At 44.5% G+C, this 55,685-nt stretch carries 51 protein-coding genes, 1 other RNA gene and 3 pseudogenes (1 of these 55 running past the window's edge); 17 read left to right on the forward strand and 38 right to left on the reverse strand.

The window, feature by feature from the left end:
• Positions 1-2,907, reverse strand: the 5' portion of a protein-coding gene (gltB, locus tag AACS90_RS07290) for a glutamate synthase large subunit (protein ID WP_099122312.1). It extends 1,551 nt beyond the left edge of the window; only the first 2,907 of its 4,458 coding nucleotides appear in the window; the start codon lies at positions 2,905-2,907; its stop codon lies off the left edge, out of view.
• 665 nt (positions 2,908-3,572) lie between these two features.
• On the opposite strand from gltB, the pseudogene arcB reads away from it, so the two are divergent.
• The 3 genes and pseudogenes from arcB to mtgA all read left to right on the forward strand — a co-directional run bounded on the left by arcB (position 3,573) and on the right by mtgA (position 7,517).
• A pseudogene (arcB, locus tag AACS90_RS07295) lies at positions 3,573-5,976 on the forward strand (aerobic respiration two-component sensor histidine kinase ArcB).
• 172 nt (positions 5,977-6,148) lie between these two features.
• On the forward strand, positions 6,149-6,802 hold the full coding sequence (gene elbB, locus AACS90_RS07300; protein WP_099122314.1) for an isoprenoid biosynthesis glyoxalase ElbB: 654 nt from the start codon (positions 6,149-6,151) through the stop codon (positions 6,800-6,802).
• A 4-nt stretch (positions 6,803-6,806) separates the two neighbouring features.
• Positions 6,807-7,517, forward strand: a complete 711-nt coding sequence (mtgA, locus tag AACS90_RS07305) for a monofunctional biosynthetic peptidoglycan transglycosylase (RefSeq protein WP_099122315.1) — start codon at positions 6,807-6,809, stop codon at positions 7,515-7,517.
• Between the two features lie 208 nt (positions 7,518-7,725).
• Here mtgA and dolP read toward each other — a convergent pair whose 3' ends face one another.
• From dolP to AACS90_RS07325, 4 genes are read right to left on the reverse strand one after another with little or no spacing between them, the layout of a single operon-like run.
• Positions 7,726-8,301: a division/outer membrane stress-associated lipid-binding lipoprotein gene (dolP, locus tag AACS90_RS07310; protein ID WP_099122316.1), complete on the reverse strand. Its 576-nt coding sequence runs from the start codon at positions 8,299-8,301 to the stop codon at positions 7,726-7,728.
• Positions 8,302-8,312: 11 nt separating this feature from the next.
• Positions 8,313-8,903 (reverse strand): DnaA initiator-associating protein DiaA, encoded by a 591-nt coding sequence (gene diaA, locus AACS90_RS07315; protein WP_099122317.1) that lies wholly within the window; start codon positions 8,901-8,903, stop codon positions 8,313-8,315.
• Between the two features lie 38 nt (positions 8,904-8,941).
• Complete coding sequence (locus AACS90_RS07320) at positions 8,942-9,331, reverse strand: YraN family protein (protein WP_099122318.1); 390 nt, start codon at positions 9,329-9,331, stop codon at positions 8,942-8,944.
• A 60-nt stretch (positions 9,332-9,391) separates the two neighbouring features.
• Positions 9,392-11,179 carry a penicillin-binding protein activator gene (locus AACS90_RS07325; protein ID WP_371635483.1) on the reverse strand — a complete coding sequence of 596 codons (1,788 nt, stop codon included), beginning with the start codon at positions 11,177-11,179 and terminating at the stop codon, positions 9,392-9,394.
• Positions 11,180-11,326: 147 nt separating this feature from the next.
• Between AACS90_RS07325 and rsmI the strand changes: the two genes are divergently transcribed.
• Together rsmI and rnpB are read left to right on the forward strand one after the other, a co-directional pair.
• Entirely contained in the window at positions 11,327-12,199 is an 873-nt protein-coding gene (gene rsmI / locus AACS90_RS07330; protein ID WP_099122320.1) for a 16S rRNA (cytidine(1402)-2'-O)-methyltransferase, read from the forward strand.
• A gap of 71 nt (positions 12,200-12,270) precedes the next feature.
• An RNA gene (gene rnpB, locus AACS90_RS07335) (RNase P RNA component class A) lies at positions 12,271-12,656 on the forward strand.
• A 246-nt stretch (positions 12,657-12,902) separates the two neighbouring features.
• Here rnpB and lpxP read toward each other — a convergent pair.
• Positions 12,903-13,826, reverse strand: a complete 924-nt coding sequence (gene lpxP / locus AACS90_RS07340; RefSeq protein ID WP_099122321.1) for a kdo(2)-lipid IV(A) palmitoleoyltransferase — start codon at positions 13,824-13,826, stop codon at positions 12,903-12,905.
• Between the two features lie 227 nt (positions 13,827-14,053).
• Entirely contained in the window at positions 14,054-14,776 is a 723-nt protein-coding gene (locus AACS90_RS07345; RefSeq protein WP_099122322.1) for a pirin family protein, read from the reverse strand.
• A gap of 127 nt (positions 14,777-14,903) precedes the next feature.
• Between AACS90_RS07345 and AACS90_RS07350 the strand changes: the two genes are divergently transcribed.
• Positions 14,904-15,794, forward strand: coding sequence for a LysR family transcriptional regulator (locus tag AACS90_RS07350; RefSeq protein ID WP_099122323.1), 891 nt, complete (start codon positions 14,904-14,906; stop codon positions 15,792-15,794).
• Between the two features lie 68 nt (positions 15,795-15,862).
• On the opposite strand, the gene AACS90_RS07355 is transcribed toward AACS90_RS07350, so the two are convergent.
• The 5 genes from AACS90_RS07355 to AACS90_RS07375 all read right to left on the reverse strand — a co-directional run bounded on the left by AACS90_RS07355 (position 15,863) and on the right by AACS90_RS07375 (position 18,305).
• The gene (locus AACS90_RS07355; protein WP_099109674.1) at positions 15,863-16,258 is read right to left on the reverse strand and encodes a DoxX family protein; all 396 of its coding nucleotides are present in this window, start codon (positions 16,256-16,258) and stop codon (positions 15,863-15,865) included.
• A 196-nt stretch (positions 16,259-16,454) separates the two neighbouring features.
• Complete coding sequence (locus tag AACS90_RS07360) at positions 16,455-16,748, reverse strand: YqjK-like family protein (RefSeq protein ID WP_099122324.1); 294 nt, start codon at positions 16,746-16,748, stop codon at positions 16,455-16,457.
• Positions 16,741-17,139, reverse strand: coding sequence for a phage holin family protein (locus tag AACS90_RS07365; RefSeq protein ID WP_099122325.1), 399 nt, complete (start codon positions 17,137-17,139; stop codon positions 16,741-16,743). The genes AACS90_RS07360 and AACS90_RS07365 overlap by 8 nt, the downstream gene beginning before the upstream one ends.
• Before the next feature lies 1 nt (position 17,140).
• Positions 17,141-17,446, reverse strand: coding sequence for a DUF883 family protein (locus tag AACS90_RS07370; RefSeq protein ID WP_099122326.1), 306 nt, complete (start codon positions 17,444-17,446; stop codon positions 17,141-17,143).
• A gap of 190 nt (positions 17,447-17,636) precedes the next feature.
• Positions 17,637-18,305 carry a DedA family protein gene (locus tag AACS90_RS07375; RefSeq protein ID WP_099122327.1) on the reverse strand — a complete coding sequence of 223 codons (669 nt, stop codon included), beginning with the start codon at positions 18,303-18,305 and terminating at the stop codon, positions 17,637-17,639.
• Positions 18,306-18,988: 683 nt separating this feature from the next.
• Here AACS90_RS07375 and sstT point away from each other — a divergent pair.
• Positions 18,989-20,233 carry a serine/threonine transporter SstT gene (gene sstT, locus AACS90_RS07380; RefSeq protein WP_099122328.1) on the forward strand — a complete coding sequence of 415 codons (1,245 nt, stop codon included), beginning with the start codon at positions 18,989-18,991 and terminating at the stop codon, positions 20,231-20,233.
• A 90-nt stretch (positions 20,234-20,323) separates the two neighbouring features.
• Here sstT and AACS90_RS07385 read toward each other — a convergent pair whose 3' ends face one another.
• Positions 20,324-22,345 (reverse strand): oxidoreductase, encoded by a 2,022-nt coding sequence (locus tag AACS90_RS07385; protein ID WP_099122329.1) that lies wholly within the window; start codon positions 22,343-22,345, stop codon positions 20,324-20,326.
• A 382-nt stretch (positions 22,346-22,727) separates the two neighbouring features.
• On the opposite strand from AACS90_RS07385, the gene AACS90_RS07390 reads away from it, so the two are divergent.
• Entirely contained in the window at positions 22,728-23,324 is a 597-nt protein-coding gene (locus AACS90_RS07390; protein WP_099122330.1) for a GNAT family N-acetyltransferase, read from the forward strand.
• 36 nt (positions 23,325-23,360) lie between these two features.
• On the opposite strand, the gene AACS90_RS07395 is transcribed toward AACS90_RS07390, so the two are convergent.
• The 3 genes from AACS90_RS07395 to AACS90_RS07405 all read right to left on the reverse strand — a co-directional run bounded on the left by AACS90_RS07395 (position 23,361) and on the right by AACS90_RS07405 (position 26,387).
• Entirely contained in the window at positions 23,361-24,305 is a 945-nt protein-coding gene (locus AACS90_RS07395; protein WP_099122331.1) for a VirK/YbjX family protein, read from the reverse strand.
• 447 nt (positions 24,306-24,752) lie between these two features.
• The gene (locus AACS90_RS07400) at positions 24,753-25,184 is read right to left on the reverse strand and encodes an acetyltransferase (protein ID WP_099122332.1); all 432 of its coding nucleotides are present in this window, start codon (positions 25,182-25,184) and stop codon (positions 24,753-24,755) included.
• Positions 25,185-25,202: 18 nt separating this feature from the next.
• Entirely contained in the window at positions 25,203-26,387 is a 1,185-nt protein-coding gene (locus AACS90_RS07405; protein ID WP_099122333.1) for an MFS transporter, read from the reverse strand.
• Positions 26,388-26,860: 473 nt separating this feature from the next.
• Here AACS90_RS07405 and AACS90_RS07410 point away from each other — a divergent pair, with 473 nt between their 5' ends.
• On the forward strand, positions 26,861-27,679 hold the full coding sequence (locus AACS90_RS07410) for an HNH endonuclease (protein WP_099122334.1): 819 nt from the start codon (positions 26,861-26,863) through the stop codon (positions 27,677-27,679).
• Positions 27,680-27,774: 95 nt separating this feature from the next.
• Here the strand turns inward: AACS90_RS07410 and AACS90_RS07415 are convergent, their stop codons facing one another.
• The 18 genes from AACS90_RS07415 to AACS90_RS07500 form a co-directional block, all read right to left on the reverse strand.
• Complete coding sequence (locus AACS90_RS07415; protein WP_099122335.1) at positions 27,775-29,004, reverse strand: beta-ketoacyl-ACP synthase; 1,230 nt, start codon at positions 29,002-29,004, stop codon at positions 27,775-27,777.
• Complete coding sequence (locus AACS90_RS07420) at positions 29,001-29,732, reverse strand: 3-ketoacyl-ACP reductase FabG2 (protein WP_099122336.1); 732 nt, start codon at positions 29,730-29,732, stop codon at positions 29,001-29,003. The genes AACS90_RS07415 and AACS90_RS07420 overlap by 4 nt, the downstream gene beginning before the upstream one ends.
• Positions 29,729-30,223: an ApeP family dehydratase gene (locus tag AACS90_RS07425; RefSeq protein WP_099122337.1), complete on the reverse strand. Its 495-nt coding sequence runs from the start codon at positions 30,221-30,223 to the stop codon at positions 29,729-29,731. Before AACS90_RS07425 ends, AACS90_RS07420 begins: the two co-directional genes overlap by 4 nt.
• Positions 30,223-31,389 (reverse strand): beta-ketoacyl-[acyl-carrier-protein] synthase family protein, encoded by a 1,167-nt coding sequence (locus tag AACS90_RS07430; protein WP_099122338.1) that lies wholly within the window; start codon positions 31,387-31,389, stop codon positions 30,223-30,225. The genes AACS90_RS07425 and AACS90_RS07430 overlap by 1 nt, the downstream gene beginning before the upstream one ends.
• Before the next feature lie 3 nt (positions 31,390-31,392).
• Positions 31,393-31,956 (reverse strand): DUF3261 domain-containing protein, encoded by a 564-nt coding sequence (locus AACS90_RS07435; RefSeq protein WP_371635489.1) that lies wholly within the window; start codon positions 31,954-31,956, stop codon positions 31,393-31,395.
• Positions 31,953-34,277: an MMPL family transporter gene (locus AACS90_RS07440; protein WP_099122339.1), complete on the reverse strand. Its 2,325-nt coding sequence runs from the start codon at positions 34,275-34,277 to the stop codon at positions 31,953-31,955. The genes AACS90_RS07435 and AACS90_RS07440 overlap by 4 nt, the downstream gene beginning before the upstream one ends.
• Positions 34,249-34,872: a LolA family protein gene (locus tag AACS90_RS07445; RefSeq protein ID WP_099122340.1), complete on the reverse strand. Its 624-nt coding sequence runs from the start codon at positions 34,870-34,872 to the stop codon at positions 34,249-34,251. Before AACS90_RS07445 ends, AACS90_RS07440 begins: the two co-directional genes overlap by 29 nt.
• Positions 34,869-35,291 (reverse strand): acyl-CoA thioesterase, encoded by a 423-nt coding sequence (locus AACS90_RS07450; RefSeq protein WP_099109692.1) that lies wholly within the window; start codon positions 35,289-35,291, stop codon positions 34,869-34,871. Before AACS90_RS07450 ends, AACS90_RS07445 begins: the two co-directional genes overlap by 4 nt.
• Positions 35,292-35,294: 3 nt before the next feature.
• Positions 35,295-37,022 carry a glycosyltransferase family 2 protein gene (locus AACS90_RS07455; protein ID WP_099122341.1) on the reverse strand — a complete coding sequence of 576 codons (1,728 nt, stop codon included), beginning with the start codon at positions 37,020-37,022 and terminating at the stop codon, positions 35,295-35,297.
• Positions 37,013-37,372: an ApeI family dehydratase gene (locus tag AACS90_RS07460; protein ID WP_099122342.1), complete on the reverse strand. Its 360-nt coding sequence runs from the start codon at positions 37,370-37,372 to the stop codon at positions 37,013-37,015. Before AACS90_RS07460 ends, AACS90_RS07455 begins: the two co-directional genes overlap by 10 nt.
• On the reverse strand, positions 37,359-38,726 hold the full coding sequence (locus tag AACS90_RS07465; protein ID WP_099122343.1) for an AMP-binding protein: 1,368 nt from the start codon (positions 38,724-38,726) through the stop codon (positions 37,359-37,361). The genes AACS90_RS07460 and AACS90_RS07465 overlap by 14 nt, the downstream gene beginning before the upstream one ends.
• Positions 38,723-39,331 carry a hypothetical protein gene (locus AACS90_RS07470; protein WP_241538260.1) on the reverse strand — a complete coding sequence of 203 codons (609 nt, stop codon included), beginning with the start codon at positions 39,329-39,331 and terminating at the stop codon, positions 38,723-38,725. Before AACS90_RS07470 ends, AACS90_RS07465 begins: the two co-directional genes overlap by 4 nt.
• 71 nt (positions 39,332-39,402) lie before the next feature.
• Positions 39,403-39,651 carry an acyl carrier protein gene (locus tag AACS90_RS07475; RefSeq protein WP_099122344.1) on the reverse strand — a complete coding sequence of 83 codons (249 nt, stop codon included), beginning with the start codon at positions 39,649-39,651 and terminating at the stop codon, positions 39,403-39,405.
• Between the two features lie 14 nt (positions 39,652-39,665).
• On the reverse strand, positions 39,666-39,935 hold the full coding sequence (locus AACS90_RS07480; RefSeq protein ID WP_099122363.1) for a phosphopantetheine-binding protein: 270 nt from the start codon (positions 39,933-39,935) through the stop codon (positions 39,666-39,668).
• Positions 39,936-39,965: 30 nt separating this feature from the next.
• Positions 39,966-40,760, reverse strand: a complete 795-nt coding sequence (locus AACS90_RS07485; RefSeq protein WP_099122345.1) for a lysophospholipid acyltransferase family protein — start codon at positions 40,758-40,760, stop codon at positions 39,966-39,968.
• A gap of 1 nt (position 40,761) precedes the next feature.
• Positions 40,762-41,490 (reverse strand): beta-ketoacyl synthase chain length factor, encoded by a 729-nt coding sequence (locus tag AACS90_RS07490; RefSeq protein WP_099122346.1) that lies wholly within the window; start codon positions 41,488-41,490, stop codon positions 40,762-40,764.
• A gap of 13 nt (positions 41,491-41,503) precedes the next feature.
• Complete coding sequence (locus AACS90_RS07495) at positions 41,504-42,577, reverse strand: methyltransferase (RefSeq protein WP_099122347.1); 1,074 nt, start codon at positions 42,575-42,577, stop codon at positions 41,504-41,506.
• Positions 42,578-42,677: 100 nt separating this feature from the next.
• Positions 42,678-43,070 carry a hypothetical protein gene (locus AACS90_RS07500; RefSeq protein WP_241538261.1) on the reverse strand — a complete coding sequence of 131 codons (393 nt, stop codon included), beginning with the start codon at positions 43,068-43,070 and terminating at the stop codon, positions 42,678-42,680.
• 579 nt (positions 43,071-43,649) lie between these two features.
• Between AACS90_RS07500 and atzF the strand changes: the two genes are divergently transcribed.
• The 5 genes and pseudogenes from atzF to AACS90_RS07525 all read left to right on the forward strand — a co-directional run bounded on the left by atzF (position 43,650) and on the right by AACS90_RS07525 (position 51,233).
• Positions 43,650-45,452 (forward strand): allophanate hydrolase, encoded by a 1,803-nt coding sequence (atzF, locus tag AACS90_RS07505; RefSeq protein ID WP_099122349.1) that lies wholly within the window; start codon positions 43,650-43,652, stop codon positions 45,450-45,452.
• Positions 45,445-49,092, forward strand: coding sequence for an urea carboxylase (gene uca / locus AACS90_RS07510; protein WP_099122350.1), 3,648 nt, complete (start codon positions 45,445-45,447; stop codon positions 49,090-49,092). The genes atzF and uca overlap by 8 nt, the downstream gene beginning before the upstream one ends.
• Before the next feature lie 107 nt (positions 49,093-49,199).
• Positions 49,200-49,451, forward strand: a pseudogene (locus AACS90_RS07515) (ogr/Delta-like zinc finger family protein); the annotation flags it as partial.
• Between the two features lie 391 nt (positions 49,452-49,842).
• Positions 49,843-50,313, forward strand: coding sequence for a VapA/VapB family virulence-associated protein (locus AACS90_RS07520; RefSeq protein WP_193757217.1), 471 nt, complete (start codon positions 49,843-49,845; stop codon positions 50,311-50,313).
• Between the two features lie 380 nt (positions 50,314-50,693).
• Complete coding sequence (locus AACS90_RS07525; protein ID WP_099122364.1) at positions 50,694-51,233, forward strand: hypothetical protein; 540 nt, start codon at positions 50,694-50,696, stop codon at positions 51,231-51,233.
• A 36-nt stretch (positions 51,234-51,269) separates the two neighbouring features.
• Here the strand turns inward: AACS90_RS07525 and AACS90_RS07530 are convergent, their stop codons facing one another.
• The 3 genes from AACS90_RS07530 to AACS90_RS07540 all read right to left on the reverse strand — a co-directional run bounded on the left by AACS90_RS07530 (position 51,270) and on the right by AACS90_RS07540 (position 52,023).
• Complete coding sequence (locus AACS90_RS07530; RefSeq protein WP_256376540.1) at positions 51,270-51,398, reverse strand: hypothetical protein; 129 nt, start codon at positions 51,396-51,398, stop codon at positions 51,270-51,272.
• Positions 51,399-51,478: 80 nt separating this feature from the next.
• The gene (locus AACS90_RS07535) at positions 51,479-51,754 is read right to left on the reverse strand and encodes a type II toxin-antitoxin system RelE/ParE family toxin (RefSeq protein ID WP_099122353.1); all 276 of its coding nucleotides are present in this window, start codon (positions 51,752-51,754) and stop codon (positions 51,479-51,481) included.
• Entirely contained in the window at positions 51,754-52,023 is a 270-nt protein-coding gene (locus tag AACS90_RS07540) for a CopG family ribbon-helix-helix protein (RefSeq protein WP_099122354.1), read from the reverse strand. The genes AACS90_RS07535 and AACS90_RS07540 overlap by 1 nt, the downstream gene beginning before the upstream one ends.
• A 1,039-nt stretch (positions 52,024-53,062) precedes the next feature.
• On the opposite strand from AACS90_RS07540, the gene AACS90_RS07545 reads away from it, so the two are divergent.
• Both AACS90_RS07545 and AACS90_RS07550 read left to right on the forward strand, forming a co-directional pair.
• Complete coding sequence (locus AACS90_RS07545) at positions 53,063-54,463, forward strand: integrase family protein (RefSeq protein WP_099122355.1); 1,401 nt, start codon at positions 53,063-53,065, stop codon at positions 54,461-54,463.
• Between the two features lie 274 nt (positions 54,464-54,737).
• Complete coding sequence (locus tag AACS90_RS07550) at positions 54,738-54,947, forward strand: helix-turn-helix domain-containing protein (protein WP_241538262.1); 210 nt, start codon at positions 54,738-54,740, stop codon at positions 54,945-54,947.
• A gap of 96 nt (positions 54,948-55,043) precedes the next feature.
• Here the strand turns inward: AACS90_RS07550 and AACS90_RS07555 are convergent, their stop codons facing one another.
• Positions 55,044-55,235 carry a hypothetical protein gene (locus AACS90_RS07555; RefSeq protein WP_099122357.1) on the reverse strand — a complete coding sequence of 64 codons (192 nt, stop codon included), beginning with the start codon at positions 55,233-55,235 and terminating at the stop codon, positions 55,044-55,046.
• 233 nt (positions 55,236-55,468) lie between these two features.
• On the opposite strand from AACS90_RS07555, the pseudogene AACS90_RS07560 reads away from it, so the two are divergent.
• Positions 55,469-55,685: pseudogene (locus AACS90_RS07560) on the forward strand (hypothetical protein); the annotation flags it as partial.

A 55,685-nucleotide genomic window follows, 5' to 3' on the forward strand; every position in this document is an offset into this window, starting at 1 on the left:
CGGCGGTGGTGAAATAAGTGTCACACCGGGGATTGAGTAGCGTAGTCTGGCTATATAAGGCGTGACTTTATCTCCCGGTAATTGCCCGCCTTCTCCGGGTTTTGCTCCCTGAGCAATTTTAATCTGAATCACATCGGCACTACTTAGGTAAGCCGGTGTAACACCAAAGCGTCCGGAGGCAACTTGCTTAATGCGGGAGACTTTTTTCGTGCCATAACGGGCAGGATCTTCTCCGCCTTCCCCTGAATTGGAGTAACCACCCAGTGTATTCATTGCTTCAGCCAGCGCCTCATGAGCCTCGGGACTCAGAGCGCCAATTGACATTGCGGCGGTATCAAAACGTTTAAACAGTTCTTCTGCAGGCTCGACGTCTTCAATGGGAACGGGTTCACCTTTTGGTGAGATAGCCAGTAAATCGCGCAGTGTCGTTACCGGGCGTCCATTAACGAGTTGTGAATATTTTTGGTAGTCGCTGTAATTACCGCTGTGAACAGCCGCCTGCAACGTACTAACAACATCAGGGTTATACGCGTGATATTCTCCGTCGTGGACATATTTCAGCAACCCTCCCTGCTCGATAGTATGGCGGTGCAACCAGGCCCGTTTGGAGAGATTATGCAGATCCTGCTCAAAATCACTGAAATCAGCCCCTTCAATACGACTGACAACACCATTGAAGCAAATATCTGTGACTTCGGAATGCAAACCGACGGCTTCAAACAATTTAGAGCAACGATAGGAGGATATTGTGGAAATCCCCATTTTGGACATGATTTTATATAGCCCTTTATTGATGCCATTACGATAATTCAGCATTACGCGGGCGTATGGGGTCGTGAGCGTGCCGTCATCGATCATTTTGCCTAAGGATTCGTAGGCCAGATAAGGGTAAACAGCGGTAGCCCCAAATCCAAGCAGTACGGCAAAGTGGTGAGGATCGCGGGCACTGGCCGTTTCGACTATCAGGTTGGCATCGCAACGCAGGCTTTTTTCCACCAGACAATGCTGGATGGCCCCAACAGCCATGGGGGCAGGGATCGGTAATTTTTCAGGAGAAATATGGCGGTCAGACAACACCAGCAAGACGGCACCATCACGGACAAGTTTTTCGGCTTGTTCGCACAGGGCTGAGACGGCATTTTTGAGATTGCTCTCCTGTGGATTAAAGGTTAAATCCAGTGTTTCTGCCCGGTAATAAGATTCCTGTTGCTTTGTCAGTTGCACGAAATCAGGGTAAAGCAGTACCGGTGACTCGAAACTCAGGCGGTGAGCCTGACCTTCAGCTTCACAAAAGACATTCATTTCCCTGCCGATACGAGTGGAGAGCGACATGACATGGGCTTCACGTAGCGGATCAATCGGAGGGTTGGTTACCTGAGCAAACTGCTGGCGGAAATAGTCATAGATAATACGCGGGCGGCTGGAAAGGACGGCAAATGGCGTGTCATCGCCCATTGATCCGGTTGCCTCCTGACCATTCTCACCGAGTACGCGGATAATCTGATCCAGCTCTTCATTACTGTAAGCAAACTGTTTGTGATAGGTTGCCAGCATACGATCATCCAAATCTCGTTTGCCAACCTGTGCTTCCGGTAATTTTTCGAATGGTGTCAGGTGTCTGACATTTTTTTCCAGCCACTCTTTATAAGGATGACGGTTTTTTAAATCGTTATCTGTTTCCGTAGAGTGCAGAATCCGGCCTTTTCGGGTGTCGATCACCATTAATTCGCCCGGCCCGACCCGCCCTTTCTCTACGACTTCATCGGGCTGATAATCCCATATTCCCACTTCTGAAGCACAGGTAATCAGTTTATCCTTGGTAATCACATAACGGGCCGGACGTAAACCGTTGCGGTCAAGGTTACAAGCTGCATAACGCCCGTCAGAAATAACAATACCGGCAGGGCCATCCCACGGCTCCATATGCATGGAATTAAAATCAAAAAAGGCGCGCAGATCATCATCCATATCTGGGTTGTTCTGCCATGCTGGCGGGACAAGTAAACGCATTGCGCGGATTAAATCCATCCCTCCGTTGAGAAACAGCTCCAGCATGTTATCCAGTGAGCTGGAATCGGAGCCGGTTTCATTGACAAAAGGAGCCGCCGTTTGTAAATCCGGGATCAAAGGAGTGCGAAACTTATAAGCTCTTGCTCTTGCCCATTCACGGTTTCCGGTGATCGTATTGATTTCTCCATTGTGAGCCAGATAACGGAACGGCTGAGCCAGTGACCAGCGGGGAACGGTGTTGGTTGAAAACCGCTGGTGGAACAGGCAGATCGCAGATTCCATCCGCAAATCGGCTAAGTCCGGATAGAAGCGTGGTAAATCAGCCGCCATACATAGCCCTTTATAAATAGTGACTACATTGGAAAGGCTGCAAACATAAAAATCTTTATCAGTAATACGTTTTTCCACGCGCCGCCGGACAATGAACAGCCTGCGCTCTAAATCCTGTGATCGCCATCCGGCTGGAGCGTTGACAAAGATCTGTTCAATACGGGGAAGGCTCGACAGGGCGATACTACCCAAAATATCCTGATTGGTGGGGACTTCCCGCCATCCAGCGATAGACAGGGTTTCATGTTCTAACTCCTGCTCAATAATATTGCGGCATGCCTGAGCGATTTGGCTATCCTGACTTAAAAACAGCATACCGACGGCGTAGTTTTTTGCCAGTCGCCACGATTGTTCATTCGCGAGCATCTGGAAAAAACGGTCGGGTTTTTGCATTAATAAACCACAGCCGTCGCCGGTTTTCCCGTCTGCCAGAATTGCTCCCCGATGTTGCATTCTGGCTAATGCGTGTATCGCTGTACGCACCACTTTATGGCTTGGTTCCCCTTCAATATGTGCGATTAGCCCAAAGCCACAGTTATCTTTTTCCTGTAATTTGTCATACAACATGGTAAATCCCTCAAGTTCTGTCCGACTCTCACATCAATTACGTGATGATATAAATCATTATTTTTACAGGCGTCTGAATTGCGCCCTCAGTCAAATATTGCTTGTCTTATCGGCAGTACCATTTACCGCTAATAACAGACAGCAAAATGATGTTGTGTTTCTGTATAAGGGCACTGCATAAATATGAGCTAGATAAAAAACTAGCAGGTGATTTTCAGTGAATTCCCAACTTAGCGAGAAAAATAAAGTAGGTCAAATTGTGTCTAAAGGTGTTTTCAGCCATGAGAATGAGGTTAGTTAATTGAATATATGTAATATATTCGTTAATTACCCGTTTTGTGACCTGTGTCATGACTTGGATATGATGTGATTTATATCACCATTCTACACCTAATGTGCATTTTAAATGTGCTTTAAAATCGCCTTTCATTGGTTTATTAATCTTTTTTTATTGCTTTTGTAAGAATGTAGTTATGTATTTTAAGTTTGTTAAGTATAAATTATTGTTTGTTTTTTAGTCGCTTGTGGGTAATTAAATTCAGGGGTGATTTATTATTCTGTTTTTATGCTTTTTTATTCTTTTTGAGAATGGGAAATAATATCCCTAACGAAGTCAGGCTTTTTTTAGGCTATGATGCAATCTGGTGATTTTACTTGGAGCTGTTATGAAGTTTATCAGGGGGCTTGCCCAATATTACGTTGATTTAATGATGAAACTCGGGCTTGTGCGTTTTTCATTACTACTGGCGTCTGTTCTGGTAATTCTGGCAATGACGATGCAAATGGCCGTAACTTTCGTCTTGCATGGGGAAGTGCAGCGTATTGATTTAATCCGTTCTATTTTCTTTGGTTTATTAATTACACCGTGGGCTGTCTATTTTCTCTCTATTGTTGTGGAACAGCTGGAAGAGTCACGCCAGCGTTTATCCAGTCTGGTGGGAAAGCTGGAGGAAATGCGCCAGCGTGATGCCAAACTGAATCAACAGCTAAAAGACAATATTACTCAACTGAATCAGGAAATCAGTGAAAGAGAAAAAGCGGAACAGGCGCATCTGGTCCTGCTGGATAAATTGAAATTAGAAATGGAGCACCGCGAAAAAACACAGATTGAACTTGAACAACAATCCGTTTTGTTACGTTCGTTTCTTGATGCTTCGCCTGATCTGGTTTATTACCGCAACGAAGACAATGAATTTTCCGGTTGTAACCGCGCAATGGAGCTGCTGACCGGTAAAAGTGAAAAGCAACTGATTGGCCTGACACCGACAGAAGTCTACGATAAAGAAATTGCCAACAAGGTAATGGAGACGGATGAAAAAGTCTTTCGGCACAATGTCTCACTGACCTATGAGCAGTGGCTGGTTTATCCTGATGGGCGCAAGGCCTGTTTTGAGCTGAGAAAAGTGCCTTTTTATGATCGTATCGGCAAGAGGCATGGCCTGATGGGCTTCGGGCGCGATATAACCGAGCGTAAGCGCTATCAGGATGCGTTGGAGAATGCCAGCAGGGATAAAACTACTTTTATCTCTACGATTAGCCATGAGCTTCGTACGCCTTTAAATGGCATTGTCGGTTTAAGCCGTATCCTGATGGATACTAACCTGACACCAGAACAGGGCAACTATCTGAAAACGATCCATGTCAGCGCAATCACACTGGGTAATATTTTTAATGATATCATTGAGTTGGATAAAATTGAACGACGAAAAGTTCAGCTCGACAGCCAGCCCATTGATTTTACCAGTTTTATAGTGGACTTGGAGAACATATCCGGATTACTGGCGCAGCCAAAAGGGATCCGTTTTGTATTGGAACCTGAGTTGCCACTACCGGCCAGAATACTGGCTGATGGAACCCGTTTACGTCAGATCCTATGGAATTTAATTGGTAATGCGGTGAAGTTTTCCCAGAAAGGGGAGATAAGGGTTCGTATCTGGCGTGAAAAAGGGGATCGTCTGCTGTTTGAAGTGACTGATTCCGGTATTGGCATCCCAGCTGATGAATTAGAAAAAATCTTCGCCATGTATTATCAGGTCAGAGACAGTGCTGGTGGCCGCCCGGCAACAGGGACAGGGATCGGCCTGGCAGTGTCGAAACGGCTTGCACAGGCTATGGGTGGCGATATCACAGTTAATAGTACAGTCGGAAAAGGCTCCTGTTTTACTTTATCTATCATCGCGTCTGCGATTGATGAAAACCCGGAAGGGGCGGAAGAAGAAGACGCATTGCCATTACCTGCCCTGAATATTCTATTGGTTGAGGATATTGAGCTGAATGTGATTGTTGCCCGTTCTGTTCTGGAGAAACTGGGTAATAGTGTCGATGTTGCCATGACTGGCGGTGATGCTCTGGATATGTTTGATCCTGATGAATATGATCTGGTGCTGCTTGATATTCAGTTACCGGATATGACGGGTCTGGATGTTGCCCGCGAATTACATCAACGTTACCCGAATCACACGCTCCCTCCTCTGATCGCTCTGACTGCCAATGTATTGAAAGACAAAAAAGAATATCTTGATGCTGGCATGGATGAAGTACTCAGTAAGCCGCTTTCTGTTAAGGAACTGACGGCGGTAATGGAAAAATTCTGGGGTAAGTCAACGGAAGCTGAAACTGTATTACCGGAATTCATTGAGCCGAAGAAAGAGGAAGAGTTACTCGATACTGAGATGCTTAACCAGTATATCGATCTGGTTGGGCCGCAAATGGTCATCGATAACCTGACTATTTTTGAGGATATGATGCCGGGCTACCTTGCCCTATTGGACTCAAATATGACGGCGAGAGACCAAAAAGGGATTGCAGAAGAGGCCCATAAAATTAAAGGCGCTGCTGGTTCTGTCGGATTGCGTCATTTGCAACAGTTGGCACAGCAGATCCAGTCACCGGATTTACCCGCGTGGTGGGATAACGTACAAGAGTGGGTCGATGAGTTAAATCTGGAATGGAAAAATGATACGGAAACATTAAGAAACTGGTTAACGGGCGCTACAAAAAAATAACCCCAACCGAAGTTGGGGTGCGCGAATACTGCGCCAACACCAGGGAAACTTGTTTACCCGCTAATCTAAGATTTTTTTTAGGCGCGAGTAATTTGAGAATTCTTTCACACAGAACACAAGTACCAACATAGCAAAGATAAGATTTTTTGTTACAAGATTCATTAAAATCTGTGATGAAGATTGGTGTTTAACCCTCTAAGGGGTTAAGCATTAATCTACTACAAATGGAGATAAATATGAAATCTGTTGCAGTGATATTAAGTGGATGTGGGGTCTATGACGGGAGTGAAATCCATGAATCAGTCCTAACTATGCTCTCTTTGAGCCGTTTAGGCGCTGAAGTGTCTTTTTTTTCTCCAGATGAGTCACAACATCATGTAATTAATCACCTTAATGGAGAGGAAAAACAAGAAATACGTCACATAATGGAAGAATCATCCCGTATAACAAGAGGTAATATTCAGCCATTATCTGAAATTAATGCCGATACATTGGATGCACTTATCGTTCCCGGAGGTTTTGGCGCAGCTAAAAATTTAAGTAATTTCGCATTTAAAGGATTTGATTGTGAAATAAATAAAGAATTTTTTAGTGTTGTTCAGGATATGCACAAAAAAGGCAAGCCGATGGGGTTTATGTGTATTGCTCCTGTGATGGTGCCTAAAATATTAGGCGAATCGATAAAAGTCACTATAGGTAATGATCCTGAAACGGTATCACAGATAGAGAAAATGGGCGGGATTCATATTGAATGCCCGGTTGACGACATTGTTATTGATTTTGAAAACAAAATTGTAACAACCCCAGCATATATGCTGGCTCAATCCTTGTCTGAGGCTGAAATAGGGATCGATAAATTAGTCAGAAAAATATTGGAAATGATTGAGTAATAGGATGAGAAATCCTTTTTCAATATTATGGCGCTGGTTGAAGAAAATTGTGCTTACGATCACTCTTTTATGGTTTGTTGCTGTAATCACATTTTCATTTCTGCCAGTGCCGTTTTCTATGGTGATGCTGGAAAGACAGGTAGATGCGTTAATCTCAATTAATTTATCTTATGTTTCTCGCTCTAGTTGGGTGGACCAAGATCAAATCTCACCTTATATAGCATTAGCCGTGATTGCTGCCGAGGATCAACGGTTTCCGGAACACTGGGGATTTGATTTTTCTGCGATAAAAATGGCGGTGGAACATAATAAAAAAGATCAGAAACGGATACGTGGGGCTTCCACCATTACTCAGCAAACCGCCAAGAATTTATTCCTGTGGGAAGGGCGCAGTTGGGTAAGGAAAGGTCTGGAGGCGGGAATGGCAATGGCTCTGGAACTGGTGTGGTCAAAGAAACGTATTCTCACTGTCTATCTGAATATTGCTGAATTTGGCAGGGGAATTTTTGGTGTGGAAGCCGCTTCCCGGCACTATTTCGGTAAACCAGCCAGCCGGCTGACCGCTTCTGAAGCGGCTCTTCTGGCGGCAGTATTACCTAATCCGATACGCTACCGGGTTGATGCACCTTCTGCCTATGTGCTGCAACGCCAGCAATGGATATTACGTCAAATGCAGTTATTGGGAGGGAAGCATTTTCTGACTCGAATAAACTGAAGATATAATGTGGTACTGCCGGAAAGATGGCGGATATATACCCGTCGTCTTTCAAGTTGCCTCTTTGTTGGCTGCGCTCACTCACCCCAGTCACATAGTTATCTATGCTCCTGGGGATGAATTCTCTTGCCGCTGCGATGCAACTCGAAATCCATAGGGTATAGAAGTACAAACAAAGCAGCTCTGTTTTATGCTGCTCTCCCGGCGGTTAGTCGAGATAAGTAAATGCGGTGGTTACACGTTTAATGCCATCAGTTTCACTGGCAATTTTCGCTGCATCTGCGCCTTCTTGTTTGGTCACAATCCCGAATAAAAAGACTTCGCCATTTTCAGTCACCACTTTGATATTTGATGACTTCACAGCATCGCTGGCCAGAATTTTTGAACGTACTTTCGTTGTCAGCCAGGCATCCACTGAGGCAGTACCAAGAGAAACCGGCCTTCCTTGTCTGATTTCGTTATAGACCACACTGACACCTTCAGTTTTCGACGCTATCTGTTTTGCCCGCTCTGCCAGCTGCATATCCGGGCTTTGTCCGGTTAACAGAACCTTTCCCTGATAAACCGTTGTGACGATACGGGTCTGAGACTTAATTTGTGGATCTTTGCTTATGGCATTACTGACACGGGCTTCCAGAGTCGTATCGTCCACCTGTTGCCCAACCGTCCGTGGATCCGTACCTGCTTTGGTAGCAATTGCCGCAGAGCCTACAAGGGCTGCACCAATACATCCCTGTAGTAATATTGTGCTGCAAAATACCAGTAATAAAGAGAGTAACCGCATTATTTGGCTCCTTAGTCATCCTGATGAGGAAATAAAGTATTGTCGATTAAGTCACACAGACAGTTAATTGTCAGCATATGGACTTCCTGAATCCTGACACTGTGGTGGGAAGGAATACGGATTTCCACATCCTGTGGTCCCAGTAACCCTGCTAACTCACCGCCATCGAAACCTGTCAGTGCAACAATGGTCATATCGCGGGTAACGGCTGCTTCTACGGCTTTAATGATAGCCCGGCTGTTACCATGCGTAGAAATAGCCAGCAGAACATCTCCGGCCTGCCCCAGAGCCCGGACCTGCTTAGCGTAGATTTCTTCCGGCTGCCTGCTGCCGGCGATGGCAGTGATGACAACATTATCAGCATTCAGTGACAATGCTGGCAGACTTGGCCGCTCTGTTTCAAATCTATTTATCATACTGGCGGCAAAACGCTGTGCTGTTGCGGCGGATCCGCCATTGCCACAGCACAGGATCTTGTTGCCATTCAGCAGTGATTGAACCATCATCATTGCGGCGCGCGAAATGGCGTCCGGTAATGCCTCTGCTGCTGCGATTTGCGTTTGAATACTTTCTGTAAAGCAGACTTTAATTCTATCCAGCACGTTATGACCTATATTATTGATAATATATTTATTGAAATTCAGAACCTATCAGATAGGTTTTCATTTAAATTGAAGGCATCTTTCAGCCATTCAAATTTCTGACCGGTAATTGCGCAAACATCAAAACGGCAGGCCGCAGTATCAAGAGATTCGTTACGCTGGTAAAGCCAGACCGAAGCCGTATGCAATAACTTTCTGCGTTTGCTCTGGGTAATTGTAGCAATGGCATCACCATATTGTGCATTCTGGCGGAAACGAACTTCAACGAAAACCCAGACCTGCTTGTCACGCATGATCAGATCGATTTCTCCACCACGAATTTTCACATTCTCTGCAATAAACACAAGACCCTGTTTTTGCAGAAACTGTTTAACCTGTTGTTCGTAATGGCATCCCTGCGCGTAACGATTAATTTGGGGCTTTTTCATCCTGAAATTACCACTCAAAAGAAGATGTTATTTATCGGGCTGACTTACTGCCTTCAGGCTCTACCCAGCATGATTGTCAGTCGCTGAGTTCTCTGTAGCATTGTTCAGCGTACTGTCAGTATTTCCGGTTACGTTATTTTCTGTCATGCGGCTCTCCAGCATAATGCGCCCATTGCTGAATTGCATCCACGGTAGTTGGCGATATATTGTACAATCATTTGTGGCAGAGAGTTCACCTGATTCGCCATTCATATTGAAACCGTTGGCTTGTTGTAGTTGTGCAAAATGATTAGCCAGTGACCAGGCGTCAATTCCCATTGCGTAGAGGCGCATCAGAGAGTAATCATTCCCGAACTTACTGGCCGCCTGCCTCATCAGTGGAACATTCGCTCCCGTTAATAATGGGACATCACTGAACTGCATACCATCCATTTCCAGACGAAAATCCGGGCCTGCATCGGCTTTATTACTGCGTGAGCTGGCATAAAGAGCCGGTTTTTTGCGGGAGCTGATTGCCATATCAATCATTGGCTTGATGAGTGTCAGCTCATCGGTTGTTGCCACAATATAGACCGCATCAACCGGGCCACGAGATGTACTGGTGACAACGGGTAGGTGCTTATCTGTTTGTGTTGTATCAGAAAATTGCGTTTCATTGGCATCAGGAACAGAATTGCTGACCGGAATTGCGGTTCCGGACATACGGATGCCGACCCCACGGTTCATGGATTGTCTCATTTCCGCCACTGTGCCGAAGGATTGTTGTAATACTTCGGAACCCCCTAATTGCTGCCATTCAGTTGCAAAGGCATTTGCTACTCTGCTGCCCAATACAGAGCGTGGTACTAACACCAGTGGATTATGTTTCTGTTGCTGCCAGATATGCTGCGCTGCGCTTTTAGCTTCGTCCTCAGGTGACAGAGAGAAATAACAGAAATTAGGATGAAGTTGTGTGGTATCCGGTTTATTCAATGCCAGAATATTTAACGGAGTATTTATCTGTACCAGCTGTTCTACCTGAGGTTTCAGCAGAGGGCCAACGACGAGTGTTACTCCGTCCTGCTCCGCCTGTGCCAGCAGGTTAGCCAAAGGCTGGCTGTCGGTATCATATATTTTCACTACTTGATGATTGACAGGAACTGAATTAATGGTGAATTGCCCTGTCATACCCGTTTCCGTTGTATCCGCAGTGTTCGCCTGATCGGTTTCCACCGCGTTGGTAATGATGCTATCAACAGAATTCGTGTCAACAGAATCGGTATCAACAGAAGTATTGTCGACAGCACTACTAGGCGCTACAGCTGATGTATTTACAGGTAGCTCAGGTTTTGGCAGTCCTTTTTGTGCATCCAGAAACCCCTGACGAATCGCATCACCAAATGCTTTAGCCTGTCCGCTCAAAGGCAGGAAAAGCCCGATACTGGCCTGTTGGACTTGAGTGACATGCAACATTTGTTTCATAGAGGAAGGCAAGCTCTGAACAGCAGGGTTTTCCGGATAACGAATTTGCCAGTCCCGAATGGCCGAACGAAGTTTATCCGTATCCTGCTTATTGGCCTGATAAGCGTTGAGCAGGTCGAGCCAACCCTGAAGAGTGTATTCATTGGCATTAATGACCAGTTCGCTGAGCTGCTGGGCAGTGAGATGAGTCAGGGCTTGCCAAGTATCATCAATATTTTGCTGATGTGCGGCTTCATTTTCTATATTGGGTTCCAGTGCAATATAAGCACGGATGACTTCCAGAGAAGGCTGGTTGCCTGCATTATCAATAATGGCCTGATAGCGGTTAATCTCTGCGCTGATCTTGTCTTGTGGCTCAGAAGGTGGTTGCCCTTGTGGTGTAGGCATGGTACACCCTGCAATAATCATAGTTGTCAGCAATGCTGTGCAGACTAAACCAGTTTTGAAACGCACAAAAATTGAGGGAAGCATACTGTATCCAGTGATGTTTTTTTCAAAGATGCTCAATTTTAAATCGGTCATTCGGATGAAACAATGAATCAAACCAATCGAGCAGTGGTTACGACATCTACGCTGTATGTTGTGCCAACTCCTATCGGAAATCTGGGGGATATCACTCAGCGCGCACTTGAAGTTCTTAAACATGTCGATTTGATTGCTGCCGAAGATACGCGACATACTGGCCTGTTACTTCAACATTTTGCCATTAATGCGCGCATGTTCGCACTTCATGATCATAATGAACAGCAGAAAGCAGATCAATTAATTGCGAAATTACAACAGGGTTTAAGTATTGCGCTTGTCTCTGATGCCGGAACGCCATTAATTAATGATCCGGGTTATCACCTTGTCCGTCGCTGTCGTGAAGCCGGAATTAGTGTTGTTCCGTTGCCGGGGCCTTGTGCGGCAATTGCGGCATTATCTGCGGCCGGTCTGCCTTCCGATCGGTTTTGCTATGAAGGTTTTCTGCCAGCCAAAAGCAAAGGGCGTCAGGATGCGCTGCGTGATTTGGCTCAGGAATCAAGGACAATGATTTTCTATGAATCCACTCATCGTTTGCTGGACAGCTTAGAAGATATTGTTGAAGTCTGGGGAGCTGAGCGATATGTGGTGTTGGCGCGAGAGCTGACGAAAACATGGGAATCTATTCAGGGTATGCCTGTGGGAGAGTTACTGGCGTGGATCAGGGAGGATGAAACTCGCCGTCGGGGGGAAATGGTGTTGATTGTTGAGGGGTATCACAAACCCGCAGATGACAGTCTCCCGCCAGAAGCATTACGGACACTGGCATTATTACAAAAAGAGCTGCCGTTGAAGAAAGCAGCGGCTTTGGCCGCTGAGATTCATGGCGTGAAGAAAAATGCTCTGTATCGTCATGCTATTGAGCAAAATGAAACTGAAATGTGAAATCCATTGTGTATAAAGGGATGTGTGAAAACTCCTATACATCAGGAAATAAACCCCTTATAATCCGCGCCGGAGTTGGCTAGACAGTCGCTGCTTTACTGCTCTCTTCGGGGAAAAGTAAAGGGGAGGAAAGTCCGGGCTCCACAGGGCAGGGTGCCAGATAACGTCTGGGAGGTGAAAGCCTACGACCAGTGCAACAGAGAGCAAACCGCCGATGGCTCAGCTTTTCTTCGTGAGAAGCTGAGATCAGGTAAGGGTGAAAGGGTGCGGTAAGAGCGCACCGCGCGGCTGGTAACAGTCCGTGGCACGGTAAACTCCACCCGGAGCAAGACCAAATAGAGGTTCACATGGTACGGCCCGTATCGAACCCGGGTAGGTTGCTTGAGCCAGCGCGTAAGTTCTGGCCTAGATGAATGATTGTCCACGACAGAACCCGGCTTATCGGCCAACTCCACAGATTCAGCCCCATAAAGCGTCAGCTTTATGGGGCTTCTTCTTTTATTCAGGATATTAGGGTGTGTAGACGTTTTCTCGCAGGGAATTGAGTGAATTGGCGCGAAATTATGCCAGTACATTGGCACTGGCATTTGTCATTATCTGGGTACTTATGTGGGGCGAGTCAATGATGAAGACAAAATATCAACACGCCCTATTCGTATGTGTGTCAGGAAATAACCAAATAGACTGGTAACCTACTTTGCACTTAGTCATATAGTGATTCTTCACCTGCTGGGCGGGTTTTAAAGCGGCGATGTAACCAAAGGTATTGTTCGGGAGCATGCATTATTTGCCTTTCAATGACTTTGTTCATATAAGCCGCTGCGGATGATTCATCAGTATGAGGATAATTGTTAAGTGCGGGTTCGATAATTAGTTTATATCCATCGTTATTTTTATTACGGATCAATATGATTGGCACCATCGCAGGTTTAGCCAGACGGCATAAAACAAAAGTGCCATTGGTTGTCGCTGCTTTTTCTACCGCGAAAAATGGCGCAAAGGTACTGCCTTTAGGGCCGTAATCCAAGTCTGGAGCAAACCAAACTGATTCGCCTTGTTTCAAAAACCGAACCATCTTTTTCAGATCTCGGCGATCAATCATTGCCTTATTTGAACGCATACGGCCTTTAGTCTGAACATATTCCATGACTAAGTTGTTATGCGGCCGGTACATTGCCATCATCGGCTGGCACAACCCACTGATACGACCACCCAGCTCCAGTGACATAAAATGTATACCGATTAACATCACTCCATTTTTTTCACTCTGTGCGGAATGTAAATTCTCCAGACCTGAAACATTAAACAAGCGTTTTACTGCACGGTCAGACCAGAACCAAGCGATACCGGTTTCAGCCAGAGCCATCCCCAGCGATGCAAAATTAGCCGCAATCATATTTTCTTTTTCTTCTTCACTAATGTGAGGAAAGCAGAGTTCGATGTTACGGCAGGTAATACGTTCGCGGCGTTTAAGGAAGTGACGGGATAGTTTACCTGCGCTAGCTCCCAGTCGCATCAGAACAGGGTAAGGAAGCTGAACTAGCAACCATAGAATAGTGAGACCAAACCATGTAAACCAATAGCGTGGGTGCAAAAATAAAGGACGGAACCGAACTTCTTTTTTCATTATAACTTTCTTAAGTGGTATTGGGGCGTGTTGACGCTTACTCAAAGGGAATTGAGCGGCATAATAATTTGGTATCTTATTTTCGCCAAAAAACTCGTTACCCGAACTATCATGCCACGACCCATGTTATCAGATCCCGTGTGGCAGAAGCTAAGCTATTTGTATTCATGCTACAAAACCGGCTTGTCTACCATAAAAAAGCGCATCACCTAGTCCAGGAAAGCGGATCAGGGTAATTGATTTCCCAAATCGATCAGCAGCCCCTGAAATGCAGAAGTTGCCCGCAGGTTCAGTTGCGTTTCATCCTGAATAAATACCCCATCCCCACACCTGATATTGGCATGAGCTGCTGTGCCAGACTTGCTATCAGCATAGATTTCAGCATTACCGCTGACAGATTGCAGGTAGGCGCGTTTCCCCTGTAACGGTACGTTATGAGCCTCACCAGCTTGTAGCATAAGGTAGCTTATCCACGCTGATTGGCGCAGGTGCATGCTGTTTTTTCCGGAGGCAGGTGAAGCCAGTAATGTTAGTGGCTGAGCTGACAGCCTCCTGCACTGTACCGGTTGCGGAGCCTGATGTGGCTTGGCATCAAGCCAGATTTGCAGGCGATGCAGCGATTTTTTCTTACTGAGATTATGCTCGCTGTAGCGTAGATCCTGACGAGTGGAAAATAGCAGACAGTCTCCCTGATGAGCCTGAATGTAGTTTCCTGCACTATCACGATATTCCGCTTCACCCTGTAGAATAATATTCAGGATATCGACATGAGGATAAGCCTTTGGCTTGAGTTCTGTTTGTGGGGCAAGTATTTCCTGATTAAGTACTCGTAGTGCCCCGTAGTTCAAAAAATTTGGGTCAAAATAGTGACCGAATGAAAAAGTATACTGCGCTTTTAACCAACCATAGTCGGCTTTTCCACACTGATTTGCTGTTCTGGTTATTATCATGAGCATGTTCTCCTTGCCACACACTGTTAGTCTCAATCTTAATTATCTGGACGTTGAAATGTTAGCCAGTTAATCTGCTCCCTATATTCAAATTTACTGACTGAGAAATTGTGGGTAACGGACATATATGGGTAAAGAACGAGCGTTAACACTGGAATCCCTGCGGGTTATGGATGCAATAGAACGTCGGGGAAGTTTTGCGGCCGCAGCGGATGAGTTGGGAAGAGTACCTTCTGCATTAAGTTATACCATGCAGAAACTGGAAGAAGAGCTGGATGTTGTGCTGTTTGACCGCTCCGGACATCGCACAAAATTTACCAATGTTGGCCGCATGTTGCTTGATAGGGGCAGGGTACTGCTTGAAGCCGCAGACAAGCTCACCACAGATGCACAGGCGCTTGCCCGTGGCTGGGAAACCCATTTATTTATCGTCTGTGAAGCCTTGTTTCCTGTTGAGTCACTCTTTCCCCTTGTGGATAAGCTGGCGAATAAATCGAATACTCAGCTTTCATTAGTCACAGAAGTGCTGGCAGGTGCCTGGGAACGTCTGGAAACTGGCTATGCAGATATTGTGATTGCGCCAGATCTTCATTTCAGGGCATCAGCAGAAATCAACTCACGCCCTCTTTACTCCATCAAGAATGTTTACGTTGCCAGTATGGATCATCCTATCCACAATGAACCGGAACCTTTATCCGATGCTACGCGGGTTAAATACCGAGGAATAGCGGTAGCTGATACGGCAAGAGAACGCCCGGTGCTGACAGTTCAGCTACTGGATAAGCAACCCCGGTTAACGGTCAGTTCGCTGGAAAATAAACGGCGGGCACTGTTGGCCGGTCTGGGGGTCGCAACCATGCCCTATCCGATGGTGGAGAAAGATATTGCAGAAGGTCGTCTGCGGGTTGTTGGTTCGGAATATATCCATGAAACTAACATTATTATGGCATGGCGGCGTGATCGGATGGGAGAAGCCAAGGCATGGTGCCTGCGGGAAATTCCTAAATTATTCAAGTAGTATTATCAAAAAGCCCCTGAGTGATAGGGGCTTTGCTGTGTGAGGGTATTTTGTATTATGGCAGGTAATTACCAGTTCTTTTTCAGCAAGCGGTCAATACTGAATTTGCCCGGTCCCATCATTGCCAGCAACAGATAACCTGCACCGATAGAGAAGTTTTTCAGGAACATCGTCTGGTTCATATCGTCTGAAAAATCATAGTGGAACAGCAGTGCGGTCAGGATACAGAAAATAAAAGTGAATACGGCTGTTGTACGGGTCAACAATCCGAACAGCACAGCGAGGCCGCCGCCGAGTTCAAGCAAGATAGTGAGTGGCAGTAAAATGCCGGGCACGTGCATTGCTTCCATGAATTCCTGTGTGCCTGCATAAGCACTCCCTAACTTCCCATAGCCTGCAATAATGAACAGGACTGAAATTAAAATACGTGCGACTAATAAACCACTATCTTCAAATTTTTTCATGAACGTCTCCAGGCGTGTGTTCTAAAAAGCACAATTAAGCTCATCATTTATTGATGGTATTTGTTGATGGAGAGTATTTTAAGGAGAGGTGTCATTGGTTGATAGTAAGGAATATTAACAATTTAATGCAATTTTTTTGAAGGAATACCTCAATATACGTAAAGAGATTTGAAAAAGAATAATCCGGTAGAAAATATTAACGTCTGTTAAAGATATTACGGGCAGTATCAATGAATTTCCAGACGCCAAGCATACGGAGCGACCAACGATAAAGCTTTTTAGGGTGGCGGATGCCATAGAGCAGTAATATGCCACTGCCGACAGCAAAATAAGGTTTGAAAGAGAGCAGTGTCTGCCAGCTATGATCGTAAGTGCGGGTAAGGGCGATCCATTGCTGACCGTGCTCTGAAAGAGACTGACGCTGTAGCTGGATTTGTTGTAGTAATGCCTGCTTGCGCTCTTCCCGTTGCAGGTGTCGCGGCTTATTCATGGTCATTTTCCAACATATTGCGATCGATTCTGAGTTGCTCTCGGGTAGCATTGAAAAAAGCCAGATGGCGGGATTTTCTGATAGTCCAAATCGTGCCAAGCACGGCGAGAAGCAGCAAGGTTCCTGCGGCAATAGCGATAATGGTCATCTGGTAGACCGGATCAACGGCCAGAAAGACCAGTATTAACAAACATGTTATGCCAAGGGCTGCGAATAACAGCGTGAACCCTACCAGCAACAGTAATTTCACCAGCGTGGCGGCTCCCTCTTCCAGCTCAACCGCTGCAAGCTGAACTCGGGTTTCAACCATGCCGACAATCAGAGTTGCTACTCGCCGTAAGGTATTAAATACTCCTCTCCCCGGGCCTTGTGAATGGGGTAATTGCGTCATATTAGCGTCTTGCCAGTAATACACCCAGTACGATACCTACTGCTGCACCGATACCTACACCGGTCCAGGGATTATCGCGGACATAATTATCTGCACGACCGGCTATTTCTTTGGTCTGGCCTGTAAGTTTATCGCCGGCATCACTGATAACAGTGCGGGCATCTTTCAACATTTTCTCTGCTTTATTGCGAATTTTCTCCAGTTCTGCTTTGGATTGTTCACCAGAGCTGTTGAGAACTTCTTCCAGAGTATCCGCAAGGGACTGTAATTCAGCACGTAATTCGTCAGAGTTTTTTTTCTGTGGCATGGAATTCTCCTCGTATATATACGGTGAATGAATTTCTACCATAGACGTTTTTGTAAGGAGTTTAAAGGCAAGATGGTGAAAAATTATTACATGATGCGACAGATTAATCCTAAATATATAGCAGGAATTGGTGTTCAAACCCCTGCAACATGGTTATCCGCAATGCTACAGGGGAAATAAAGAGGGAGAATTATTGTGGAGAATTATTTGTGCGTTTTTTGCGCCAGATAAACGTCAGGCTACCAATTAAACCGATCAGTAACAGACCTACAGGCAGCAGCACCAGAAAGTTCATCAGATAGTGTTCATACTCGCGGAATAGGGGGCTTTTACCGAGAGCATAGCCCAGAGTCATCAGGATAATGACCCATAAGAAACCACTGAGCCAATTGAATATCTGAAAACGTGTATTATTCAGTCCGGCAAGACCTGCCAGTGTAGGCAGTAATGTTCTGACAAAAGCGATGAAACGGCCGATTAGCAGTGCTGACAAGCCATGACGATGGAAGAGATTATGGGCACGTTGATGATAATGGGGAGGAAGATGGGACAGCCATCCCTGCACTAATTTTGTGTTCCCCAGCCAGCGTCCCTGAAGATAGCCAACCCAGCAACCGAGACTTGCACCCGCGGTAAGAACAATTAATGTAATGGAAAAATCCATTGTATCCTGAGCAACCAGAACGCCAACTAATATCAGTAAACTATCGCCGGGCAAAAATGCCGCAGGTAACACCCCATTTTCCAGAAACAGGATTGTGAATAGCAGAAGGTAAATGACCCAAACTAATGAGGGGTTAGCTAGTGTTGCGTAATCTTGGTGCCAAAGTGCATAAATAAGGTCTGTTACAATTTCCATCAAATGTTCCTAAAACGCGGGTTAAGGATTACATCTTACTTTTATGGTGTATTTATGATTTTTTACTATTAAATAATCATAATATACAAAAAGTTATATACGGATTGACAATTATGAGCCTTCAAACTCCTTTCAAATGGCATGAATAAATGACAGGGACACTCTAACAAAATCATCAGTAGTGAAACAGAAAATTTTGGTGAGCAATTGAACATTTGTATGAATATAAAAGTAACATCGCCCAGAGATATCAATTAATTAATTCAGTTACGAAGTTTGCATAAAATAACTCTGTTTTCTGATTTTCCCTGTTGTATAGCTGTATTTCTGCTTTTTCCAGCCAGAATAACTTCGTTTTATCATCACATAGTAAAAATAATCCATAAATAATATTGGAGATAATGCCGATGATGGTGACTATCGCCAAAGCGGGTTATCCATATAATTATTTGATTATAAAATATAAATTTTAATCCTCATTCCTTTTGGGATTTCAGGGATGCCTGATGAAATAGGAAATGTGTAGAATGGATCACACAAATGTGACTATTTTGTTATCACTTGTTGAGTTGGTTGTATATTTTTATTAATTATTATTTTCAGTTTTCTGAACTTTCCTACTACTGGAAAAGCAAACACAAAACCAACAGGCTGATTAAGCCAAAATATCAAATGGATAGGCTATGGAAAAACAACAAAAAGGCTTTGTGCAATATATTGCACAGGGAAGCCTAGTCACACAAATTATTATCGGATTAATTGCAGGGGTATTACTGGCATGGGTAATGCCTTCTGCTGCTCAATCAACCAGCTTATTAGGTGAGCTTTTTGTCGGTGCTTTGAAAGCGGTTGCACCGGTTCTGGTTTGGGTTCTGGTTATGTCTTCTATTGCGAATCATAAGAAAGGCCAGAAAACTAATATCCGACCGATTGTCGTTCTCTATATTATGGGAACCTTCCTTGCTGCTGTTGTCGCTGTGATCGGCAGTATTTTATTCCCGTCAACATTAATACTGGTGACGAATGAAGCTCAAATGTCACCACCGGATAATATAGTTGAAGTATTGAAGGGAGTATTGCTCAATGTGGTTGCTAACCCGATTGATGCGATATTGAAAGGGAATTATGTTGGTATTCTGGCATGGTCAATCGGGTTGGGTATCGCATTACGCCACGCGAAGGAATCGACCAAATCAGTGGTTCAGGATTTGGCTGAAGCGGTGACTCAGGTTGTTCGTGTTGTTATCCGTCTGGCTCCTCTCGGGATTTTTGGTCTGGTTGCTTCCACTATTGCCACAACAGGTTTCGATACATTGCTCGGTTATGGACATCTATTGGTTGTACTTCTGAGCTGTATGATTGTTGTTGTACTGGTTGTTAACCCATTAATTGTATATTGGAAGATACGTCGCAACCCTTACCCGCTGGTTTTTGACTGCCTGCGCGAAAGTGGTGTGACCGCTTTCTTTACCCGCAGTTCTGCCGCCAATATCCCGGTTAACATGGCAATGTGCCGCCGTATGAATCTGGATGAAGATACCTATTCAGTCTCAATTCCATTGGGAGCAACGATCAATATGACGGGTGCCGCGGTGACCATCACGGTATTGACGCTGGCGGCGGTAAATACACTGGGTATATCTGTTGATATTCCAACAGCAATATTGCTGAGTGTGGTTTCAGCAATTGCAGCATGTGGAGCATCGGGGATAGCAGGCGGGTCATTATTATTAATCCCTCTGGCATGCAGTATGTTCGGTATCTCCAATGAGATTTCCATGCAGGTTGTTGCCGTTGGTTTAATTATTGGTGTATTGCAGGATTCGGCTGAAACCGCCCTGAATTCCTCAACAGATGTATTGTTTACTGCCGCAGTCTGTCAGGCTGAAGATGCCAAACAGGTACCTGAAGAGTTAGCACGGCGCTAATGATAAACAGCAAGAGTGACAATAAGCGGTAGGTTTATTGTCACTCTTCTTTTATCCGCTCTTTATTTGTATTAACTTTTCATTTCTGCACTAAATCTTTACTGCCAGCCGGGTTCCCTGATCAATCGCTCTGCGGGCATCCAGCTCGGCTGCGACATCGGCTCCACCAATTAAATGTACACTTTTACCCATATCCTGTAGGGGCTGATACAGTGCTTTCAGCGGCTCCTGCCCTGCGCAGATCACCACATTATCGACTTCAAGACATTGCTGCTCACCCTCACGGCTGATATGTAATCCTTGATCATCAATTTTCAGGTACTGGACATTATTCAGCATCGTGATGCCACGCATCGAGAGACTGGCCCGGTGGATCCAGCCAGTGGTTTTACCCAGACCTTCCCCGACTTTAGTCTCTTTGCGTTGTAACAGATAAATCTTCCGGGGCGAGAGTTCCACTCGTGCGCCTTCTGGCTGTAATCCGCCCCGGTGAGAAAGCGTCTGGTCGATCCCCCATTCCTGAGAGAATGCGTGGCTGCTCAGGCTGCTGCTTTGCCCACTCTGGCTCAGATACTCCGCAGTATCAAAACCAATCCCACCGGCACCGATAATAGCAACGCGCGGCCCGACAGGACGTTTATGCTTTAACACATCCAGATAAGTCAGGACTTTTTCATGGTGAATGCCATCAATAGCGGGTGTCCGTGGTGTAATGCCGCTGGCAATGACGACTTCATCAAATAAAGCAAGTTGTTCTACTGTTGCAGTGTGATTAAGTCTTACGTCAACGCCATTTAGCGCCAGCTGGCGTTCAAAATAGCGCAGTGTTTCATGGAACTCTTCTTTACCCGGGATCTGCTTAGCAATATTAAATTGCCCGCCAATTTTATTTTCACGCTCAAATAATGTGACATGGTGCCCGCGACTGGCGGCTGTGGTAGCGAAGGATAAACCAGCCGGCCCGGCTCCGACTACGGCAATAGTTTTGGGAGAAGTCACGGGTTCAGCAATAAATTCTGTTTCATGGCAAGCGCGTGGATTGACCAGACATGAAGTCAGTTTACCGACAAATATTCTGTCCAGACACGCCTGATTACAGCCAATACAGGTGTTGATTTCATCCGCCCGGTTTTGTTCTGCTTTTAGCATAAATTCCGCATCGGCGAGAAAAGGACGCGCCATAGAAACCATATCGGCACAGCCCTCGCTGAGTATCTGCTCTGCAACATGGGGGTCATTGATACGGTTAGTCGTAATCAAAGGGATTTTTACTTTCCCCATCAGCTTTTTGGTCACCCAGCTAAACCCTGCTCTGGGCACCATTGTGGCGATTGTCGGGATACGGGCTTCATGCCAGCCAATACCGGTATTGATGATGGAGGCTCCAGCCTGTTCAATGGCCAGAGCCAGTTGCTCGATTTCCTGCCAGTCAGATCCTTCTTCCACTAAATCCAGCATGGAAAGACGGTAAATAATGATGAACTGCTTCCCGACGATAGCGCGCACCGCTTTGACAATTTCTATGGCAAAACGCATGCGGTTTTCGAAACTGCCTCCCCATTGATCCTGCCGATGGTTAGTGCGGGCAACCAGAAACTGATTAATGAGATAGCCTTCTGACCCCATGATTTCAACACCATCATACCCGGCTTGCTGCGCCAGTTGAGCACAGCGCGCAAAGTCACTGATGGTTTGTTGTATATCCTCTTCAGTCATTTCTTTAGGGATAAATGGATTAATCGGAGCCTGAAGAGCAGAAGGAGCAACCAGTTTTTTTTGATAGCTATAACGCCCGGTATGCAGGATCTGGAGAGCAATTTTGCCACCGGCCTGATGTACTGCATCTGTAATGAACTTATGGTGAGGTAACTCATCTTCACTGTTCAGCACACTTGCACCTGCCGAAACTACGCCTTGTGGATTGGGAGAAATACCCCCTGTGACAATAAGGGCAACCCCTCCAGCAGCCCGTTCGGCATAGAATTGAGCCAGCCTTCGGGTTCCGTCAGGGTGTTCTTCAAGCCCTGTATGCATCGAACCCATCAGGACGCGGTTCTTTAAGGTAGTAAAGCCTAAATCCAAAGGGGTAAATAAGTGAGGGTAATTGCTCATTACAGTCTCCATCGAATAATTTGACGACTCACACATTATTATTGTTTTCAATATGGCTTAGCGGTTCGCTAAGTGGTCGGATGAGATTGGTACAAATTTAGACGGTTCCAGTCTGATTGGAATCACTTTGTTAATTGATTGTGACAGATATCATGAAATCATCTTACTCAATGGGTTTGAAGATTTAGTTAAATAAAATTTCATTTTGAATAAATCCCACAAAAACACTTCACATGAATGTAATATTTATTTAACTTTCATTTAAGATAATGAGGATTTTTTCAGTTACCCTGCCGCCGGTAAAAATCAGCCTTGTTTATAGGTTGTCTTTAAAAATAGTGCATAGCAGTAAAAAGTAAAAATATCCAAGGATAACAATATTATGCAAAACATAACTGAACAAGTCACTTTAACAGGAAAACATGTCACTTTAGTACCTTTGACGCAGGAAAGGCATGATGAGTTCGTCAACGCTATTGAAGATGGTCAATTACATCAGTTGTGGTGCGCCAATGTACCTGCTCCGGATGGTTTGAAAGCTGAAATTGACCGCCGTCTGGGCCTTCATGCACAGGGAAAAATGCTACCTTTTGCTGTTATTGATAATCAAAGGAATGTGGCAGTAGGTATGACATCCTATATGAATATTGATGATACGCTCCCGAGGCTGGAGATTGGTTCGACCTGGTATGCTAAATCAGCGCAACGCACGCCTATTAATACAGAAACAAAATACCTGTTAATGGAGTACGCGTTTGAAAAACTCGGTTGTGTTGCTGTGGAGATACGCACTCATTTTCTGAATCAGCAGAGTCGCAGAGCAATTGAACGCTTGGGGGCAAAGCTGGATGGCATTTTGCGTAATCATTTACGGACAAAAAACGGCACAATTAGGGATACTTGCATATACAGTATAGTATTCAGCGAATGGCCTGCCATAAAAACGCATCTTACATGGTTAATGGCGAAGCCTCGCTGAATGTCGTATCAGAAAACTCGTTTTTTGTGATGATTATTAATGGGTGAGAGCGCTTTTAATATGGCTCTCCAAATCATCCAGTAACTGATAACGGCGACGATATTCTGAGCGTTTTTTGCTGGGGATCTCATCCAGTGGTTTTCTTTCAATGATTGATGGCAGATGAAAATCGTTATTATCTTTTCTGGAACCACTCAGAGATTCCCAGAACGCATTATAGTCAGCCACCATCAGGTGTTTTTTCTTATGCCAATAACGGATACTGCGATAGATATGAGTTTCGTTGCTGACGGCTAAGATCTGCTCACAGTTGGTATGTTCAGCAAAACGGCAAATAGATTCGATCAATAAACGTTTAGGGAATAAACCATGACACTCTTTTGTTGCATTACGGATAATATCCAGAGAATTATCCCCTTTAGCTGGGCCTTGTAATACACCAATAAATAATGTTTGCTTGCCATTAACTTTTAATAAAGTGAATGCACATTTTGCCAGAATGACATTATTTTCTGTAGTCATATATAAAGATAGTTCACCTTCTTTATTCAGGTTATCCAAAGAGTCTATATATATATTAAACGACTCGTTTTTCCCCTGAATAGTTGTCAGTAAATAAGCATCAGTATTAAATATCTTGTCAATAACAGTCGGAGTAAGCTGTTGAAATAAAATTTTATAATGCTCACTAATTGCATGAACAATCTGGTTTCGTTTGAAATTAATACTCAAATATGGACGATGTGGTTTACAGGGCAAACTCGGTTGTTTTTTTAAAATATCCTGATAAATAGGTGTGCTGGCAATTCTGTCCAATAGTTTAAATGTAGAAACAGGTGTAAAAAAACTGCGTAAAGCAAATTTCGCCCGATTGCTCGAGGAATGCCAGTGTAGCCCTGGTGTAATACGTTTCCCGACAAGGTCGGTAAACAGTTTTATGCCTGAATACGTTTTAGTTTCAGATTGTTGTAGATACTTCATTAGTTATAAATCCAAAATAAAAAAAGCAGTGGCGCTATTCTACCACTTTTTTATTGGATATATACTCATCATCTTTCAGATTTTCTCTTTGGTGATCTATAGTTACTCGCTAAAGTTACTACTTTAATGAGTAGATGGTTATCTATGATCCCTAGAAAGCTGGCTATCTGAGCTTTATAATGTAGCTATGAGTCTGCCAAATATATCATATTGACTTTAAAGAATTCTTTAACTTTATCTAAATTATTTTTACATAAATTTTCATTTTACAGCATTTTCGATACAGACTATTTTTTTAATGGATGTTGAATGATTTAATTTATTTCTTATTTAACGAGTGAACGAAGAATTATTTATAAGTAATTATACAATTGTTGATAAAATATTAACCCGGAATATTAATTTTTATTCCGGGTGATAAATATATTTTTTGCAGGCAAGCAAATATTATGCAAGCTTCATATGAAGTAACGGGAATGGATTCCCTTGCCCGTCAGTTTCTGAACGGGAAAAAGTTTTAAACCCCATATACTGGTAGAAACCGACACCTTGTTGATTTTGCTCGTTCACATCCAGCTCATTAATTTTTAATTCACGGATTGCAAACTCTAATAACATTTTGCCAACGCCTTTTCCACGCATCTCTGGTGATACAAATAGCATTTCCACCCGATTTTGCTCGACACTTAAAAAACCTGCCACGTTATTCTGCTCGTTCACTATCTTATAAACGTTCAGATTGGGTAAGTACTCATTTACTAATGGACGCAACTCATCGATCATTCCCAGAGGTAAAAAATCATGAGTGGCGCGCACTGAGGCTTCCCAAATTTGGATTAGTGTCGGGAAATCATGTTCGGTAGCTTGCTGTATCTGCATTAAAATATCTCCGTGTTTTTAATTTGCCAGTACACGATCTTTGCGACAAATAGCTGCTAATAGCATATAAACCGCGGTAGTCAGTAAGACCAGGAAGAAGAAGTCCATTAATCCATTATTCTGCATCGCTCCGGTATGCTGAACCGCATGATGTTGAAACATGAAGTTCCCAGCCCCTAATGGCCCCATAGCAGAACCGATACTATAACTTAACAGCATAACCTGAGTTGCGGCGACAATATAGGATGAATCCAGTTTGTCACAGGCAAGTGTGATGGCGAGTGGATAGAGGGCAAAAGATGACATGCCTAACAGCGCCAGCGCCACGATCATGACGATATAACTTTCAGAAAGGTAGGTCATACCGACAGCAAATACACCTAACAGTGAAGCCATTGCCAGTAACAGGGTTTTACTGACTATAATGGACAGCTTGCTGATAATAGGCTGAATGGCCATTCCACCCAGAATAATCGCGGCCATTAATACGCCGACCTGTTCGGTATTGAACTTACTTTGACTCAATGATAAAGGCATCAGGCCATAGATGGTCCCCATCACAATCCCTGAAGTCAGACAGCCGACAATAGCTGGTTTACTGAAACGAGTGATTTTTTTCAGTGACAGACGCTGATGCTGTAATGCCGGAGGTTGGCCCTGACGTAAAAATAATGGCGGCAGAGTGGCAATCAGTAATAACGCTAAAATAACTGCAAAAGGAATCACGCCCTGAGTGCCGATAAAGCCAATGCCCAGCTGACCGAGTGTTGTACCACCATATAGCGACGTCATGTAAAGACCCAGACGTTTTGCACGTTCTTTAGGGCTGTCGCCAATCAATAACCAGGATTCAACCACCACAAAAACACCGGCAACAGCTACTCCAGCTATGCAGCGAATAAGCAACCACATTTCTTTATTGGGAAAAAAAGGCAATACCATAACTGTTGCTGCTAAAAGCAGCAAAAAACTTACAAATGAAAAACGGTGCCCTATTTTGGCAATAACAGGTTCAATCATGAGTGAGCCTATTAATAAACCAACGTAATAAGAACTGGCTAACCAGCTTGCGTAGCCTGTATCGATGCTGAACCCCGCCATTGATAACGGAATTAAGCTCATCAGGTAACCAGAAGCAATCGCAAACACAGTCAAGCCCGCAACAGGTACAAATGCACTGTCATTCTTGCGCAGCAGTTTCACTACTGTCGTCTCCACATAAAAAAATCAGTCAGGTATGCGCTGCTTCTCATCAGGATCTTGCCGAATGGCAATAACGACATATACCAAGGACAGGGATATGTCGTAGTGATTCAAGCAGTGATATTTTGCTCAAGAGTCTTGAGTTGTGCGGACTATAGCCGTTTCTATCAGATAGATACAATGAGAAAAACTGATACTGATGAATGAAAAGATTTATGAAGACAGGGAAGATAATGAAAGGGCAATTATTAGCATTTATTGTAGTTGAAATCTAATAGTTCATACCAGTTTTTAAATGAAAATAAAGTCAATTTATTGTTTTATAATGAATTAATTGGGTTTGGATAACCATGAATTTAGTATTAAAGTTAATAGTCTAATTATTATAAGAGATCATTAAAATTACTATGTGGTATCTGCTATCCCGATTTTATAGCTCTTAAATTCGGTTGAAAATGTTATGAGATAACCCAATGAAAAAAATCAATGCACTTAAGTCAGGTGATGAATTCAATAATAAACAAATTTGTGAGATTTTTGGTTGCAGTCCACAAGGTGGAATGCGTCGATCACATGGGAAAAACACCTTATTACTTGTTTCTAATCACATCAAATCTATTTATGACGATAGGTGGGATGGGAACATTCTCCATTATACAGGCATGGGTTCTAAGGGTGATCAAAGCTTAACATTTAGCCAGAATAAGACTCTTTTTGAGTCTAAATCTAATGGTGTAAAAATTCACTTGTTCGAGGTGTTTAAAGACAAAAAATACACCTATGTCGGAGAAGTTGAGTTAGCGGATGAGACCTACACCGAGAAACAACCAGATATCGAAGGAAATGAACGCTTAGTTTATGTGTTCCCGGTTAAATTAGTGACAGGAAAGCGTATTATCTCAAAAGATGATATTTGCTCTATCTATGAACATAAAATACGTAAGGCAAAAAAACTTAGTTTGGATGAGCTTAAACAACGGGCTAAATACGCACGTAAGCTTCCGGGAAGTTCTACGCAGGTTTCTATTCGATATGAACGTAATGAATATGTTGCTGAATACGCGAAACGCATAGCCAAAGGTGTCTGTCAGCTTTGTTTAGTTGCCGCACCGTTTTGTAATTTACAAGGAGAGCCCTATTTAGAAACTCATCATATTGAATGGCTTTCAAAAGGGGGGGTAGACACGATAGAAAACACGGTCGCATTGTGTCCAAATTGTCATAAGAAGATGCATATTGTTGATGCGGATAAAGATAAGGAATTCCTGTGTCAAAGAGTTATTGAGCTGTAGTATTGTGCGCTATATTTTGTGTTTAGTCTGTGTAGGATAAAAACAAGAAGTATCATTTTAACTTCAATTCGACTTCTTGTTTTTTTCCATTTAAATCATTGCCAACGCTTGATCACCAGCGAAGTATTAATCCCGCCAAAAGCAAAGTTATTGCTCTGGATAAACTCAGTCTGGATTGTACGTGGTTGGTGCATAATGTAATCCAGTTCACCGCAAGCCGGATCAACTTCATTCAAGTTGATGGTCGGTGCGAACCAGCCTTCATTCATCATTTCAATACTAAGCCATGCTTCCAGAGCACCGCAGGCACCCAATGTGTGACCGAAATAGCTTTTCAGTGAGGAGATCGGCGTTCTGTTATCAAAGATGTTGAAAGTAGCCTGACTTTCCGCGACATCTCCACGCTCAGTTGCTGTACCGTGAGCGCTGATATAACCAATATCCGCAGGTTGAAGCCCGGCTGATTTCAGCGCCATTTCCATACAGATTTGCATCGTTTCTGATTTTGGCTGAGTGATATGAGAGGCATCACAGTTAGTGGCAAACCCGATAATTTCACCGTAAATTTTTGCACCACGTGCTCTGGCATGTTCCAGCTCTTCGAGAATAAGGGTGCCTGCGCCTTCGCCAATCACCAAGCCGTCACGATTAGCATCAAATGGGGAAGGCGTTGTTTTTGGTTCGTTGTTTTTCTGGCTGGTGGCGAATAGGGTATCAAATACAGCGGCTTCCGATGGGCACAATTCTTCCGCACCACCAGCAACCATCACAGTCTGATAACCATTACGAATAGCTTCCCATGCATAACCGATGGCCTGACTGCCAGAGGTACAAGCGCTTGAGGTTGGAATGACTCTGCCACGCAGCCCGAAAAACAGACCTGTGTTGACCGCAGTGGTATGAGGCATCATCTGCACATAAGTTGTGCCGGTAATATTATTGGTATGCTTTTCGGTTAGCATGGTGGCGAATTCACTGACGGGTTTAGTGCTGCCTGTTGAGGAACCATAAGCAATACCAGTTTCACCATTTGTCAGGATAGGATCGCCAATCAGCCCCGCCATTTCAAGCGCCAGCTCAGTTGCCCGAGTGGACATCAGTGAAACACGTCCCATAGAACGGATACGCTTGCGGGTATAGTGATCAGGCAAAGTAAAATCAGTAACGGGAGCCCCAAGATGAGTATTAAGCCCATCATATTCCGCCCATTCAGGCATTTGCTGCACTGCATTCACGCCGGATTTTAACCCAGAGGAGACTGATTGCCAGTCGTGTCCCAAAGCGGTGATCCCACCCATTCCTGTGATGACGACTCTGCGTGTCATAGCATTCCTCCATTGACGGAAATTACCTGACGGGTGACGTAGCCTGCAATATCAGACATTAAATAGCTGGCAAGCCCGGCAACTTCATTTGCCTGCCCCATGCGCTTCATAGGGATCATATTCATAGCTTCTTTTAAAGCGATTTCTTCAATTTGGATCATATCGGTATCGATTAATCCAGGTGCAATACAGTTCACGGTGATTTTTCGTTTTGCCAGTTCAATTGCAAGCGCTTTAGTTGCGCCGATAATGCCGGCCTTAGCCGCACTATAGTTGACTTGTCCACGGTTACCCATCAAACCGGAGACAGATGACAACGTGATAATGCGACCACCCTGACGTAGTCCAATCATTGGCATCATGCAGGGATGTATCACATTGTAAAAACCATCCAGATTAGTATGAATGACACTATCCCAGTCACTTCCGTCAAGCGCTGGAAATGCTCCATCTTTAGCGATACCAGCATTACAAACAATGCCGTAGTAAGCACCGTGTACTTCGATATCTTTTTCTAATGTTGTACGGCAGGCATCGCGATCTGAGATATCAAAACTTAATATCCGTCCGTTGCCACCGTTAGCCTGGATCTGTTCCAGCGTTGCTTCTGCACCTTTCGCATCGCGGTGATAGTGAACAATAGTGGTGAACCCATCTGCTGCTAATTGGCAGGCGATTGCCCTGCCGATCCCTTTGCTGGCACCAGTGACTAAAACTGAACGCATTATACTGCTCCATCCCGTTTAAATAGTTGTTTAAGTTCTTCTTTTTCTGGTTGGTAGGTATTCAGTCGGCCTGTTACCAGTACGGTACCGTTACAGCTGACTTCACCTTCAAAACTACCGAATTTTTCATCCTGCAATAACAGATTCATTCGAATATCCAAAATACTGCCGTATGTGAACGCAGGAACCTGATTGCGCACTGCCCTGCCGCCAAGTAGCATACCCAGAGATGAATCTTCTTCCTGCCGTTCTTTGCGATGCCAGCCAGACCAAACTCCAATAGTTTGTGCCATCATTTCAATGGCAAACCAGTTTGGCAGATTCTTTTCTGCGTTAAGGAAAGGTGCCAGTACGCCTTCATGGTTAACTGTTACCTGACAATGCACGCTTTCACTGGAGACACTTATAACCTTTTCCAGCAGCACCATCGGGGCTTCGTGGGGGATATAGTGATGGACGGGTAAATAAGAGTGAGTGGGTGAGTAGTCAGACATTATACAGCTCCCAGAATCAGACTGGTGTTATTTCCGCCAAAAGCAAAGGAGTTGGACATGATAACCGGTTTTTCTAACAGCACAGATTGTGCCAGAAGGCCACAGCTTGCCAACGAAGTATCTATTCCCGAACGGGAGAAATCCTGTGCTGGTAAGGGTAATTTCCGGCTCAGCAACAGCCAGCACAAACCAGCTTCACAGGCTCCAGCGGCACCGAGAGTATGGCCTGTCAAATGCTTGGTTGAACTGCATGGGGTACTCTCGCCAAAGAGCTGATTGATGATCAGTGATTCCATCTGGTCATTGAGTTTTGTTCCTGTTCCGTGCAGGTTGATATAGCCAATCTCTTGTGTGGAGAGTCCTGCATTACTCAATGCCATATTAATAGCTTCAGTGGCACCCTTTCCTTCAGGATGGGGGGCTGACATGTGCCATGCATCACTAGACTCCCCTGTACCAAGCAGTGCTACGGAGTGGGGTTCCCGTGTCAGCAATAACAGGGTAGAGGCTTCACCGATAGTGATGCCCTGACGATCCTGGCAAAATGGTTCACATAATGTTTCCGAGAGAGCCTCAAGGCTATTGAACCCGTTGATCGGCATACGGCTAAGGGTATCCGCCCCTCCCACAATGGCCACATCAACCATTCCCATCTCGATCAGACGCTGACCACTGATAATCGCCCGTGAACTGGATGAGCAGGCGGTGGAAATGGTGAAAGCTGGTCCTGTCAATTCAAGGTAATTGGCAATAAATCGGGAAGGATCGCCTAGTTCCTGCTGATAATAGTGATAGGATTCATCGGGTTGTTGGTTAACTGTCCGGTTGACATGAGTATCACCTTCGTTAAGGCCGGAAGTACTGGTTCCCATAATGACTGCAACCCGCTCCCGTCCATATTGTGCTATGGCTTTATCCACTTGGGGTTTTATCTGCATTAAGGCAGCCAGTAACAGCTGGTTGTTGCGGCTATTATGCTGGTGCAAATGCGGGGGAATAGCAGGCAATTCAGCATCAACGCCTCCCAGACAGCAGGTTTTATCAGGCTGTAACCAGCCTGAGCGCGCATACATGCCGGGAGCGTGCCCGGAAACCAGATTCTGTGCAATGTCATCTACATTATTACCCAAGGCATTAAGCATGCCTACGGCAGAAATATAAATCATGTTTTACTCTTCTAAATGCTGAATGGCGATGTCATAACCAAAAATAAACTGCCGGACGTGTATCGGATACCGTCTGCCATTTTGGGTGTCATATTGAATTTCAGTAATTAAATGACCTTTATTATCATGTAATTGTCTGATGTTATCCGTGTCCTGTAGCGTCCATCCTTCAGGCAGGAGTGGAAGCCATGAAGAAACCGGCCAGTAACTGAGCATGATATCGGCCAGAACCTGGCTGGCAGGCGGAATTTCCGGTAGTACCAGAGATTGTTCCGAATGGATGCCATTATGGTCGTAAGTCAGTTTGAACAGACGAATACCCAGTGATGATAAGCCAGCCAGTGATAGCTGGTCTTCACTTGCGTTTAGCAGAACAATTAATGACTGCTGTTTGCCTTTCACTGTTGCGGTCAATAATTGCTGTTCATTGATGGCTGGCGTGATACCCGGTGCAGGCAGTGAGACACGTACTCCCGGTTTCAGCCATGCTCTGGGAGAGCCATTTTCCGGCAAATTAGTACAGGCTGCCAGCAGACATACCAGTGACAGGATAAATAATCGCATCATGCTTTTTTGTTCCTTTTGGGACGTTCAGGCATTGCCAGTGGTGAGAGCAGAAATGCCGTGAAAATTCCGCTACATAATACAATGCCAAAACTACTGATTGCTTGAGTACTGCTGAATACCAGCATGCCCAGAGTGAGCAGGGACGTGCACATTGCAACGGTGATTGCCAGTAGCGAAGTCAGTGGTGTGCCACGAGGATTGCTGAAAAACAGGGTATAGTTAATACCGATCCCCAGAACCAGCACCAGTGCCAGTATTGAGAACAGATTGAGACTGTATCCGCTGAAGCCAAGAACAGCCAGTGCGCAGCCGAGTGATAGCAGCGATGGCAGGATACTGACTGCACCACGACGCAGGCCAAGCCTGATCACATAACTGATCCCGATTAAGACAATGGAGCCTGCCAGCAACCAGCCAAGTATGGTGCGATAAAACTGGAACATCTCATCGAATGCCAGTTTGCGATCGACCCAACTGATGCCGGTTTGTTTCTCGGCTAACTGACGCATAAGAATACTGTCTTTCACACCTGTTACCGGAAGTAAAACCCCACTCTGGCCGTTTGGCAACGTGATCCACATTAGGCGCCAGCCTTCGCTGACTACACTATTGAGCCAGTCATCAGGCATAACAGTCATTGGGTTTAAATCCGGCTGTTTTACCGGCAGCCCTGTTTCTGTCAGACGTGCCATGATATTCGGAACAGAGGCTTTGAGTAGCTTCAGATCTTTCTGCTGCTGAGCAAGAGAAGATAATGGCAGCCGCTGATAGTTTTCGAACGTACCTCGCTGTTTTTCCAGCGCCAGTCGGGGGATAAAATTTTCCAGACGTTGTAGAGTCTGTTCTGCATTATCGCCATAAACAACAAACCACTTCTGATCACTCCTTTGTCCGGTTAGTTCGGCGATACGTTTTTCCTGTTGGTGAATATCCTGAGGTAGCGCTTGTAGTTGGGCGATATCATCATTGATGTGTAAACGGGAAATGCCGAGTAAAGCAAATAGCGTCAGAGTGACAGGTAGCCCGAGGTAAAACACTTTGTTACGTCGCCACAATGCCAGCCAGCGCATTAGCATGATCATTGCCGGGATTGGGCGAACAGGCAGATTCTTAGCCAATATGGGATACCAGCAGATCACTGTCAGGCAAGAAGCGGTTAAGCCCGCAGCAGCAAATACAGCGAGCTGACGTAAACCGGGGAAGGGAGCAAACATCATGATCAAATAAGCAATGACGGTGGTTGCCAGTGCCATCAGCAGAGCAGACAATACCTTGCGCATACTTTGCCATGTTGTAACTTCCTGCCCGTGAACCATACGTTCTGTCAGATAATAAATCGCGTAGTCGGCAGAAATACCGATGATACTGATGCTCATAACCAGTGTCATAAAGTGAAGTTCACCGAATATACCCAGTGTTACAACTGTGCCTGCCAATGCGCCCATACTGATGGAGAGAATACACAACAGCAGCGGCTTCAGGGAACGAAACACACCGTAAATCAGCAGTAGCACTCCCAGTACGGTTGCACTGCCTAGTGTGGAAATATCGTGTTTTGCTTGTTGGCTGGCATAATCACTATAAAACAGAGTTCCCCTTGAGATCACTTTTGCATCAGGGAAACGAGTTTTCAGCGATTGCTCCAGCTTACTCAGTTCGGTGACAGCCTGATGTGCCTGTTGCATATCAAACGAAGAGCCGTTCAGTTCAGCATGAAGCAGATACCAGATCCTTCCTGTGTCATCTTTGGCTGTCAGCCAGCCATGTTGTAGCCGTAACCGACTGGATGCCTGCTGGAGAGCTAGCTGTGACCCCCTGACCAACATCAGTGGATCATTGCTGAGCTCTTGCCCGCTGACGCCTGAGAAAGCCGAATAGACCTGAGACAAAATCCAGTTTGCCTGTTGAGTCCCCTCTGATTTCAGCCGGTCACGGGTCGCAGGATCAAGCATGGCATTACGGTGCTTATAGTAAAAAGTACCCCATGCCTGTTGTTGTTCTGCATTTATCGGCCCTTTGACATGAGCCAGAAATGGTGTTTTTTCCAGCTGATCCTGCCAATACTCAGCCGGTGCTACACTCTCTTCCGTTCCGGGGCTGACCATCCATACCAGCTGGCGATCAAGCCGCTGCATAAATTCATCTTTTAATGCTGGCGGCATATCTCCGGCGCTTTGCGCAGGTAAGAGTGCCAGCACGCTGGTGGAAAGGCGCGATTGTGGTAGCAGGATCGCTGATGAAACTACGAGAATAGTGCATATCAACAGCCAAAACAGTGCCAGCAGACGCGGATTAAAATTTGAAGTGTTGCTCTTCTTCATTACTTAGCATCTCTGGTGTTAAACGGTGTTTGGTAAAAAAGAGTTCAGTGCGATCACCTTGTTTATCGAGCAACAGAATCGAATTGAGATTGTCTTTGCCTTTTAGGGTAATGATGGTGAACAGTTTGTCCAAAGGGGAGGTTTTTGGCGTGAGTTCCAGTTGCCATGTTTCCTGTTCTAGTTCTTTGAACTCAATTTTAAAATTTTCTTCCAGTACAGTTCGATCTGCCTGAAATAGCGCACGCATCAGGTGATTGAACTGAAACATCTGAGGATTTGAATCCGCAGTAATAACCTGAGGTGCTTGCCCCGCGATAGCCTGAACCATCCGGTTGTCATCCAGCACTAAAATGAGAGGAAAAGGTTTTTGCTGATGCCACCAAAGTCCTTTATGTTGAGCAACCAGCATTTCACCGCTGGAATTCAGTGGCTGCGGCATTCCCTGAATATGGCGCTCTTGGGTGAACTCAGCCCGCACTACCGGTTGTGTAGAGAAGCGTTGTTGCAGTTCTTCAAGCGTGACGGCATGAGCACAGTTATTGATAGCTAGGCTATTAATAGATAATAGAAGTACTGCCAACCAGAACTTTCTCATGGCTTGACTCCCATACGCTCAAACAGAATATCCGGGCTGACAAAGGACATTTCCTGAGTTTTCTCTGCAACAGCCACCTGAATGGTGTAACCCGTCGTTGTTTTGTTGCCGCTCTCAGCATCAAAAATTTGATAAACCAGTTTCAGACGGTTTTCAAACTCTTTGATGGTGGCTTGTACTCGTATTTTCTGACCGAATTCTATTGGGCGACGATATTTAATTTTTGCATCAACAACCGGCCAGACATAGCCTGATGCGATCATTTCTCGGTAGCCATAATTGAGCTGTTCCATCAGTGCTTCACGAGCAATTTCAAAATAACGGAAATAATTACCGTGCCAGACTACGCCCATCGGGTCGGTGTCATGGAAGGGGACGGTTAATTCAACCTCGCTGCTAAAACGGGGCGCTGTCAGCATTCCTTACTCCTTGGCTTTATTTGTAGGTAATTGCCAAAAATCGAAAAAGTTAAACCAATCAAGCGGAGATAACAGAGCATAATGCTCGAGGCGAGAAGCATAGTGATCAACCGCCTGCTGTAATGCCTGCTCTCTCTGTTTACGGGGAAGTTCCAATGGATCGGCGAAAGGTTCACAATAAATTCTGAACCGATGATTTTGCTTAAGAGCAAACATCAGCAAAACCGGGCAGCGTAATACAGATGCCAGAATAAATGGCCCTTGGGGAAAAGGTGCTGAATCGCCAAGAAACTGACTCCAGATGACTCTATGCGTGCTGATTCGGGACGGATTAACGGCGATGCGATCACCGACAATTGCCACCCATTCTCCGGCATCAATTTTTTCTTTCAGCAGAATAGCGGTATCTGCGCCTACATCCGTCACTGGCAATAAATTAATGCCCGCTTGTGGCGAGACTTCTTCAATAATTTGCTTAAAACGCTGGGCATGTTCAGTAAACACCAGAGCATTAATTGTTCGCTGTCCTGCATGTTGAGCCAGTGCCCGGCAAACTTCAATATCACCCAGATGAGAAACCAATAACAGTTTTCCGCGTGAGTCACCACCTAAAAGAATGGCCTCCGCACCGTCGGCAAATTCGATATCTTTGCCCCATTTCAGATCACCGCGCCAGCTTGCTATTTTATCCAGCATGGCACCACCAAAGCGCAAATAATGACGGTAACTATTAAGTCCGCAAGGAATAGCAATATTTTTGCGCTGCATGGTCTGTTTCAGGCGATTAAGGTATTGCTGTGATGCCTGACGCTGTACTCCACCGGTTGCCCAGAAATAACCTACAACCGGATAAAGTAACCATTCGAATGGCTTGCGTCCGAGACGGCGGTAAACTGCCAGCATAAACTTCATGCCATACAAACCCTTACGCTCTTTAATATCAGACCAGTGACGGCGATTACCCCACCAGCGGCTAAGTAAAGAACGTTTACGCCATAATAAAGCAGGAAGGCGTGGCAACATGGCAAAAAACAGACGGGTGTGCATCCACGAAATGCTGAGATTGTCGTGTAAAGCGTGAAAATGGGATAACCCATTTTCGGGATAAGTTACTTTTGTCGGGACAAATTCACTTTCTGTACCCAGCCAGTACAGACGGACCATGATTTCAATATCAAAGTCCATCCTGCGACCGATATTCTTTTTTGTCAGCAAGTTGAGTGTGGGAACCAGTGGGTAGACCCGAAAGCCGCACATGCTGTCTTTAATGGAAAGAGAAAGCGTTTCTACCCAGACCCAGAAATGCGTTATATAACGCCCGTAAAGCCGGGATTTGGGCACAGAGGCGTCATACTGTGGCAGGCCGGAAATCAGACGTTCCGGATATTGCTGAGCTTTGGATAAAAAAAGCGGAATATCTTCAAGGCAGTGCTGACCATCTGCATCAATCTGTAGAGCATGACTATAGCCAGCGTTTGCTGCTGCTCGCATTCCAGCCATTACTGCCCCACCTTTTCCCTGATTTTGTTCAAGGCGGATCAGGGAAACATCGGGGGTTACTGTGGCCAGATTTTCGAGGCAATGCTGTGTCGCTATGTCGCTGCCATCATCAACGATAAAGCAATGAAGCTGATAGTGCGATAACCGTTCCAAGACAGCGGACATCGTTGCCCCGTGGTTATAGCAGGGGATGACCACGCATGGCGTAATCGTGTTTACGCTCAGCGACATAATTTGATTTTCCCCTGACTTGCCGTTTTGCACTCGCCACTATCGGGGGATTCCACATCATACTGAAAAGTCAGTCGATGCTTGCTTTCTTCCCAGTGAATTTTTAAGCGCAGGTTATCCTCGGGCTGTAAAGGTAACTGAAATTTTACCATCTCAACAGAAGCACAATGCCAGCCCGGCGCCAGCAAAGTCTGTGCATAATGCATAACCCAATCGATCTGTGCGACACCGGGCAAAAGTGGCTGAACGGAAAAGTGCCCGCGAAACCAACCCAGATCAGGATCTAAATACAGGCGAATAATGGCCTCGTTTGGAGAAGGTTGCTCAAGATGGGTTTCAATGGGTTTCATTAAATAGTTCCTGTAATTCAGACCATGAGCGTTTACTTTGGGCATTCAGTGGGATAGCGGTGGTTACTCGCCAGTAGCGAGGCAGCGCAACAGGTTCCAGCCAGGAAATGAGCTGACGGCGCCAATTCTGAGAGCATTTCCCGCTACCTTGTTGGAGGTAGTGCTGAAATGCTTCATCATCTAAAACAAGGACAGCCCCGATATAGTTGCGTTTTCCTCGATTGATGATCAGTGCTGCGGCATCGATAACCCCATCAATTGCACATAAACGACGTTCAATTTCAGACAGAGAAATACGTTTTTCTTCGATCTTAACTAAGCGATCACGACGCCCCTGAAGTGAGAAGTTCCCCTTTTCATCAAATAGCAGTCGATCATCCAGAACCATTCCATCTGTAGTAGAAAGCAGGGGGGAGTAAACGCGTAAGTTATTTTCCTTATCCTGCCGGAAAGAGACGTCAGCGAATGTCTTCCAGACTGAATGGTCTTCCCGGCGAGCTCGCCAGGCTATAATGCCTGTTTCGGTACTGCCATAAATTTCATTTGGGATGGTCTTGAGCCATTGTGTGACCCGTTTTGCATCAGCAAAATTTAATGGACCTCCGGCTGAAACCACGAAAGAGCAGTTTGGGGCAGAAAGAGTATCATCTAATCGTTGGAGAAATGCCGGACTGCTGATCAGTGCGTAACGTGTCAAAGAGGCCTGTGGACACTGGGTTAACTGTTCAGGAAATTCCACCATTTTACGTTCAAATGGCAAAGCAAGAGACATCGGCAGCCAGATTCGGAAAGTTAAACCATACAAATGCTGGTGGCTGACTGATGCGCGGATAACACAGGATTGCAGTCTATCCTGCCATAAAGAAGCCAGCCACTGGGTTTCGAGATCCATCACCGCGACAGGTTTGATGACCTGCTTAGGTACTCCGCTGGAGCCAGAGGTGAACAGAACCAGAACAGCATCAGGGGATATGTCTGGCAGTGTTGTTTCAGAGGTAATGTTGTCTTGTTGAGATGAAAAGATCTGCCAGCATGGACAAGATAATTTTAGGGGCAGATCGGTCAGAACCCCATCAAAGCTGGATTGTTGTTCCTGTAACTGTGCTTCACGGCAGTGTCCCGGAATGACCGGCGTTTTTCCGGCATGCAGAGTAGCTAACAAGGCAACACAGAAATGATAGCTGTCATCGAAGCATAATGCCCAGTGAGAGGCGGTATGGTTTCTCAGGCGATGACAGAGTACCGTGACATCCTGCCGGAGTGTACTCAGTCTGATACAGTGATTGTCCCAGGTAATGACCCTGTCAGAGGCATTACCCGCTGATAACCATTGGGATACAGGGGAGGTTTTCATCTCTTTTTCACACGTTGGCGTACCAGCCATTCAATAACGATAAGTAGCCCGATTAACAGGTAACTGATCATTCCATTCCAAAGTGTCCACAGTGTCATATCGTTATACAGGCAAGTACCGAGAGCAACTGTGCCATTTAAAATAAAAAATAGGCACCAGATGTAAGTCACTCTGCGTGTATAGGCAATCCCCTCAGGCGGTAAATCCGGCTCTTTGAGTCGGGCCAGCCTTTCCACAATAGGAGGCCCGTAGTACAGAGAACAGCCAAAAAGGGTAAATAAAACGATATTCACGACGACTGGGTAGTACATTAAAAGTTGGTGATCACGCAGGATAAAACTTGCCAAACCCAGTAAAATTCCAGCAATTGACAGTATCCAACCCGTATCCCAATTTACGTTTTGCGGCTTATCCGTTTTTTTTCTGCCGATTGTTTTACGACTTATTTTTGTACGGCTTAGCAATAAGCGCAAAACAAAAAACAGGATGATAACGGGCAATACGACATTAAATTGCCCATAGCTGACCATCGCCCATGCCAAAAATGGCCAAGCGATTAACATTACGGTATTGGCAATACGAAACAATAAAATCAACGACTTCAATTAGCTACCCAGCGTGTTCCTGCTATATGTTTCAAAGCATTAATACTTCAAAGTGTTATGGCTGAGAGGAATTACTCTTCCTGTAACAGCTGCTCGACTGCATCCACCACATCCTGAACGGTGCGGACAGATTTGAATGCTTCGGGTTTAATTTTACGCCCTGTCTTTTTCTGCAAATGAACAACCATATCAACTGCATCAATGCTGTCGAGTTCCAGATCTTCATAGAGGCGTGAATCAGGTGTGATATCTTCGGGAGAAAGCTCAAACAGTTTGACCAAAAGTTGTGAAACTTCCTGATAAATTTGTTGTTTTTCCATGAGTTCCTCTGCTGTTATCCCTGTTGTGACTGGATATAAGATGCCAATGTGGCAACAGAAGAAAAGTGCTGACGAATATCTTCACTTTCGGCGGATAACACAATGCCATAACGGGTTTTAATCGCCAGACCTAACTCCAGCGCATCAATGGAATCTAACCCCAGCCCATCACCGAACAGAGGTGCTTCGGTTTCAATATCAGCTGGTGTGATATCTTCCAGATTCAGGGTATCTATAATTAGTTGTTTTATTTCGATCTGTAAGTTTTGGTTTAGTTCTTGCATGTTTGATTCTTGCATTATTGTATCCAACATCTAGTAATTTGATGGTGTTAATAACTGTGTAAGTTGGCGATTGAGCTGGCGGGCAGCAATAGCGTATCCGCTCTCTGTATCGGCAGAAAAATCCTCATTGGCGAGTTGCTCACCAACGGTAATGGTATAAATCGGTTTTTTGGGCGGGATTTGATACCACTTACTTTTTTTATCCAGCATCTTTTGGCTGCATGTAATGTGTACAATCCGGACATCACATTCACAGCGGACCGCAATATTGGCAGCACCGCGCTGGAGTGAAATAGGATGACCGGGCGTTGTACGCGTTCCTTCCGGAAAAATCAAGATATTGCCACCGGTAGTCAGCCTTTCGCGGCAGGCAGGCAGCAGGGTTTCGGCATCACTGTTGATGAGATAGCGAGCGGAGCGAACCACACCACTGAGAAAAGGGTTACGTAGCAGTGCCGATTTGACGATGCAATCCACATCCGGCAGATTCGATGCCAAGATGACGTAATCCAACAAAGTAGGGTGATTGGCGACGATCAGACAGCCTTTATCTGTGCGCAGTTTATCTGCACCATTAAAGTGATAATCCAATACTCCCAGTTTTCTGGTCAAAAATAGGAACAGGCGAAAACAGGTTGAGATACTACGCCGTGCGATACGGAGCCGTTTCTCAGCATTTCGCTGAAAAACCAATAGTAAATTAAACCAGATCAGAGAAAGTAATAACCCACCAATACCAAACAGAGCAAAACAGAACCCTGTCATCAGTAGACGCCAGAGCCAGTTAGCCCGTTCAGTGATGCGGCCTATTATCTTTTCTTCCATGCTATTTGCTCCCGTTGCTCCAGTGCCATGCACAATGATCTCCAGCTACGGTAAAGAGCTGTTTTCCGTTTAACCAGCCGTGTAGAAACTGAAGGCTCTGGGGAAGGGAAGGCTCTGTCTCCGGTGACGGGTGCTTTTCACAATGTAAGCTCTTTCCTTGCTCAAAAAGCAACGCAACTGCGAATGGAAAGGTGGGTGTATTTTCATCTATCTCATTGTGGTAGAAATCAGGGATCTTGCCGTCAAAATCGACAAGTAACACTTTGTTGTAACCAGCATGATGCAGAGTCGCAACTTCAAATAACCCCTGCTGAAAACTGTCAATTCCGGCAGAAACTGAAGAAGAAACCAGCGGTGCCTTGGCAACAATAGTGAGATTCCCCACAGACGAATTATGAACTGACATGGCGAAGTTAGTCGGGGAAACAGGTTCGGTTTGTGCCAGATTCATCAGTATCTGATAATTGCGCTCCAGTTCACCATGGCGGCTGGTATAGACAATGGCATCCACTTTATTCCGGCGCAAAATGCTTAAACCACAATCTACAGCTAAGCGGCTGCCCGAATTGAGACGACGGGCTGTCATCATCGGGAGCTGAGAGCATTTTGCTAGAGAGTGTGAGCCATCTATGGCAGCAGGTGAAATGGCAGACCATTTTTCCCATTCTTCAGGAACAGAAAGGCCCGGAGCTACGGCTTGCCAATCTGTAATATCCAATGTCAATTTCATGAAATACCGTCAATTATTTTTTCTTGCAAACCAGCAGCGTATGCCCAAGCCCTAACTGATCAATTTTGTTTTCTACTACAAATCCGGCTTTATCGAGGAATTGATTAAAGTTGTCCATACTATAAAAACGGCTATTGCCATTTGCCATGCAGGTAAAATAAAGCGAAGTTGCATTGAGGCTATAAGCAGCCGCTTCAAATGGTTGACAGTCCCAAAATAATTCCATGATGCATACTCTGGCATCTGGTTTCATTGATGCAGAGATCTTACGCAAAATATCAACAATCTGTGTTTCGGAAAAACAGTCGAGGAACTGACTCATCCACCAAATATCGGCATCTTTAGGTAATTCACAATCCGACAACATATCAACAGGGTGGCCTGAAATACGTTCAGCCATTCCCTGACTGAGGATGTTTTTTTCAGCCAGTTCAATTTGCTGGGGTAAATCCAGAATAGTGACGCTGACTTTACTGTCATATTGGCAGCAGCGCAATGCCCATTTTCCTGTATTTCCACCAACGTCATAAATCAATTTGGGGCTCAGAGAAAAAATGGCTTTTAATGCTGCATTGAAAGCAGAATCAGAGTAAAAATGGTCAAATGAAAACCAGCTTGTTTTGGCTGGTTCTGGTAGTTGGCTGAGAGCTGGGTAAATTGTTGGCCATTCACCAAATACTTTTAAACCGGCAGGCTTATTTTCTTGCAGCGATTCTTTCAGATGAAATAAGCCCTGATAACATACGTCCTGAGTAAAATCCATATTGACGCGAGTCATTTTGTCATGCAACAAATAATGACCAATTTTACTGAGGAAATAACGATCATCGCGCTTAAGAATAATTCTGCCACTTAACCCCATATCCAATAAAACACCTACTCCATAGCTGTCTGATTTTGAACCACTACAGATTTCATCTTTTGTTGCTCCCTCTTTATGGTGTTTATCCAGAAAAGATAAGATACCAAAATCACGCAGGCAAATTGCCGTCTGAAATAGCATTGGTGCAAAAGCAATGCGCTGAGCTTCAGTAATTGCTTCAAACGCACTTAAATCATCTTGGTCGTAATTATGGGGAGTGGTCATATATCCGTATATCCAATGGAATAGTTAAACCCTAATAAAATTAGGGTTAATAGAGTGATAGGGTTACGTTCGCGTGAAATACGCCTGTAACATTAAGATATTATTGGTTGGCCATAGAGGCTAAACGCATTTGAATATCATTATTCAATATATTGGTCCACATATTATATTTGCGGTGGATCTTTCCGTTTCTAGCCTTTAATCCTTTGCTGCTGACATAGTGAATAGCATAGTTTTTGTTCGTATAGGTAATACGTATCTTAACTTCGTGTTTGCGAGTATTCAGTGAACCATCGATAATGCCCGGAGAAACTTCATTCATTATCCATTTACGTTTTTGCCCTGCCTCAAGGATCGCTTTTTTCACTGTAGGCAGTGAATTTTTTGTTACGATTGTTGTTTGTTGAGTATTTATTGGGGTTGTGCGGGCACAGCCGGCAAGCATAACGACACAGGCCAGACTGATTAATATCTTGGATGTTGTTTTCATCATTTTTCTCTTTTTGGGTCGGGATGGATCACAAGCAATATGTCTATTTTCGGCGCTATATTAAATAAATAATGATGATATCGCCACACTTACTGTCTACCCTTAACGGGGCACCTATTTATTGAACATTAATTGACTCGTCGTTATTGCTATCATTTATAGATAGTTCGTTATAAAAGTTTGTTTGAAAAATAAAATTGTTTATATCTGCCTATAAGTTTGTAGTTTGACAGGTTAAGTAAAATATAAAAAATATACTGATATTTTAATAAAAAATTGGACGCAATTTATTCTATTTCTAATAATGATCATTCATATTAATTCTCTATTTTTATTCAGGTAGTTTATTCACCATATGAATAATAATCACCATATTTACTCTTATTATTGCCACTCATTTTCTTATCGTTAATCGACTAAGTTAAAAACAAGCACCATAATTGTTCAACTTATGAACCATAATGGTGCAAACCATTATCCCTGATATTTTCCCCAACCTTAATCAATTGAAAAAAAGCATATTATTATCTTGGCATGCGTATTGCTGTGTAAACCCCATTATATCCACTGGAGTATCACAGCATGACAACAATGACTGGCTATACCTTAAAATACTGGCATGAGCGGATACGACACGATGTGGAGTCCGTTTTTGCTTTACTGCAACAGCATCTAGATTCCTTTTTACCTGATGATAATGCCTGGATTTATCTTGCAACGCCGGAACAGTTACAGGCTCAGATTGGTTTACTTTTACCGGCTTATCAGCGTAATCCCGACGCACTTCCTTTGTTCGGTATTCCTTTTGCAGTTAAGGATAATATTGATGTTGCTGGCTGGCCGACAACCGCGGCCTGCCCGGCGTTTGAATATATCGCAGATGAAGATGCGACAGCGGTTGCCAGACTAAAAGCGGCGGGAGCTATCGTCGTTGGAAAAACGAATATGGATCAGTTTGCTACCGGATTAGTCGGCACTCGTTCACCTTATGGCGTCGTTAAAAACAGTTTCAATGATCGCTATATTAGCGGCGGCTCCAGCTCTGGCTCTGCTTCTGTCGTTGCCAGAGGATTAGTGCCATTTGCACTTGGGACGGATACCGCAGGTTCCGGACGGGTGCCTGCTAGCTTCAATAATATTGTGGGTTTGAAACCAACAAAAGGCTGGTTTTCCGCCAAAGGTGTTGTCCCTGCCTGTCGACTCAACGATACCTTATCTGTTTTTGCCCTGACGGTTGAAGATGCTTTTAGTGTTGCGGATATTGTCGGAGGATTCGACGAAAATGATGCTTATTCCAGCATAAATCCGGCGTCTACACCTGCAACATTGCCGGATCACCCTCTATTTGCTATTCCTGCCAATCCTGTATTTTGTCATGACACGATTGCCGAATCCGCATGGCAGGAGGCTCTGCTCGAGTTGCAAAATATGGGGGCAACTCTTCAGCCAATTGATTTCTTGGTATTCAACCAACTGGGTGAACAACTTTATCAGGGAGCATGGGTTGCTGAGCGCACCACTGTTGTGAATGGCATGCTCAGCTTTCCTGCAATGATGGATCCAGAAGTGCGCCAGATTATTGACGGTGGTAAAAATTATAGTGCCGTCGATGCGTTTAATTCCGAATATCTGCGGGCAGAACTGGCGAGGAAGATCCAGCACATATTAGCCGGCTTTGATGCTCTTATTGTTCCCACTACACCGACAATCAGAACGATTGAAGAAATTAAAAGGACGCCGATTCATTATAATTCTGAACTTGGCATCTATACCAATTTCACCAACCTTGCCAATCTTTCCGCACTTGCCTTGCCTGCACCGTTCCGAACTGATGGATTACCCACAGGTATCACCTTACTTGCACCAGCCTGGCACGACCGTGCACTCGCATCATTTGGTCTACGCTGGCAGCAGCACCTTGCATTACCACTTGGTGCTACCGGCCAATTACTTGATGGGGAAGCGATGGTGTTACCACCATCCGGGCAGCATATTCGTTTAGCGGTTGTCGGAGCCCATCTTCGGGGCATGCCTCTGAACGACCAATTAACTGAACGTAACGCCGTATTTGTTGAGACGACACAGACTGCGAGCTGTTACCGACTTTACGAACTAGCCAACACTCAGCCCCCCAAGCCCGGATTAGTGAGGGATGACACAGGGGCATCCATCAGTATTGAGCTTTGGGATATTCCACTGGCCTATTTTGGTGCATTCGTTGCTGAAATTCCGCCACCGTTAGGCATCGGTTCACTGGAGTTAGCCGATGGTCGCTGGGTGAAAGGTTTTATCTGCGAACCGGTTGCACTGAAAGGTGCAACGGATATTACAGAGTTCGGTGGCTGGCGTAATTGGGTTATCAATCAGGAGAAAGACAATGTTTAAAACTGTATTGATTGCTAACCGCGGAGAAATTGCCTGCCGTGCTATCCGTACTCTGAAACGGCTCGGAATTGTCAGTGTGGCTGTGTATTCAGACGCAGATAAAAATTCACAACATGTTAAAGATGCTGATATCGCCTTACCGATAAACGGGGAAAAAGCCAGTGAGAGTTACCTGTGTATCGATAAAATCATAAGCGCAGCACAACAGAGCCATGCAGAGGCCATCTGGCCGGGATATGGATTTTTGTCTGAATGTCTACTGTTTGCACAAGCGTGTGAAAAAGCGGGTATTGTCTTTGTTGGCCCGACATCACACCAGATTGGTGAATTTGGCCTGAAACACCGAGCGAGAGAACTGGCCGCAGAAGCAGGTGTACCGATGACACCGGGAACAGGGTTACTCAATTCACTGGATGAAGCACTTAGTGCTGCTGAGACTATCGGTTATCCGGTTATGCTGAAAAGTACTGCCGGTGGTGGTGGGATCGGCCTTAGCTGTTGTTATGACGCAAATGCACTGAGTGAGGCATGGGAGAGTGTGCGCCATCTTGGTGAACAGTTTTTCAGTGATACCGGTGTTTTTCTGGAGCGATGTATCAGGCAGGCCCGCCATCTTGAAGTGCAGATCTTCGGTGACGGTAAAGGGAATGTTGTGGCGCTGGGAGAGCGTGATTGCTCTTTGCAGCGCCGGAATCAAAAAGTCGTAGAAGAAGCTCCGGCACCTAATTTGCCTGAACAGACCCGATCGGCGTTGCTGGATTCCGCAGTACAATTGGGCCGGTTGGTGAATTATCGCAGCGCAGGTACGGTAGAGTACATTTACGATGTCGAGCAGGATGAGTTTTACTTTCTTGAAGTTAATACCCGTCTGCAAGTCGAACACCCCGTGACGGAATGCGTGACCGGGCTTGATTTAGTGGAATATATGCTGCGGGTTGCGGCTGGGCTACCTATTGACTGGGCGGATTTAAAGCGGACACCGGTCGGAGCAGCAATTGAAGTGCGCCTGTATGCAGAAAACCCACTGAAAAACTTTCAGCCCGCTCCGGGAGTTTTGACAGCAGTTAAATTCCCTGAAGGTATACGTGTCGATAGTGGTGTACGCACGGGCAGTGAGGTTTCTGCATTTTATGATCCGATGATCGCTAAAATGATTGTTCATGCAGAAAATCGAGAAAAAGCGCTGATCAAACTGCGTGAAGCGCTGGATTCCTGCCAATTACACGGCATTACAACTAATCTGGAATACCTGCGTCAAATTACAGCCAGTGAACCATTCCAACAAGGACAAGCCTGGACCCGAATGCTTGATAGTTTTGAACCTCAGGCAAATGCTATTGAGGTTCTGAAAGCGGGAACATGGAGCAGTGTTCAGGATTATCCCGGCCGGTCGGGGTATTGGGATATCGGTGTTCCACCATCCGGCCCGATGGATGACCTGGCTTTTCGGATAGCGAACCGGATTGTCGGTAATCATGAATCGGCTGCCGGACTGGAGTTTACGCTGGAGGGACCAACCTTACAGTTTCATTGTGACGCACTGATTGTGCTGACCGGCGCAGAGAGTACCGTATTATTAGACGGAACAAGCGTACCTTATTGGCAACCACTGGATATCAAAGCGGGGCAAATACTTGAGATAGGCCGGGCACAATCCGGCTGCCGTACATACCTTGCGGTCAGAAATGGCATTGATGTTCCCTGTTACCTTGGAAGCCGTTCTACCTTTGTTCTCGGTCAATTTGGCGGACATGCTGGCCGTATCTTAAAAATTGCCGATATGCTTCCCATCTCACAGCCAGCCTTACCCGCCTGTACAACTCCCGCACCAATCAGCCTACCGCAGGCACCGGAACCTGCCGCGATCCCCGTTTATGGTGATATATGGGATATTGGCGTACTTTATGGGCCGCATGGTGCGCCTGATTTTTTCGCTCAGGATTATATAGATGAATTTTTCTCTGCCGAATGGCAGGTGCATTACAATTCAAACCGTCTGGGTGTACGGTTGATAGGCCCAAAACCTGTCTGGGCGCGCCCTGATGGTGGTGAAGCAGGTTTACATCCTTCAAATATTCATGACTGTGAATACGCCATTGGTTCTATCAATTTTACCGGCGATTTTCCTGTCATTCTCACTCGTGACGGGCCTAGCCTCGGTGGTTTTGTTTGCCCTGTTACCATTGCCAAAGCTGAATTGTGGAAAGTAGGTCAGGTTAAGCCGGGAGATCGTATCCGTTTCCATCCCGTCAGTATGGAAGAAGCGGTTACTCTGGAAGAGCAGCAAAATCGTATTATTGCCACGTTGAGATCAACGTCGGAAGCACCATTAAAACTAGAGCGAACATTACAGATAGCAGAAGAAGAACATTCTGGTGCCGTGCTGGCAGCGGTTTCCGCCACTCATTCTGCTCCGGCGGTTGTTTATCGTCAGGCGGGAGATAACTATATTCTGATCGAATATGGTGAAAATATTCTGGATTTGGCGCTGCGCCTGCGGGTACATCTGTTGATGGAAAAACTACATGTTTTAGCTGAACCGGGAATTAAAGAAATAGCTCCGGGTGTACGTTCTTTGCAAATCCGCTATGACAACCGGCGAATCGAACAGCAGAAACTCATCGCTTTGTTGCTCTTTTTGGAGAAACAGCTTGGCAATGTCAGCTCCATGAAAGTGCCATCTCGCATTATCCATCTGCCGATGGCATTTGAAGACAGCGCAACACTGGGAGCCGTGGACCGTTATCAGAGCACGGTAAGATCCAGTGCTCCGTGGTTACCGAATAACGTCGATTTTATTCAGCGTATTAACGGACTGGCTGATCGTGAAGCTGTGCGCCGTATCCTATTTGATGCCAGTTACCTGATCCTCGGGTTGGGAGACGTGTATCTGGGTGCTCCGTGCGCTGTTCCAATTGATCCTCGCCATCGCCTGTTAAGCTCAAAATACAATCCGGCACGTACTTTTACCGCAGAAGGGACTGTCGGTATTGGCGGTACTTATATGTGTATCTATGGCATGGATTCTCCCGGCGGTTATCAGCTGGTGGGGCGAACCCTGCCGATTTGGAACAAATTTCTGAAAAATGAACAGTTCGAGGAAGATAAGCCGTGGCTGTTGCGATTTTTTGATCAAATCCGTTTTTATCCTGTTACTGAAGCAGAGTTAGAACAGTTACGGGAGGGTTTTCAGGAGGGGCGTACTGCTATCCATATTGAAAATACGCAGTTTGATTTTGCCGAACACCTGCGCTTTCTGAAAGAAAATGCCGAAGATATTGCCTATTTCAAACTAAGACAGGCAGTGGCTTTTGAAACCGAGGTCATGCGCTGGCAACAGGAACAGCTGGAAGAAGAGTGTTCTGTTCAGGATGAAGAGGAACGGCCACAAGAAGAAGCGGATCTTAATGAGCATGGTTTGCAGATTAGTGCGGATATGAGCGGTAATATCTGGAAAGTACTGGTCAAATCAGGCGATGACGTGGAAGAAGGGCAGCCGCTGATTATTGTAGAAGCCATGAAGATGGAACTGGCGATTCATGCGCCACAGGCGGGCCGGGTTACAAAGATTAGCTGTCAGCCGGGTAGTGCCATTAGCCCCGGAGATGCATTGTTGTGGCTGGGAGCGGGAGATAGCTGATGTATCAGTGATATCACATAGCCGTAATAAATAATAATACCCTCGTCTGAGGGTAAAATACGCTGCAAGTTAAAAGCTCTGAAAATAAATTCGTTGGGAATAAACAAATACGCGTATTAAAGATTATCTGCCCTGAATGTGGTGCTAAAGCCGCCATCAGCAAAACCAATCGGAAGCACCCTGAAATTGCCGATCTTTACTGTGCGTGTTCTGATATTGAATGCGGTCATCGCTTTGTCATGAATCTGACCTTTTCGCATACACTCAGTCCCAGTGCTAAAACTGGCGATAAGCTATTGCAGACAATTATTAACAACCTCAATCCACAGCAACGTCAGGAGGCATTAGCGCTATTGAAAGTGGGTAATACTAAGGATTTGCTGAACGAGAATTTACAAACTCTCATTTTTACGACTGCTTATCAGATTTTTGTAGGTGGAATATATTGATATTATGGAAATTATTTTAAATATTCCACTTGCGCTTGATCTACTGAAGATGGTTTTTTATCGGATTTAATTTCATTTTAAAATTATTTTTACTTGTAATCTTTCGAAGATATACTATTTTTATAGTACGAACTAAATGTCATCATATGTCTACCCGTTAATTTTATTAAATACTCGGTTTTTTATTTTTTTACAAAATAAAAAATTAATAAGCGTCGGGTGATTAATTGTTACTGTTTTTATGTGTGGTTCTGAGAGGTTGTTGATTTTATTTTCTCAATTTATAAGTTCGGAGTGTATTATGAAGAAAACATTATCTACTGAATCAAGATATTCTATTATTTCTGAAAGTGTACCCAAGGTTATCGATTCATTAACTGAATCTACAAAAAATATTTTAAGTAGTAAAATGGCAGGTGATACATTTATAGATGAATCTAAAATAAAAGATAACTTATATAAGGCTCATTTAACCATAAAAGGGTACCTTTATTATGAAATTACTTTGGAGATTTATGGCGGGAAAACTTTTTATGGAAAAGGGGGAGGGTTTGGAAGTCCGGGAATAGGTGATTACGATGGTGGACTTGATGTCTATTCCGGTGATATTAGTAATCTTTATGAGAATGGAAAAATATTTTCTGCATTGATAACACCTGTCAGTGCAGCTGTGGGTTTGCTAGATACATCTCTAAATGCTCTTGCAATGTTGGATTCTTTAGGGATAGGTACGATATCTACCTCAATCATGGGTGGAGGTTATTGGGAATAAAATATAATTGTAATAAAATTTTTTATTCTATTATTTTTTTGTTTGTTGAATGCTTTATCATTTTAATAGATTGTATAGTTAGTATGTTTCAACGAGCAGAAAATGTAACTATCATTTATAATGAATGTTGGATAAATAAAAATATCATCTTAATTTCGGCATCATTCGGTTATTGAGTCATATCCGAATTTACCCGAACTAAACTATTCGCAGCACTTCAATAAATTCGTAATAATGCCTGTGTTCAAACGGAAGAGAGTATGTGTACAAACACATCGGCAAGGGATTGCCACCTGTTTACGAATAGAAGCGGCTTTACTACCTATTGTTTTTTACCCGTAAAGAATGAAAGGATTGGAACTGATAGCAGTATGTATGAAATGAATAAATTACAGCAATTAACGACATTTTTACGGGAAAATTTGCCAGAACTCACAGGTAAAACGGAATTTACCAGTGAAATGGGAGAAATCCGCTTTATTCAGGCTCAACGGGATTTGGGGTTGGGGCAATACCAGATGTTTATCAAGCCCGGTGAACAATTGCAGCAGCAGCGGGCGGAAGTCTCGCAGCGAGTGACACAGGAAGGAAGCTGGATACGCCAGACTGACCAGACCATTAACGAGTCGTCCATGCACCGCGAAATCAAAGCCGACACGGAAACCCGCACCGTGATCACCCGTGATACCACGATACAGGCCACGGATAAAACGCTGGTGTTAGGCACATCCACCTTACTGGCTGGCGCAGTGCAACAGGTGGCGGAGGGGGATTACAGTCTGGCGACATCCAGTAATTACCTCGCCAGTGTCGGGAAAAATGCCAGCATCGACGTGGGCCAAACACTGATAGAGAAAATCGGCCTGCTGAAACAGAGCATTGCAGGCGTCAAACAGAAAATCGTCGCGCCGGTGGTCTAGGTAGGCAGCCCGCAAATTAACGTGATGACGCTGATGTTAGACACACTGGATGTGGTCAAGGAACTGGCCGAGCTGACCGCTGCCCATACCCATCACAATACCGGCACACCCCAGAACGCCAGCGTCATCAGAGGCACCGCCCATAAATCCGATGGACTGAAACATAAGTATTCGCCCGTGATTGGCTGAATTCTTAGCATGTTAAAAAACCTCGTCTTGGCGAGGTTTTTCTTAATGATGCTATATCAGCGATCCTCTTTGGTATGCCATAAGCGAAGTATGTAAATAATATCCCTTTGAAGCTCATAGCGAATTTCATACTGCCCAACCAGAATTCGTCTCACTTCACGTGGCTCAAACTGAAATAGTTGCTCACCAATATGCGGATTAGTTATCAAGATAGTGGGTGCTTTAGTCAGAGAGCGCACAGCCCGTACCGCCGCTTGTTTATTCTCTAAAGCTAAAAATTCATATAAGCGAGATACATCAGAAAGCGCTTTGCTAGTCCATTTAAGTTCCATTAACGAGGTACCGGAAGCGGCTGGTCTGTATCAAGGCTATCGGCCCAAGCCAACACAGCATGGTGATCAATCACATTGCCTGCATCTACATCAGACATAGCCTCCAATGTTAAACGGTCTCGCTCTTCTTCTTGGGCTATCCAAGCTGCAAGGGCCTGTTTCATTATCCAACCCCTTGAACGTTCCAACCTCTCAGCTACTTGATCAACCTTGTCTGCCAATGGAAGTGGGACATGTGCTGTCAATACTCTAGTTTCAATTTGTTTCATCTTTAACCGCCAATAATTAGGATTTTATTTAAAATAAATCATAATGATTAACTTTAAATCAACTTGATTGGGTGTCAAGTTTTTAACTGATTTTGTGTCAGGATGCTTTATTTAAAAATATTAACTCTAAACCTTTCATTAAACGCCACCAGACGCACACAGCACCGTTCACCCCTCAATTTACTCCTTGCTACAGTTCATTTGGATCTGCGTTCCTGCGTCGCGTTTATGCCGCACAATCCCCACGAAATAAACGTAAACCTGACGTAAAACGCACTACACCGCACCCGCCTGCAAGTTTTGGATCAAAAAATTTTTTCAGTTTTCAAATCCTACAAAGGGAGTCGCCGGAGCACGCCCGTGCTGGCGCTGTGGAAAAAATCCCAAACTGAAAAGATTTTCAGGGGATTTCAGTTTTTGGATCAAAAGCGGATCGCGGAAAAAATATCAATGCATTGATATTAAAGGTAAAATTCTATTTTGCGTGGGAGGTTAGATCACGGTGGCAAGCTAGCGAACATTTTAGAATAGAGTAGCCATGCGGTTTTGTGCTGATAAGGAAACTGAAATCAATTGAATCGGTAAAGATATTTTCCGTGGCAGAATTTTTTTTCCGGTTTGGTGTGTTTGGTTGAAAAACAATCTTGCTTTATATGTCAGCGAACGTAGCGCAGGGGCACTAAATTTTTCTCAGGGGACAAAAAAGGGACACCGACTAATAGACATAAAAAAACCACTCGTTTTGAGTGGTCTATCTTGCTGATTTTACAGCTTAAATTTGGTGGCCCCTGCTGGACTTGAACCAGCGACCAAGCGATTATGAGACTGAGTAAGTGGTTTTATTTATTTATACTTGTTATTGATTTTCAATTAATTACAAATTTCGTAACTACTGTATAAATACACATAAATAACCTAAAATACTTGCCTACGGTATCCTATAAGTATCCTAGCGTCTGCAAGCGATTCACAGGATACCCTAATCGTTTGGTAACAATAGAAAAGTTGATTCTTACTTTTTTAATATAGAGGGACAGATGTGGAAACTTTCAAATTCACGAAAGCTAAACTAGAAAGCCTGCCACCCGCAGAACGTGGGCAAGTTGAGTATAGTGATACAGTGGTAAACGGGTTACGTATTCGTATCGGTACGACTGGAGTTAAAAGTTTCTGTATTTCCAGAAAGAGAAAAGGAAAGTTTATCCGTGCCACATTAGGGCGATTTCCTGATCTATCTATTGATAACGCTAGGGCAAAGGCGCTTGAAGTTCTTGGTGAAGTAGCCACTACAGGCCAGAACCCCAATGTTGTTAAGCGTATCAATGAAAAAGCAGTAGTAACATTATCCGAGGCTTTAGACACCTATATTTCTAACAGAGGGCATAGATTAAAACTCACTACTGCCAATCAATATCGTTCCATATTAAAGAACTTTTCCGGTGATTGGCTGCAACAACCGCTAGCATCAATAAGCAGGGAACGTGTCGAACTCAGGCATAAAGCAATCACTGAGGGTACTGTTTGGTTTGGTGCTGACAAAGCAACGTTACGTGCGGGTGTTGGAACTGGCAGTAACGCACAGGCCGATTTATGGGCTAGGTCGTTAAGAGCCGTTTATCGTTTTGCCCATGACCATTATCGAGATGAAGAAGAAAGGGTTTTACTCCCTGATCCGCCTACCGCCGTTTTGAGCACAAAATGTAAATGGCATGGCACGGTAAGAAAAACTGATCGTATCCGAACACATGAACTTGCACGCTGGTTAAGCGCTGTGGCCACTGTTCGGGATAAAGCCGAAAATGGAAGAGATGATGTTGCAGTCGCTGCATGTGATGCGGTAGAAATGGCTATGTTTACCGGATTACGTAAATCGGAGATATTCAACCTTACGTGGGATCGTGTGAATATGGGAGGGTGTTATTTCTGGATAGAAACAACCAAAAATGGCGATCCGCTTGAACTTCCTATTACTGATACCTTAAGGAACTTGTTTCGGCGGCGTTTGATAATGAAACAGGGAGAACAGGATTTTGTTTTTCCCGGTCTGAGAGGTGTTATCAAAGAGTGTCGCCATGTCATTGATCGTATTAGCGCAGCTACCGTCCCTGAACCTAATTTAGATATGCTCCAACCAATACCATTCAAATGGCATGATGCCCGCCGTACATTCGGTACAGTCGCTGAATTGGTAGGGGTGGGTAACTATATTTTGAAGCGCTTAATGAATCACAGAACATTACGTAGTGCTGATGTTACTCAGGGGTATTTACATTTTGGTGCTGATGAATTGCAGGAGCCAGCTAAAAGAATAGAGCAGGCGATATTGGAACATGCTGGCATGATAGAGAATAAAAAGGCATTAGATCAAAAGATTATTTCTATTCTGTCTGGAATGAGTGATGAGGATAAAAGAAGGATTCTTTTTCAATTATCAGAATAGGAAAATGCAAAAAATGGATTATGGAGAAAAGAAAGCTAATACAACTTGAAAAAGACCTAAAATAATAAATTAATAACGTGATGTTATCTGCTTGTTTGATTGAGTTCGAATAAATTGAATTTAATATTTGTCTGATTACATCACTATATACCTCCACTGAGGTAGAAATTTCCGTCTTTCTGTATAAAACCTTATACAAGGCAGTTTACTATTTTTAATAGCTATTTATAAATAATCTATCACTACTGATAATTAATAATATATGGTGCTAAAAATGAGAATACATCCTTCAGCAACAACCTTAGAAAAATTCACCAGAGCAGAAGCCGCAATTTATCTTGGTGTCACCGCACAAACGCTGGCTAATTGGGCGTATACAGGAAAAGAAAAAATTCCATATCATAAGGTAGGTCGTAAAGTTATTTATTTAAAATCAGATCTTGATGGTTATTTTGTTTCAACTCGCCGTGTTCAGACAGCCTAATAAAAAAATAAAAGGTGACATTGAAAAAGTCACCTTCGAAATAATTAATTTTTAGGATAAAAGACCTATGAACCGAATTAATAAAATTTATTCAGCTCAGCCTTTGGGTTTAATTCCTAATCGTTCTAGTTCTTGGCGCCCTAATGTTTTTAACCAATTACCTAAGGTCACTCCTGCGTCAGACGCGGCATCTTCAAATTGTGCTTTTAACTCTGGTGTCAGCCTGACGTTAAACATAGGGGAACGCCCAGCACCTTTAGGGCTTTTATCTCTTTTGGGTGTTGACATGTATAGACCTATTACACTAGTATCGAAATCAATAGGTCTATACCTTAACATGATTTAGACGTTAAATAAAACGCCCCCGAATGGTATTACCAGTACCAAACGAGGGCTAACCACCAACGATATCAACACTATCGAGGTAGCTATGTATCAATATACCTTTCTAACCAGAAAGGGCAAAGTCTGTTTGCCTAAAATCTTCCCTATGTGCTTGACCTCCGTTCAGGGGGCATACCATGAGTAATAACTCTATCTCACTAAAACAGGCGTTATATCGTGCAGGTTTGGGTATTTCACTTTTCACGTTCATTACCAAAAAGGCCAAAGGTGAATGCGAAATCAATTTAAATAATCTGATTGCATTGGCACACGGCATTCATCAGGAGGTTTATCGCGACCTATCGAAACATGCCCCACAGAATCCAGTGAATAAATTAGTTAATTGCATTGTAT

Source organism: Xenorhabdus sp. KK7.4, assembly GCF_963876465.1.
Taxonomy (GTDB): domain Bacteria; phylum Pseudomonadota; class Gammaproteobacteria; order Enterobacterales; family Enterobacteriaceae; genus Xenorhabdus; species Xenorhabdus stockiae.

What these genes read in the sequence shown, in the direction of transcription:
- AACS90_RS07375 (WP_099122327.1), bottom strand. Translation starts at nt 18,305, where the DNA reads ATGGAAATTGTAACAGACCTTATTTATGCACTTTGGCACCAAGATTAC.
- AACS90_RS07415 (WP_099122335.1), bottom strand. Translation starts at nt 29,004, where the DNA reads ATGACACGCAGAGTCGTCATCACAGGAATGGGTGGGATCACCGCTTTG.
- AACS90_RS07465 (WP_099122343.1), bottom strand. Translation starts at nt 38,726, where the DNA reads ATGAAAACCTCCCCTGTATCCCAATGGTTATCAGCGGGTAATGCCTCT.
- AACS90_RS07385 (WP_099122329.1), bottom strand. Translation starts at nt 22,345, where the DNA reads ATGAGCAATTACCCTCACTTATTTACCCCTTTGGATTTAGGCTTTACT.
- AACS90_RS07500 (WP_241538261.1), bottom strand. Translation starts at nt 43,070, where the DNA reads ATGATGAAAACAACATCCAAGATATTAATCAGTCTGGCCTGTGTCGTT.
- AACS90_RS07530 (WP_256376540.1), bottom strand. Translation starts at nt 51,398, where the DNA reads ATGTTTCAGTCCATCGGATTTATGGGCGGTGCCTCTGATGACGCTGGC.
- AACS90_RS07355 (WP_099109674.1), bottom strand. Translation starts at nt 16,258, where the DNA reads ATGAAAAAATTTGAAGATAGTGGTTTATTAGTCGCACGTATTTTAATT.
- AACS90_RS07540 (WP_099122354.1), bottom strand. Translation starts at nt 52,023, where the DNA reads ATGAAACAAATTGAAACTAGAGTATTGACAGCACATGTCCCACTTCCA.
- AACS90_RS07370 (WP_099122326.1), bottom strand. Translation starts at nt 17,446, where the DNA reads ATGCCACAGAAAAAAAACTCTGACGAATTACGTGCTGAATTACAGTCC.
- AACS90_RS07555 (WP_099122357.1), bottom strand. Translation starts at nt 55,235, where the DNA reads ATGTCAACACCCAAAAGAGATAAAAGCCCTAAAGGTGCTGGGCGTTCC.
- AACS90_RS07455 (WP_099122341.1), bottom strand. Translation starts at nt 37,022, where the DNA reads ATGTCGCTGAGCGTAAACACGATTACGCCATGCGTGGTCATCCCCTGC.
- AACS90_RS07410 (WP_099122334.1), top strand. Translation starts at nt 26,861, where the DNA reads ATGAAAAAAATCAATGCACTTAAGTCAGGTGATGAATTCAATAATAAA.
- AACS90_RS07450 (WP_099109692.1), bottom strand. Translation starts at nt 35,291, where the DNA reads ATGCTGACAGCGCCCCGTTTTAGCAGCGAGGTTGAATTAACCGTCCCC.
- AACS90_RS07365 (WP_099122325.1), bottom strand. Translation starts at nt 17,139, where the DNA reads ATGACGCAATTACCCCATTCACAAGGCCCGGGGAGAGGAGTATTTAAT.
- AACS90_RS07520 (WP_193757217.1), top strand. Translation starts at nt 49,843, where the DNA reads ATGAAGAAAACATTATCTACTGAATCAAGATATTCTATTATTTCTGAA.
- sstT (WP_099122328.1), top strand. Translation starts at nt 18,989, where the DNA reads ATGGAAAAACAACAAAAAGGCTTTGTGCAATATATTGCACAGGGAAGC.
- AACS90_RS07525 (WP_099122364.1), top strand. Translation starts at nt 50,694, where the DNA reads ATGAATAAATTACAGCAATTAACGACATTTTTACGGGAAAATTTGCCA.
- AACS90_RS07480 (WP_099122363.1), bottom strand. Translation starts at nt 39,935, where the DNA reads ATGCAAGAACTAAACCAAAACTTACAGATCGAAATAAAACAACTAATT.
- atzF (WP_099122349.1), top strand. Translation starts at nt 43,650, where the DNA reads ATGACAACAATGACTGGCTATACCTTAAAATACTGGCATGAGCGGATA.
- AACS90_RS07485 (WP_099122345.1), bottom strand. Translation starts at nt 40,760, where the DNA reads ATGGAAGAAAAGATAATAGGCCGCATCACTGAACGGGCTAACTGGCTC.
- AACS90_RS07400 (WP_099122332.1), bottom strand. Translation starts at nt 25,184, where the DNA reads ATGCAGATACAGCAAGCTACCGAACATGATTTCCCGACACTAATCCAA.
- AACS90_RS07460 (WP_099122342.1), bottom strand. Translation starts at nt 37,372, where the DNA reads ATGAAACCCATTGAAACCCATCTTGAGCAACCTTCTCCAAACGAGGCC.
- AACS90_RS07320 (WP_099122318.1), bottom strand. Translation starts at nt 9,331, where the DNA reads ATGAAAAAGCCCCAAATTAATCGTTACGCGCAGGGATGCCATTACGAA.
- AACS90_RS07535 (WP_099122353.1), bottom strand. Translation starts at nt 51,754, where the DNA reads ATGGAACTTAAATGGACTAGCAAAGCGCTTTCTGATGTATCTCGCTTA.
- AACS90_RS07325 (WP_371635483.1), bottom strand. Translation starts at nt 11,179, where the DNA reads ATGCCTACACCACAAGGGCAACCACCTTCTGAGCCACAAGACAAGATC.
- AACS90_RS07550 (WP_241538262.1), top strand. Translation starts at nt 54,738, where the DNA reads ATGAGAATACATCCTTCAGCAACAACCTTAGAAAAATTCACCAGAGCA.
- dolP (WP_099122316.1), bottom strand. Translation starts at nt 8,301, where the DNA reads ATGCGGTTACTCTCTTTATTACTGGTATTTTGCAGCACAATATTACTA.
- rsmI (WP_099122320.1), top strand. Translation starts at nt 11,327, where the DNA reads ATGAATCAAACCAATCGAGCAGTGGTTACGACATCTACGCTGTATGTT.
- AACS90_RS07360 (WP_099122324.1), bottom strand. Translation starts at nt 16,748, where the DNA reads ATGAATAAGCCGCGACACCTGCAACGGGAAGAGCGCAAGCAGGCATTA.
- mtgA (WP_099122315.1), top strand. Translation starts at nt 6,807, where the DNA reads ATGAGAAATCCTTTTTCAATATTATGGCGCTGGTTGAAGAAAATTGTG.
- AACS90_RS07495 (WP_099122347.1), bottom strand. Translation starts at nt 42,577, where the DNA reads ATGACCACTCCCCATAATTACGACCAAGATGATTTAAGTGCGTTTGAA.
- lpxP (WP_099122321.1), bottom strand. Translation starts at nt 13,826, where the DNA reads ATGAAAAAAGAAGTTCGGTTCCGTCCTTTATTTTTGCACCCACGCTAT.
- AACS90_RS07345 (WP_099122322.1), bottom strand. Translation starts at nt 14,776, where the DNA reads ATGATAATAACCAGAACAGCAAATCAGTGTGGAAAAGCCGACTATGGT.
- AACS90_RS07350 (WP_099122323.1), top strand. Translation starts at nt 14,904, where the DNA reads ATGGGTAAAGAACGAGCGTTAACACTGGAATCCCTGCGGGTTATGGAT.
- AACS90_RS07425 (WP_099122337.1), bottom strand. Translation starts at nt 30,223, where the DNA reads ATGTCTGACTACTCACCCACTCACTCTTATTTACCCGTCCATCACTAT.
- uca (WP_099122350.1), top strand. Translation starts at nt 45,445, where the DNA reads ATGTTTAAAACTGTATTGATTGCTAACCGCGGAGAAATTGCCTGCCGT.
- AACS90_RS07435 (WP_371635489.1), bottom strand. Translation starts at nt 31,956, where the DNA reads ATGATGCGATTATTTATCCTGTCACTGGTATGTCTGCTGGCAGCCTGT.
- AACS90_RS07395 (WP_099122331.1), bottom strand. Translation starts at nt 24,305, where the DNA reads ATGAAGTATCTACAACAATCTGAAACTAAAACGTATTCAGGCATAAAA.
- AACS90_RS07440 (WP_099122339.1), bottom strand. Translation starts at nt 34,277, where the DNA reads ATGAAGAAGAGCAACACTTCAAATTTTAATCCGCGTCTGCTGGCACTG.
- AACS90_RS07490 (WP_099122346.1), bottom strand. Translation starts at nt 41,490, where the DNA reads ATGAAATTGACATTGGATATTACAGATTGGCAAGCCGTAGCTCCGGGC.
- AACS90_RS07445 (WP_099122340.1), bottom strand. Translation starts at nt 34,872, where the DNA reads ATGAGAAAGTTCTGGTTGGCAGTACTTCTATTATCTATTAATAGCCTA.
- AACS90_RS07390 (WP_099122330.1), top strand. Translation starts at nt 22,728, where the DNA reads ATGCAAAACATAACTGAACAAGTCACTTTAACAGGAAAACATGTCACT.
- AACS90_RS07430 (WP_099122338.1), bottom strand. Translation starts at nt 31,389, where the DNA reads ATGATTTATATTTCTGCCGTAGGCATGCTTAATGCCTTGGGTAATAAT.
- elbB (WP_099122314.1), top strand. Translation starts at nt 6,149, where the DNA reads ATGAAATCTGTTGCAGTGATATTAAGTGGATGTGGGGTCTATGACGGG.
- AACS90_RS07475 (WP_099122344.1), bottom strand. Translation starts at nt 39,651, where the DNA reads ATGGAAAAACAACAAATTTATCAGGAAGTTTCACAACTTTTGGTCAAA.